Below are 54,860 nucleotides of genomic sequence, written 5' to 3' on the forward strand. Positions count from 1 at the left end.
ACCGCGCCCACCTCCGAAATCCGCGGCTACCACAAACCCATCATGCTCGCCGGAGGCCTCGGCAACATCCAACCCGGCCACGTCAACAAAGGCATCATCAACCCCGGCGACCACCTCATCGTCCTCGGCGGCCCCGCCATGCTCATCGGACTCGGCGGCGGCGCGGCCAGCTCCATGGCCAGCGGCTCCGGCCAGGCCGACCTCGACTACGCCAGCGTCCAACGCGAAAACCCCGAAATGCAACGCCGCTGCCAGGAAGTCATCGACCGCTGCTGGGCCCTCGGCGAACAAAACCCCATCAGCTTCATCCACGACGTCGGCGCCGGAGGCATCTCCAACGCCCTCCCCGAACTCGTCAACGACGGCGGACGCGGCGGCCACTTCGACCTCCGCCAAGTCCCCAACGACGAACCCGGCATGTCCCCCCTCGAAATCTGGTGCAACGAATCCCAAGAACGCTACGTCCTCGCCGTCCCCGCCGACCGGATACAAACCTTCACCCAACTCTGCCAGCGCGAACGCTGCCCCTACGCCATTGTTGGCACCGCCACCGAGGAAAAACGCCTCATCCTTGACGACCCCCACTTCAAGAACACCCCCATCGACATGCCCCTCGAAGTCCTCCTCGGCAAACCCCCGCGCATGCACCGCAGCGAGACCACCCTCACCCGCCCCCAACACCCCCTCGACCTCAACCACCTCCCCCTCGCCGAAGCCGCCCACCGCGTCCTCGCCCACCCCACCGTTGCCGACAAAACCTTCCTCATCTCCATTGGCGACCGCACCGTCACCGGCCTCATCTCGCGCGACCAAATGGTCGGCCCCTGGCAAGTCCCCGTCGCCGACTGCGCCGTCACTGCCACCGCCTTTGACGTTTACACCGGCGAAGCCATGTCGATGGGCGAACGCACACCCGTAGCCGTCAACAACGCCGCAGCCTCCGCCCGCCTCGCCGTTGGCGAAGCCCTCACCAACCTCGCCGCCGCCGCCATCCCCGACCTCGGACGCGTCAACCTCTCCGCCAACTGGATGGCCGCCCCCGCAGTCCCCGGCGACGCCGCCGACCTCTACGCCGCCGTCCACGCCGTCGGCATGGAACTCTGTCCCGCCCTCGGCATCACCATCCCCGTTGGCAAAGACTCCATGAGCATGTCCACCCTCTGGACCGACAAAGACCCTGTCACCGGAAAACAACTACAAAAACGCATCACTGCCCCCATCTCCCTCATCGTCTCCGCCTTCGCCCCCGTAGCCGACATCCGCAAAACCCTCACCCCCCAACTCCTCCACCCCACCGACACCGACGCCAACGGCGCCCCCATTGGCACCACCACCCTCCTCCTCATCGACCTCGGACGCGGCAAAAACCGACTCGGCGGCTCCATCCTCGCCCAAGTCGCCAGCCAGACCGGCGACGCCACGCCCGACGTGGACAACCCCGCCGACCTCAAAAATTTCTGGCGCGCCATCCAAACCCTCAACGCCGACGACAAAATCCTCGCCTACCACGACCGCTCCGACGGAGGCCTCTTTGCCGCCGCCGTCGAAATGGCCTTTGCTGGCAACACCGGCGTGGACCTCGAACTCCCCCCCGGCCCCGTCAAACTCACCCGCGACCACCAGGACGCCACCAGCCAACTCTTCAACGAAGAACTCGGAGCCATCATCCAAATACGCGACACCGACCTCGACGACGTCTGCCTCCTCCTCCGCGAACACGGCTTCAAAACCTGCACCCACCGTATTGGAACCCTCAATACACACCACGCCCTCCGCATCAAACAAGGCAGCGCTGGCGACCGCATTATTTTCAACGAAAACCTCACCGCCCTCCGCGCCATCTGGAGCGACACCACCCGCCGCATAGCCGCCCTCCGTGACAACCCCGACTGCGCCGAATCCGAATACCAACTCAAACTCGACCCCACCAACCCCGGCCTCACACCCAAAATCCTTTTCAAATATGCCGGAGAACAAGACAAAGACTCACGCAGAGACGCAGAGACGCAGAGTCAAAATCCGGTTCTCTGCGCCTCTGCGCCTCTGCGTGAAACCATCTCCGTAAACAAAAAAAGTTGTCCCCGCATCGCCATTCTCCGCGAGCAAGGCGTGAACGGCCAAATCGAAATGGCCGCAGCCTTTACCCGCGCCGGCTTCCGCGCGGTGGACGTCCACATGACCGACATCCTCAGCGGACGCATCACCCTGCGCGACTTCCGCGGCCTCGTTGCCTGCGGCGGATTCAGTTACGGCGACGTCCTTGGAGCCGGTGAAGGCTGGGCCAAGAGCATCCTCTTCAACCCCCGCGCCCGCGACGAATTCAGCGCCTACTTTGCCCGTCCCGACACCTTTGCCCTCGGCGTCTGCAACGGCTGCCAGATGATGAGCAACCTCCACGAAATCATTCCCGGAGCCGACGCCTGGCCCCGATTCGTGCAAAACAAATCCGAACGCTTTGAAGCCCGCGTCGCCTCACTACGCATCGAAAAAACCCCCAGCCTCCTCTTTGCTGGCATGGAAGGCAGCGTCCTCCCCATAGCTGTTGCGCACGGCGAAGGTTTTGCAGAATTCCCCACTGCCGACGCCGCCGACACCTTTTCCACGACCAGCGGACTCGTTGCAGCCCGCTACGTGGACAACAACCACCGCGTCACTGAAAAATATCCCCTCAACCCCAACGGCAGCCCGCACGGTATCACCGCCATCACTACACGCGACGGACGCGTGACGATCATGATGCCACATCCCGAACGCGTATTCCGCACCGTGCAACAAAGCTGGTATCCAAAAACCTGGCTAGCCCACGACGACGCCCCTTGGATTCGCCTCTTCCGCAACGCGCGGACGTGGGTTGGGTGACCAAGGAGGGCGGGTCTCCCGACCTATACGCGCTAACATGTTGTCTTTACATGGGAGGAGGAAACGGGTAGATAGGTGGGATGAAAAAGACATGGATGACGGAAGAGTGGGGGCTGGTGAAGGGGCTGCTGCCGGAAGGGTGGGAGGTGGCGGCCAGGGAGCAAGGAGCGTTCAAGCAGGCCAAGGGGATAAGAACGGCGGAGGAGTTGCTCAGGCTGATATTGATGCACGCTGGGAGCGGGCTGTCGTTGAGGCATGCGGTGGCGAGGGGGGCGGCGGCAGGGTTGCCGGAGGTCTCGGATGTGGCGTTGCTCAAGAGGCTGAGGAACGCGGAGGGTTGGCTGAGGTGGATGAGCGTAAGGTTGCTTGAGCAGCAGGCCGGACAGCCGAGGTGGTCGAGATTGCCGGAAGGGTGGACGGCGGTGGCGGTGGACAGCACGACCATAGAGGAATCCGGAGCAAGCGGAACGGACTGGAGACTGCATTATGCGATCGGACTGCCCAGCCTGTTTTGCGAACAGGCCGAACTGACCGACAACAAGGGGGGCGAAAGTCTGTGCCGTTACAAGGTGCGCAAGGGGGATTTGTTTTTGGGCGACCGGAATTTTTGCCGAGCCCCGCAGATCAGGCATGTGATGGATCATCAGGGGGCGGTCCTGTTACGCTGGCACAGCACCAGTCTGCCCTTGTTTGACCAGCAGGGGCATGCGCTGGACGTTCCCGCATGGCTGGCCCAGTTGCGTTCCCGTCAGTGCTCCGAACTGCCCGTCTTCCTCAAGGACGGCACCGCCTTGCGCCTGTGCGCCCTTCGCGTCAGCCCACAGGCCGCCCAACGCGAACGAGCCAAAATCAGGCTCAGCGCCAAAAAAAACGGCCGCAAACCCTCCTGCCAGTGCCTGTGCATGGCTGATTACATTGTCGTTGTCACTTCCCTGCCCTCCTCTTGCCTGGACTCCCGCGGCATCCTCCAACTCTACCGCCTGCGCTGGCAGATCGAACTGGCTTTCAAACGCCTCAAATCACTCCTGAACACTGGCCACGTCCCAAAAAAAGACCCCCTCAGCTCCCGCTCATGGCTCCAAGCCAAATTACTCACCTGCTTGCTCATCGAAAAATCCCTCCTCCAATCAGAGGTTTTTTCCCCCTGGGGATTCATCCTCCCTGACTAACTCGTCGGTGCTGAGGAAGGGCGGTATTAAGCGAGTTTGAAGCATGGCGAGGTGCGCAAGGCGGGAAAAAGCGCGAGCAGAAGGCGGGAAAAAAAGGCCAAAAGGAAAGCCAGGAGCTTTCCGAAGTTCATCGCGGCGGCGCTGAGGATGGCATTGACCTTGTCTCCGATCAATCCGCGTAACTTGTTGCGCTCCATACGATGTTCATTCTTGAGATGTCCGATTGTCGGCTCAATGGCGGCACGGCGTTTCATCCAGCGCCAGACTCGTTTGGGGATTTTCCCTCGCCTGCGTTTGTCCACGATCACCTCCACCGGCCCCTCATAATTGTGCCCTCGATAACCCATGTCCACGTGCGCCGTTTTCGGCCCCTGTTTTTCAATATAGAGCCGTTTTACCTGCTCCATTTGCGCTTCAAGCGTGTGCCCATCATACGGATTGTCTGGCATACATAACGCTCCCAACAGCCAGCCTCCCTTGCTCGTCGATGCCACACTTACCTTCTGTCCAAATTCATATTTCTTTCCCGATTTCCCTTTCGATATGCATTTCACCTTTGGCTCATGCACACTATACACTTTGTTTTTGTCTGCTGTCTTTTGTTTGTAAATTTGCTTGCTCGTCTCCAGCAACCCTTGCAATGCCGCCACAGGCTTTTGTCTCTCTATCTCTCGTATCACACGGCCCAGATTCGTCCTCAGTTTCCTCACACATGCCTTCGTTCTCTTCATCTTTCGGCTATGCATATAGCGCCCGGCCATCATCAATAATCCCCTCCCTACCCGTTCATAACTCTGCTTCACTTTCAGCCCGGCTTTCCGCGCTTCCTTCACCAGCCTCTCCCTCGCCCGATCATACGATCTCGCATCGGTCGGATAACGTATCTCCTTGGTTTGCACCGTCGTGTCAACGTTGATATGCACCACCTGCACCGGCTTTAACCCCTTCATCCTCACCGCGCTCTCTATCGTCTGCTTGAGCATCTGTTCGGCTCCACTCTCCCCCAATCTCTTCCTCCACCTCGTCATGCTCGACGAGTCTATCGGCTTCTCATGCTCAAAATACTGCATCCCCGATAAATATTGCCAATATGGATTCTCCACCCAATGCTCCAGCACCTCTTCGTCGCTCAGATCATATTGATACTTCAAATAATGTAACGATACCATCAACCTCGTCCCCAACCCGGGCTGCCCCAACCTCTCATGATACGTCGGCCCCAAATGCTTGTCAAACTCGGCCCAGTTTATATTCCCGGCCAGCTTCACCATCGGATGGTTCATGTTCACCAACATTATTAACTCCATCTTGAACATTTCCCTCTGTCTCTCGTGCTTGTTTTCCTTTGGCTTCATCTTTTTCCCAGATTTTCTTTATAAATTGCCCTTTTCTGGGAAAATCTCACTCCAGTCTCAAGCGTTAACTTGCTCCTTGATAGGAAATTAAATGGTTCTTCAGCACCGACTAACTCCAGATGGACTGAGTTTGTCTTCGCTCGCGATTGTCTCCTCTCTTGTCTGGCCATCCCTCTCTCCCTAAGCCTCTTCCTTCTCTGCGGCCATCGCCTACGCGGTTCCCTCGGCTACCCTCCTCTCAAGCGCATCCCCCACCGTATCCTCATCAAATCTTAACATGTTAGCGCTTATAGGTCTCCCGACCCGCCGACGGCACGAAGTGCCGCCCATCCGAATGGCGTGGCGACGCCACGTCTGGCGGGTCAGGAGACCCGCCCTCCAAAGTGACATTCCAACTTCGCAAACGGTATCACTTGCTGCTCCAGCGCTGCTTCGCCGTATTCACTGCCGCGCGCCAAGCATCCGGTTTGTCGCCCAAATCCTGATCCAAGAGAAACGTCAGATGCTCTTGAGCCTCTTTGCGCAGAGCCTCCTCTTTGCGCCCTAAAAAAACCAAACATAAATCGGCCTGCGTAGCCAAAGACCGGTTCAAAGCATCTTTGAATAAATCATCTCCCAAGTCCTCGTTCAATTTGGGGGAACCCGCCAACGTGAAAAGGACACTTTCGTCTTCTTCTGTCGTCAAATTCAGCAGATGAGCCAAAGCCTCACTTCTCGAGCTCGCCGGAGTTGACTCGTTCAAGATAACGACCGAGAGACGCCGAACCAACTCCGCATCGGACAACGCCGTGTTCCCCACTAACCCCCCAACATCATCTGCATCTGCAGACTGATCTGCATCTGTAATTGCCGTAGTCCTCGTCCCCTGCCGCCCACCACGATCCTGCGTCATGGGGACCTCTTCTTTATTCTGGTGGTCGGATGCTGAATCCCTTGAAGGAGACTTCAGATAAAACACCACAAGGAGAGCTCCCAAAACGATAATGAATGAGAAAATGATTCCGCGACGACTACGGGATTTTTGAGGAGTAGGATTGGACATAGGTAAAAAGGATTTGATTAACCACACGCGAAAAAGTTCGAAACAGAAAAGGCCATTCAGGGTTGATAAAAAAACTCCCGCAACGGCGTAAGTTGCGGGAGTCGTAAGTCACGGCATCCAGTAGAATTATTCCTGAATCGTCACATCAAGCGGGCCAAACCCGGACGGATAGAGTTTATCCGAAGGCTTCGCTGGCTTGTTCCAGAGGATGTCGCTGAAGGGAGCATCGAAACGCCCATTGGTGAGGTTGAGTTCACCCGTGAAGTAACCACCGGGTGTCTTGTAGGGATTGGTGTAGATCAGATAAGTGCGAACGCCTCCCACATCACCCGAGCCCGTGGTGGACGCTGTGATCTTGGAACCATCCGCCCCCGTTCCCTTAAACGACAGGACGTTCTTCTTGCTGATCGTGATCGTGGCTGAGCCCTCCACCAGCATATCCGTGTTATCGAAGAAGTAGAACGGAGCGTCCACCTCCTCAATCGTCACGTAATGCTTGCTGGCATTGGCAGTCGATGAAATCTGCACGATTTGATCCTCAGTATAAGTTACACCTCCTCCCAAGCTCAGAGTGGTAACAGTGCCTGACACCGGAGATCCATTGCCATCTGTCAACGTGGCCGTGGCGGTTCCGCTGCCAGAAGGCGTCGGGATTGCCACCGACAAGCTCAACGCAGTATTGTTAATCCCCGTGCTCAATGTGGCTTTGGTTTGATCAGCACTGAGAGTAAAATATCCGCGCATCGAATAGGTTTTATTCGTGCCATTATACGTCAGCTTGCCCGTATAAGAACCATTGTCAGCAATGGTAAGGGTCAATTGTCCTGCCCCGCCAAAATTGACAACATAAGAACCGGCGACGGGGAATTTTTCCACGACAAAGGTCAATTCGTACCAAGCACTTACATTGCTGCCCACCTTTGAGCGAACTTTGATGGTATAGGTGCCCGGCTTGGCCGTGATGGTGCCAGTAATCTCACCTGTGCTCTTATTGAGCTTCAAGCCCTTGGGCAATTTCTGGGCTTCATAAGTCAAACCGGAAGCCGCCGGGTCCGTGTTTTTGATGGAACCAGTAAATATACCTGTGCCCAAGGTGGAGCTAAAGCTGCCCGAGACCATACCTGGCGGCAAGGGAGGATTGATGATTATGACTTGCTCGACCTTGTTGCTCGAGATTTTCCCGATCTTGCTCCAATACTCCACCTTGTAGGCATTCGACTTCGCGGTTACCGTACCATAAACCTGCCCGGTGTTCTTATCGATCTTCAACCCCTTGGGCAGGCCCTTGGCATAATAGGTGATATCACCTGCCATCGCACTGGAATTGGCGATGGTGAAGAGGACCGATTCACCCAGATCAAGGGTCAGCGATGCAACCGCAAGTTGCGGCGCAGGGGGAGCCACTTGGATCGTGGCAACCTTACTGGTAACTGCATTCTGGGTATTGCGAACCACTACCTTGTATTTTGCGGCATCCGAGCCGGTGACATTAGAGATCGTCAAGGTGCTTGTGTTACTGCCCTGAATTCGTCCAGAGACATCGACCAAAGCATTATCACCTTTATACCATTGGTATATTGGTTCGATCACACCCGCCCCGCTCACGGCAACCGTCAAGGTAAATTGCTCGCTTGCGCCAGTTTGGACAGTCTGGCTCTTGGGCTGGGTTACGATCTTGAGTTTGCTTTCCGAAGCCGGCCGATTGCTGGCATCTTCTGCGTAATAATTCGCAACCGTGACCAAGCCACGCTTGGAATCCTTCGCCACCGTAACATATTTATTTACTTCTGCGATCGTCGGTTGTTCTCCGGTCAGCGCCAAGATCGTGGTGGCAACCTGTGCTCTATAGAACAGTTCAGACTGAATGTCCTTGCTATTGGTAAGCCATTCCTGAACAGCCGTGGCATGCTTGGTATAATGAAGATTCTGGGTAATGGTTCCACTCAAGGAATCATATCCTATGATCGGCTCAAACCACGTGCTAACCAGTGAATCTATTTCACTCTGTCGCTTGGGTTTGGAGCCCTGAACATTCACATAGGTGCGCAAGGCAAATTCCGTAACATGCGTACTCCAGATCGCCTTGTTTTTTGCGAGCACGACAGGATCGCTTGTATCGAAATCACTATACCCAATATCAGGAACAAATGAGCCCGGATATTGAGCGGCATAGGCCGAAGACATCAGTAGATATTTTATATAGGTGGCATAGTCTGCTGTAGTATATTCACCAGTGATGGGTTCAAAAAGCATCCCCCCCACATAACTGGGATAGGACACCACTCCCGTTACCAAACGAATGCCATAAATGTAATCCTCATAGTTTGGATAGTGGCCCATCACCGCCAGATAGGCGGGGATAACTATGCTGGGCCATGCACCAGAGGAAGTGTATCCACCGGCCGTCAACAGAGCCGCTGCAATCTCGGCTTCAGTGGCATTATCACCCAATTGACCGCGCAGAGCATCGATTTTATCGGCTGTTGGCGAGCGTCCATAAATTTTATAGAAAATATCATTTATAGTGCCAACAATCGGCGGGACTATAGGTTCGTGAACCTGAACTTTGATGGAGGCCTTGGCCTGTTTGCCATTGCTGTCAACCGCAGTCGCAGTGAAGGTATAGATGCCGGGCTCACTGGGTATGGCGGAATACCGATAGGTTTTTCCGCTAACATAAGTCGCATTGCCCAAGGTCGTATCTCCAATGGAAATAGTGACACTGACAATACGAAGCAAGGTGCTGGGTGTGCTGGCCTCGATCAGCAGCTCCAGCGTCTCACCGCGATTCATGGAGTAGGGAGAAGTGGCAGGACTTTTAATGACGATTTGCGGCAGTGGATCGGAAATTGTAACCGAAAGCGTATCCGACTTGCGGGCACCCTGACTATCAATCGCCGTGGCTTTGAGTGAGTAGGTGCCAGCGCTATATTGAGACGGGTTGAGTTCAACGCTCCAGACGTCGCCATTGCGCGTGGCACCGGGCAAAATCTGCCCGTCAAAGTCAAACACGACGTTGGTGATGGTGGCTGGTGCCACCGCGGTTGCGGTCGCACGGATAATGACACTGGTGTCACTGCTCAGGAAGGCCGCGCTGCCATCACCCGAACCATCGGGGTCTTGGATCGTAATAGTAGGTAATCCCGCAGCGCTGGCCAGCACGGTAATCGTCAGATCCTTGGTTGTGCTGTTTCCATTATTAGGATCGGTTGCGATGACACGGAATACCACTTCGCCAGCAGTCGCATCGGCAGCGGTGGGCGGCCATGTTGTTGTATAAGTGCCGCTAACACCTGTCGGGGTGGGAACCAGCACGGCAACTTCAGTGCTATTCCTGAGAATCTTCGCAGCGACTGAGGGGCTCGACTGTGTCGCCGGATTTCCGGCAACGGCAGTGAAGATGAAATTGACGGGTATGCCGACAAAGACAGGGTCATCCGCCCGGCTATCATCAATACTGTGCGACGGCGTTATAATGGTGACGTTCGGAACATCGGCCCCCTTGACTTTTATATCAACCTTATTGGAGACGATGGCGTTGCCCGTGGCATCGGTCACGATTGCCTGCAAGGCGTAGGCACCACCTGCGGATGGATTATAAGTAGTAGACCATTCGCCTGTCCATGTAGCGCCGTCACTTGATGACCATGATGCAATGCGATGCCCGTTGGAATAGATAACCGCCCTTGTGATCGTGCTCGTGCCTTCAGGATCGGTGGCCATGACCTTGATGGCGATGGGATCGCCGATTTCGCTCTCATCGGGAACCGAAGGCGAGGCGGCAAGCGTGACCGTGGGTTTTTGACTCGTGGGAACAATGACTTGAACAGACTTTATGTCCGAGATGGTCACGTTCCCATTGTTGTCGGTGACCACGGCATAGATTTGCGAATACCCCGCAGTCATGGGAGCTGTCCACAAGGCACTTGCGCTGCCATCAGACACCACCTTGGCCGTGGGATTCTCCCCCTGAATCTGATCGTCGGTAAGACCTGTGTAGGGTGTTCCTACTGTTTCAGTGATATTTGTCAGCCTCACCCCATCAGCAAAAATCTCAACGGAAACGATGTTCCCCTTGACGATATTGCCACTTTCTTCATTCAAGTCAGCGCCATCGAAAGCAGTCACTTCGATAAACTTGGAAGAGCCAAAGGGAGCTGCTGCGGTGTCAACCGTGATGGTCACGGTGGGCGCAGCCCCCTTCTCTGGAGTGACCGCCGTGCCAACCTTGCGGTCAACAAGATAGATGTCGCGTTTACCATTGGTATCCTGCGGCCACTGGTTGGATTTGCCGAAAAGAATACCTCCATTATTGTTGGCCAACGTAGTAAAAGCCACGTAGCGGCCATCCTGACTGATAGCGGTATTATGGCTGGCGGCGGTTGCTGTATCGTCTATTACCCAGCCAGTGGGTTCGCCGAATTTGTTTCGGGAAACAAGTTCATTGCCATCTGCCAGGAGGGCCGAGACCGTAGCCTCACCGCCCGACCCGATGGTGACGGACGGCATATGTGTATAACCACTGCCCGAATCAAGGAGGTCCACACGAATCACGCGACCATCTTGGACAATGGCAATCGCCTTCGCACCAGTTCCCCCTCCACCCGTAATTGTCACTTTCAAGGTGCCATCCAGTTCACCTTGGTCAGAAACGATGCCTGTATTGGAGGTAAGACCAGTGAAACCTACAATGCCTGTATCACGAATATAAATATCGGCGGCGGCATTGGTATCCACATAACTTTCAGGATAGTAACTTCGGAGATAATCACCCGATTCAAGTTCAATCACCTCGGCGTTAAAAGTCGCTCCACTCCCCCCCGTACCGCCAACCTGAACTGTCAGCACTCCGGGTGAGGAATCGCCAGTATCAACATTGTTTTGACTGCGAGGCAGCACATTTGCCGAGGTAAAATCCGCTATTCCATTTGTAACGGGAACCGTTGTGGTGACAATGATTGTGGGTCCCTTCAAGATTGTAATCGGAATGGTTGCACCCGTGTAGCCCGAACCGGGCGTATCTAATGTAAGTTGGACATACTTTGTATAAGTTCTGGTATCCAAGACGTCCGTGAGTTCAAGAGGAAACACAACACCATCGGAACGGGTCACTGATGCAGGTTGCATGGAAACACCGCTCGCAGTGGTTCTAAAACCCACATAACGAGCGTTGCCATTGATGATCGGCTCAATCGCGTCGTCAGGCGAAAAAAAGCCTCCATTGGTTTGGGAGACCAAACTCAATGTCATATTGTTTACTCTGTCTCTATTGGCGTTTTCTCCGTCAAACCAACGATTAACCAACCACACTTGAGCTGTATTTAAAAAATTTGGGAGACCACTAGGCGAGCGGAGATAGTTTCCTCCACTGGCACTGAAGCGGGCACGTGTGCCAAAGGCGACATACCGCCCATCTTTGCTAATGACCGGATTAAAAGATTCGCGGTCCAATTCAAAAAAAGAACCGGCTGTAGTATCACTATCACGTCCCAATGATATCCACTGTGTTTTTCCAATGGGGCCATCGCTTGCGTGTATTTCTTTTACGACAATTTCAGTTGTGTTTAATGTCTTGGTAACACCTGAGCTTGTCGGAGATACGGGTAAATTCCCCCCCAATGTTCTGAAAACAATCCACCTGGCATCCGCACTGACACTGGCTTGACTGCTCATGCTGCTTCCATATACCCCACCTTCGGAAACACTGACGGGAGCAATCCACTCAAAATTCATTTCCTCGGACAAACGCACGGCATAAATATCGCGAACGCCATTGGTGTCGGCCTGTTTGATGGAAACATTAGTATCATCAACACGAACAAAATTGCTGGCATCGCTCTCAAAAGTGACCATGTAATATCCATTGCCCTCAGCATCCGTTGCTCGATCACTGATCGAAGGGACAAAGCTGCCATAATTGCCTTGAGAATCCAACGAGGTAACCGGGAAGATCTTGTTTGGAATAGAAATGCGTTTTATGGCTCCCGTTCTCACTCCATAGACAAAAATGTCATTTTGATTATTCAGATCATAATCGACAAGGTTGGTCGCGGCGGATTGGAAAACGACATAACGTCCATCGGGAGAGATTTGCGGATTGCGGCTTTCTTGGGTGCCCGCGCGATTGGCCCGCTGGGAAATCAAGATAGTTTTGTTTAGGAGTAAATCGCGAAGGTAAACTTGCATGATGCGGCGTCCGCTACTGTCGGTGGGGAGGGTAATGGTATTGTCATCCACAAGACCAAACGCCTCTGAATGGAAGACGACATAACGCCCGTCATTGCTGATGGAAGGGTTTTCGGAGTATTCATCCACCGTGCCGACGGTGGTGCCGAGTCTGCTAGTGACTAGTCCGACAGTCGGCGAATCCACTGAACGAATATTGACCCGCGCACTATTAGCCGAAATGGTATTGAGCTTGGTTGTGTCGAGCGGACCTACCGCCTCGGAAATAAGATAATAGTTTCCGGTAAAATTGCGCGGAAGCACCACCGTTATGGTTCTTGTGTGCTCAAAATTTCGCGTGACCTCTTCCGTGCCAGTAAAATCAAAGAAAGTGAGTTTGAAATTATCCTGATTTCCCGGATTACCGTCCGTGGTAAGATAAACGGTAACGCGGACAGGGTGTCTTGGCTCAGGTGGCGACCATTCGGTGCCGGGAGTTGTGCGTCCATAGGTGACGTTGAGGGTAATAGGGTCGCCCGGCAGGAGATCGACATGCTGGTCCCCGACCAGTTGAACGTTACTGGTAACCGTGGTTGCTGCCTGAAGATTTGAGGCAGTAAACGCACTGACTACTGATAGTAGAAAAGCAGTTAACAGCAATCGTGGGTTGAGGCAAAAACGCAGGAAAACTGATATGTATTCCATGATGATATTTAGGGATGCTTTTCTATTTTTCATATAAAGGGAGAGGAGGGGACGGTTTTTCGATGAGAAAGATTTAAGGTAGGGAAATGGGATTTGGGATTTTAGAAGACACCATTTTCATTTTCGGGTTTTCGTTTAATGGTGTGTTTAAGTTTCATCACTGCGAAATTGATTTCAAAACTGGTTTCGGTGTCCGTGGTTTTCATTCCCTCGCCAAGAATATCCGTCATCATTTCGCCGCTTTTTTCCATCAGCGACTGCTGTTTCGATTTTTCCTTGGTTTGGGATAATTCGGCAAGAGCGCGGGAAAGTTCGCGGATTTTGGTGAACGTCTCAATGATCGCAATCGCGGTTTGCGTGGCCTGCGGACTCTTGAGAATGGTCGAAAGCATGTACAGTCCGCGTTCTGTAAATGCCTTTGTTGTTGCGGAGGAATGTCTTATGCCGAACCGGTCAAAATTTTTGACTAGTTTACGCCGTTCATCATGACCAAGCTCAATAATATATCCCTTGGGGAATTTGTCAGGGTTGTTTCGGACCGCTTGATTTACATGTTTTGTTTCAACTCCATACAAGGCAGCGACATCAAAATCCAGCAGCGCAGGATGCCCTCGAACAGAGATGAGCTTCTCCTCCACTTGGCTTAATTTGACGATTTCGTTCATGATGGATACGTCAGGTTTTTAGACTGCTAGTTCTTCCCACCCCAACTTGAAGTCAAAATTTTTGACTTCAAGTTCAGTTGGCTACCATTTGTAGTCAACTGGTCGGAGAGGGAGATCGCTTTCACCATTTTGTTGACCTCAACAAAATGCTCGTGAACCGCCTTCCAGATATTTTCGCAAGCGATCAAGCCCAACGCGGTAAATGCCCTAGTCACTGCTGAGAAATGCGTTACATCGAACCGGTCGAAATTTTCGACCACCTCGTGTTTTTCATCCGCGACTTGTGAAATTCTGATGGTGGAGTCCATGTGGCTAGGGGCTAATGACTAGAGCATTTTCAGTTGAGTTGTGTCCGTTGTCTTAGCGGTAGGGAGGCCTCTCCGAGGCCTCCGTTGTGCGTGGTGAGAGAATGCGAAATTCATAGGTAGTTGGAGCGTGGTTTCGGAGGCCTCGGAGAGGCCTCCCTACCAAGTATAAAATGGCTACAATTTAAATGAAACGGCTCTAGATGCTAGTGACTAGTGACTAGAAACTTACTTTGCGCGGATGCGAGGTTCAGGACCAGCTGGAGTGACCAGCGTGGGGTTCTGGAACATGGAGTTGGGTTGAACACCTTGCAGCGGTTGCTTCTTGGGAGAGCCGCCGGGGCTGACCAAGTTGGCCGTCACGAAGACGAGGAGGTTGCGCTTTTGCGAGGATTCGCCCTTCGACTTGAAGAGGCGTCCAAGGAAAGGAATGTCACCGAGTATCGGAACCTTATCGTTGACCCGCTTCACTTCCTCACGAGTCAGACCACCCATGACCAGCGTAGCGCCGTCCCAGACGGTTACCTTGGTGGTGACTTCGCGGGTGGAGAAAATCGGTTGATAATAGCCAGAGGGTAGCGTGACAGTGGTATTGCCGGAAATGGCGACGCTGGAACCTCCGTATTCGATAAATCCTTCGAACTCGGTTACCTTGGGATTGAGATCAAGGGTGATCGAATAGTTGTCGTCTTCAACGGTGGGCGTGACGCGGAGTTCAACACCGACGTTGCGAGTGACAAATTCCTCAGGCGTGCCAGGAGTGATTGTCACACCAGCCGCACCGCCTCCATTGCCGCTGGAGGTACCGACTTCAGATTCAGTTTCGCCGTAGCTCTGTGGATAGCGAAGTTCTTGGGCGACTACCATGAAGGCGGGATTGCCGGAGAGGACGGTAACTTTGGGGGCACTCAGGAGGTCGGAGCCTTGTTTTTGAGCGATGGCGCGAATTTGGGCGGCGACATCGAAATTACCCATCACACCGGTGATTGAGGCGATGTTGCCAACCGCGCTGCCTGTATCAGCCGTGCCGGGAGTAGCAGGTGGTGAAAGAGGAACGTCAACCGTGCCAAACGGGGTAACGATCTGGCCCCCGCCACCGCTTGCCCCCGTCACGCCGAAGGCACCACTCAGAGAGCGAACCACGGTTCCGGTGCCAGCGTTGAACTTACCACTGAAGCTGTTGACCATCCATGAGATGCCAAGCTCATCAAGCGAGCCTTCTTGAACGTCCATGAACTTGGCTTCGATCTCGACTTGGCGAACGTCGTTGTAACGGGCGAGGATGTTGCGGACGCGCTCCAGATTGGCGGTCGTCTGGGTCACGTAAATCGCTGTGCCATCATAGGCGAGGGAGGCACCTTGGGTACCTTCGAAATTGACACCAGCGCTTTGCAAAAAGCGTTTGATGCCCTCGGCTTCGCCACCGGAACTGCCACCGCCGCCACCACCACCGCCGCCAGCGGCGAAGGGATCGGCACTGGCCGCCGCCGGAGTGGAGGCGCTGGAAGAGCCTACACCCGTCATGCGAAGAAGGGCCGCTTTGCTAATTGAGAAAACTTCCATTTCCAACATGAGGGTGCTGCTGCCACCCGGTCTGATGGTAACAACGTCGGTCACTTCATACCGATAGCCGACTGATTCCACCACAAGGTCGAGCACGCGCCGAAGGGGCATGCCACGGACACTGATGTTTACGGGCGGGTTTGTGTTGGATTGATCGAGAAGAACGATGTTAATGCGAGGGCTCGCCGCACTGATGGGAGTCTTGTCCTCTTCCTCGGCAAGGGCACTCAGCGTGCTGACGACTTGGGACAGTGGCATGTTGCGCAGGTCAACACTAGGCATGATTACTCGATCGAGTTTTTCACGCAGAACATTGAGGCTTGGAGTGGAGGGACCATCACCGAGCGGGCGTTCCTGATATACACCGGGACGCTGCCAAGCGTTGGCAATTTCTTCCAAGGCTTGGGCATTGGTCTTTTCGCGATTCTGACGTCCGGCTTGGGCTTTTTCCTGAGCGATGCGTTTGAGGAAATATTTAGCGGTAGGATCAGACGAGGAAAGGGTTTCCACGTGGCGGAAGGTATCCAGCGCACCTTCGACATCGCCTGCCAGATATTGGGCACGACCTTTGACGACGAGCTTCTGGAGATCCCTTTGCTCGGCGACAAACTGAGGGCTGACTTTCTCGATCGGGAAATTTTCCGGATCGGCTTCAGCGCTGGCAATTTTGGAAGCCTGTTTGGCCTGCTTTTTGCGCGCCTCGGCACTGGCAAGCGAAGCATTGGCGTAGGCTTCGAGGGCGGCACGAGAGCCATCAAGATCGCCTTGTTTGAGAAGATACTGGGATTTTTCCAGATAGAAGGTGCCTTTTTCTTTTTCCAACTGATCCACCGTGCTGGCGGTCAGGGTATTGTAAGGGAGGGTTTGGATGGTTTCGTTGATGGTATTGATCGCGTCGTCATAATCCCTGCCTTTGGCTTGGGCGCGGGCGAGTTTGCGCTGGGCGTCTGTACTTTTAACGAGTTCCTGAATCCGGGTTTCCTCGGCAAGGGCGAGTTCCGATGCGGGATCAAGCGGGGCGGCGGGAACTGCGGCGGCGACGGCAGCGGCAGCGGCGGGCGGGAGGACGAGTTCGCCTTGGGCATTCTTTTTGGGCGGGTAACTGACCTCGGCGATGGCCGGGACAGGGGCTGAGGCCGTGGCGGGGGCTTTCGCGGTGGGAGCAGTGCCCGAAGCAGGGGTGCCACCTTGAGAAAGGGAAGCGTTTACGTTCGCGAGCAGGCGCTGGACGGTGACGTCATCAGGCGCGAGTTTGCGAAGTTGCTCAAGATTCGTCTTGGCTGCCGCGAGGTCCCCGTTGTCACGGGCTCTCAGGGCATCAGCCATCAGCTTGATCTTGGTCTCGGTCTGGCTCTGCTGCTGCGCCGAGAGGTTGGAGGGAAGCGTCATCGCGAGCAGCGCGGAGGCGGCTAGTGCGGCGAGGAACGACTTGGGGAGGCGGATGGATTTCATCTAGGGGATTCGGGAAAAAAGGAGGGATTAGAGTGATTGTGGTTCGAAAAACGACTCAAAAAACGGTGGTGATGGTTAAAAACCAGGAAATGCGCTGCCGCCTGCGGGTGGCGGAGTAATGGTTTTACCAGGCGCACCGGCTGGTGAGTCGGCGTTGTCAGATTCGGATGTGGTTGATGGTTTGTGGATTTCGAGAACTTTGGTTTCAGGTTTAGCCTCTTCACCGGCTTTTTGTTTGGTGACCGTGGCTTTGGCCGGCTGGTCGGTGAGAATGTCCACTTTGTAAGTGATCTCCCCGTCTTTGAAGGATTCTCCGGCCTTGGCTTTGTATTCTTTGCCGCTGGCGGCGGCGCGGAAGGTGGCGGTGGACTGGGCTTGTTTGGCGCGCACGGCGCTGTTGATTTCGGTCTCTTCGCCGGTCTTGGTGTCGCGGACGGTGGCAATGGCGGCGGTGACGATCATGGGGGTGCCACCCTCACCGGCAGCGATGCGTTGTTTGCCGACGGTGAACTTGATGATTTCGAGGTCTAGCTCGGGGATTTTTTTGCCTGCGGTCCCAATGATGGTGCCTTGGGTGAGGACGTTTTGGAAAAAGCCCTTGGCAGTGTCGCCCGAGCCGGAATAACCGGTGAGTTGAAGACGGAAATCATCCCGCTCAACGGCCAGCAGGTCCAAACCGAAGGGATCCACTTTTATCTCTTCCTTGCCGCGAGGCGGCGTGACGGTGAAGGCCTTGGTGCCGACATCGTAAAAAATCACCGGCGGCGTGAAAACATCGAAGAGCCATTCCTTGCCCCGGGCCAGAGGCTGGGCCTCGGGCCAGCGTTTGGTCTCGATGTCGAGGGTGTCGATTTTTTCGGGTTCGTAGGGTTTGCCGCTGGTGGGAGCGTTGACCACGGCCGCATCGCCGAGGTCGGTTTCTTGAAACCAAGCCCAGGCACAGGAGCCAAGGAAGAGCAACCCGGCGGCCCCCAACAGGACTTTATCAGTGGTGGTGGCAGACATGTTCAGGATTCGGGTTGAGGTTGAGCGGCGGGAGCAGCGCCAGCATTGGTGGGGGTGGCGACTAGGTTAATAAACTCCACGGTGATGGTGAAGCGCGAGCGACCGGGCTGCACGAGCGGCTGGGGTTCGTTTTCCTTGGTTTTCTCTTCGGTGGTGGTCCCGAAGATGCCTCCAAATCCTTGTGGCCGGGCCTGAGGTCGGGGGGGGGGGGGGGGACTGCCGCCGCCGGGACCACCGGGCTTTTCCGCCCCGGCCGGAACGATCTCGACGCTGCGCACGACGACAGGCACTTCGAAGGTGGCCAGTTGATTCAAAAAAGTGCGGAGAGCGCTGGTGTAACCGACAAAAGTCAGACGGAAGGCAGTGGCATCAACGAAATTGGGAACCCGCGCGGAGATGCGGGGATCGATGTCGAAAAAGTCACCGCCATCACCGCCACCTGAGCCGGAGGCGGGGGGGGGGGGGGCGGCGGCCCCATCGGCTCCGGGAGCCGAAGGCGCGACTGGACGCTCGCGGTGGTAGCCCACGAGTTCAATGGGTTGCTCGGTGGTGTTGGCCGCGAACAGGGTCGTCAGGAGGTGCTCGGTGATGAGCCGTTGACGAAATACGACGGGGATCAGCGCCTCTTCAGGTCCATTGGTGTTGTAGCTGGCGAAACCGAAACGGAATCCGGGAGGGATGGCGACGCCAGCGGTTTGGGCGGCGACGCGCATGGTTTCGACAAATTGGGCAAACTGGAAGTAGGCCTCGGTCGAAGTCGCAGGCGGTATCGCCGTGAGAATTTTGCCGGCCGCGCTGCCACGACCACGCAGTTCCTGCTGGTAGGTGGCGAGGAGTTGGGTCATGCGCTGGAGATCCTCTTCCACAAGCCTGGCGTTCTCTTGGGACGGAAACGGATTTTTCCGCGCGAAACCCTGCAGGGTGTCCTCCCTCTGCTTGATCTGTTCCTGAGAGGTCGCATTGGTGCTGCGCAACGTCACGAGGAGCGTGGCCGCGCCAGCGGCGGCGAGGAACAGCACGGCGAGAGAGGAATAAAAAACGGGATGAGTTTTGAACTTGGCCATGGGTGCGAGGGCGGTCAGAGGGGACGTTTCGGGTTGACCACGAGGATGAAGTCAAAACGGAGGATGCCAGGCATGGTGGCGTCGAAACGTTCGCTCTCAACGTTGGCGATAAATTGGGAACCGCGGAAGCTTTCCAGCAAGGTTTTGACCTGAGCGTAAGAATCCTGGCTGACGAGGGAGATGGGGTTTTTTACGTCAAGCAAGCGGCCGGAGAGGTGCAGGCGCACGATGTCGGCGTTGGTTGCGGGTGCGGGAGCGCCGCGTCCGCCAAAGAGCCCGCCCCCCCCCCCGCCGCCGCCTTGCGGTCCGCCGGCGCGGATAACCACGAGTTGGTCAAGCCAGACGTCGCCGGTCTTGTGCAAGCGGTCTTGGAGATCGGTGAGGAAGTTGACCCAATTGGACTTGCCCTCTGCGAGGACGTGAATGGCGTCCACCTGTTTGCGAAGCGCGGCGATTTTGCCGATATTGGTGTCGTTGCGGTTCTGGATGGTTTGCAGGGGGAGGATGGCGTGGTTGAGGCGGCCAAGCTGGGCATTGAGGCTCCGCCGGAGGCGTTCGGCCTGGATCACCGGAGGAACAAAGGCGAGGGCAACAATCGCGGCGGCTGCGATCATGAACGGGACGCGACTGCGAAACTCCAGGCGTTTCTTGATCGTCGGCGGCACCATGTTGAGGATTTTTTCGTCCTTGGCCGCAGGCACCGCGAGGCCGATGAGAGCAGGCAACAGGGTGGCAACTTCCGCAGCGTCGGCCGCTTTGCCCGTGGTGCCAACGGTGCGCAGGGGATCGAAGGCCTCGACCGGCATCTTGAGACGGGCGCTGAGTTCCTGGGCCAGACCGGGAATGAGTGAACCGCCGCCCGTCAGGAGCACGGCCACGGGCTGGGACGCGCCGCTCTGGCGGCGATAGTTGACCGTGGAACGCGTGATTTCGAGGTGAAGGCGACCGATGAAACTCTGGACGGCATTGGTCACGGCATGACGCGCCGGGGAGGTTTCGGGCAATTCACTCTGACCGCTGAGCACCTGAACCTTGAGCGATTCGCTGTGCGAGAAGTCCTGTTTGATCTCGTCCGAGATATGCTGGGTGATGGTATTGCCAGCGTGCGGAATGGTGCGGATGAAGAAACGGTGAGGCTCGGTAAAAATCAGGTCGGTGGAGCGCGCACCGATGTCCACGATGATGACGCCTTCGGCGAAATCGGCGTAATTGGCCCGGAAGCAACGCAGCACGGCGGTCGTGGAGGCGGTGACCTTTTCAACCGTAAGGCCGGCTTCGGCAACGGCGGCGCAAATGGATTCGGCGATGTCGAGTTTGGCGGCGGCGAGCATCACCTCCATGTCGAGGCCGTCGTCGGAGACCGTCACGTGATCCCAAACCACTTCGCTGAGCGGATAGGGGATGTTTTGCTGGGCTTCGAAGGCGATGATCCGCTCGCGTTTCGATTTGTCCACGGCAGGCGTCTTGACGAACTTGCTCAGCGTGTGGTGCCCGGGAAGGGCAAGGGTGACGGCACCGCTGAACCTCTCGCGCCGGACGATTTCGGTCAGCGATTCGCCAAAAAACAGCGGCCAGTCGGCCTCCTGAGCGGCATCGGGATTGAACGTCTCGACCGCCAGTCGCTCAAGGGTGAGGCGACCGGTTTTATCTTTGGTAAAGAGGCCGCATGCAACGTGGCCAGCGCCACAATCAACGGCGAGAACGCGAGGGGATGCCATAGGGGAGGAATTGAAAAGGTGGAGTCGGTTTCAGAGTCGCGGGGTTGAGGCAAGAGAATTCCGGCCATCGGCACCGTCGCGCCTGAGAAATTTAGAGTTGTTCACGGCGCACGGCAGTTGGCGCCTTTTTATTGGAATCGTTAAAGAAGGGAGTGAGGTGCTGCGGTTGCAGGATGCCGTCGTTGGCACCCGCCTTGCTGGAAATTTCCGCCATGAAACTCTCCACCTTGGGCAGACCGCTGGAAACTGCGGCGCGTCCGGCCTGTTCGGTGGAAACCTCCTCGCCCCCGACGGCAAGGGTCACGAGGTAATATTTGACCGAGGCGGAAATCGTGTCGCGCTTCACGACTTCGGGCGGCAGGTAGAAACGGACAAAGTTACGCCCCGTTTCCAGTGCCACCATCTCGACCGAGGCGCGGTAAAGCTGAATGGGCGGCGAGCCCTTCGGAGGCGAAGTCACCTCAAGACCAAGGTTCAGTGTAACGCGGACGTGGTTGACGAAACGCTCAACACCCGACCCGGGCGATTTCACGTTGAGCTCAATCTCGGCCTCCAGCCATTGACCGGAAATACTGGAGGAGGCACCGGGATTCTGCTTGTTGAAACGCACATTGATCACCTCGACGGAACCTGCTTTTTTGGTGGCCCCTGCGGGCGGCGTCTGCGCCCAGGCCGAGGCGGTCAAGATCAGAAAGAACGGGATGATCCAGCGAATGCATTGCGTCGTTTTCATGGGGACAAGTCCGTCACCCTTGCGGATGCTCCGGCATGCGTCACGCCAAAATGTCAAGCATGCTAAAAGTTTGTGTCCCGATGCTCCCCCCACCATCTCGAAGCTCCATCAGCAAACCACGCCATCCATGCCGACCACTCAAGCCACACCCGCCACACTCTCCCACAAAATCGCGGTCCTCGTTTTTCTGGAAAACGAACACGGCGAACACCTTCTCATCCTGCGAGCCCGCCACCCCAACGCCGGGACATGGAGCCCCATCGGCGGCAAACTCGAAACCTCACTCGGCGAATCGCCCTTCGAATGCGCCGTGCGCGAGACGTACGAAGAAACCGGTTTCGAGATCACCACCGCCGACCTGCATCTCTTCGCCATGATCGCGGAAAAAGCCTACGAAGGCGAATCGCACTGGCTCCTGTTCCTCTTTCGCTGCCGCAAACCGATCCCCGCTCTTCCGCCCGAAATCAGCGAAGGCCGCTTCGGTTTTTATTCGCGTGCCGCCCTCGACTCGCTGCCCCTGCCCGAGACCGACCGCACCGCACTCTGGCAAATCTACGACCGCCACCGCGACGGGTTCGTTGCCCTGCGCGCCAACTGCGCCCCCGGTCAACCGCTCGCACTCACCATCGAGCAAACCATGCCTTGAACATCGAACGTCCAACATCCAATGACAGAATCCGCCCTCCGCTGTCCGCCCTCCGACATTGGATGTTGGATGTTCGACGTTCGATGTTGGACGTTCGCAGACGCGTCTGCGCGTCTGCGCGCGTCTGCGTATACGGGCTTGCACCACGCCGCGCCCGACTAGAAAACAAGCGCTGTGTCTAACAACGGTTACCAAGTCATTGCCCGCAAGTGGCGTCCCCAGACCTTTGACGACGTCGTCGGTCAGGACCACGTCGTCCGCACCCTGAAAAACGCCATTGCGCGCAACCGCATCGCGCACGCCTACCTCTTCGTCGGCCCGCGCGGCACCGGCAAAACCTCCACCGCGCGCATCTTTGCCAAGGCCCTCAATTGCACCGACGGCCCCAAGGCCGACTTCGATCCCGCCGACCCCGCCGTCAAATCCATCACCGACGGCACCTCGATGGACGTCATCGAAATCGACGGCGCCTCCAACAACTCCGTCGATCAAATCCGCGACCTCCGTGACGACGTCCGCTACGCCCCCACTCAGGGCAAGTTCAAGATCTACATCATCGACGAAGTCCACATGCTCTCGACCGCCGCGTTCAACGCGCTGCTCAAAACCCTCGAAGAGCCGCCCGAACACGTGAAATTCGTCTTCGCCACCACCGACGTCCAAAAAGTCCTCCCCACCATCCTCTCGCGCTGCCAGCGTTTCGACCTCAAGCCCATCCCCGACGACCTCATCATCAAGCGCCTCGCCCAAATCGGCGCCGACGAAAAAATCAACGCCACCCCCGAAGCCCTCGCCTGCATCGCCCGCATGGCCGACGGCGGCATGAGAGACGCCCAGTCGATCTTCGACCAGATGATTTCCTTTTGCGGCGCGGAGATTGCCGAAGCCGACGTCCTCGACGTTTACGGCCTCGTCTCCACTGAACAAATCGCCGCCCTCGCCGGAGCGATTGCCGCGGGCAACCACAAAGAACTCGTCCGCATCATCGACGACTGCGACGCCAACGGCCGCGACCTCGTCCGCCTCCTGCACGACCTCCAGGCCAGCATCCGCGCCGCCCTCCTCGACGCCATCGCCAACAACGGACGCACCACCCTCCTGGGCAACGTGCCCATGACCACCGAGCAAGTCACCCGCCTGCTCGACGCCCTGCGCGAAGGCGAAGGCAGCGTGAAACTCGGCCTCTCCGACAAAATCAACTTCGAAGTCACGCTCCTCAAAGCCGTCGAATCCAGCCGCAGCCGCGCCATCGACTCCCTCATCAAAGAACTCTCCGCCCTCGCCGAAGCCGCGCCCGACACCACCATTTCCGAACCCGGCGGCGAAAAAAAAAAGCCCTGATCGCCCGGCTTGAAGAACGCCTGCTGGCCGCCCTTGCCGACGGCGCTGCCACGGCCGAGGCCGCCAGCCAGGCCTTTGCCCTCGTCGCCGCCTCCAATGCCGTCGCCAGCGCAACCGCTGCCGCCAACGCCGCGCAAGGCTCCCCCCCCCCCCCCCCCCCCCCGGCGCGCAATCCCGGCCCGCGCTTCGTGGAACGCGCTTCCGCCGACGACCCTGCTGACTACGCCGAAGACCTCGACGCTGCCCCCCTCCCCTCCCCTGCCACGCCGCCGGGACCGGCCACCAGTGGCTACGACATTGACGCAGCCTTTGCGGCCTCGGCCTTTGCCTCCTCCAGCGACGACGAAGGCATGCCCGTGGCGATCGACGACGACGGCGCGCCTCCACCCGACGCCGCCACCGAAGCGGCCATGGTCGCCGAATTGCGCACCCGCAACCAATCCCCGTCCGGAACCAGCCGGGGCGGCAGCAGAAACGGAGCCACAAACGGAGGTGGCGGCGGAATCTCCGCCCGCGCGCTTGCCGGACAGGATGAGCGGGTGGACCCCAAGACCCTGCCCAAGCTCGAAGACCTGGCGGCGCGCATCCCGGACAACGTCCGCGACACCCTCGATGAACTCTTTCGCGGACGCTTCATCGACGTCAAAAAAGTCCCCCCCGCCGTGCTGAAAAAAAAATCCAAATGACGAAGCGAGGATTTTTATCAACTGAAGTTACGCGAAGCGTCGTGGCGCGGGCGTCTCGCCCGCAGACGGCGCGGAGCGCCGCCCTGAGACAGGGCTGAGAGGAACGCAGAAGCGGGCGAAACGCCCGCGCCACTGCCCCCCAATCAGTTATCAACCTAAACGCCGCAGTTGAGCTATCCCGCCACCTCTGCTGTCGCCGGTTCTCTATCTTCCGTCCTCTCCGACAGCGGCGTGGCCGCCGTCGTCAGGTCAGCCAGCAAAGCCCGCACCACATCTGAAGCATGATAGGAGTCCGCGCCTGCCGGAATATAACGGGCGATGCCAGAAACATCTTTGCCTGCCGTGATGAGCGGAAGCTCCACGTCGGCACCGGAGGAAACCGCAGTCGCATCCGAGTTGTCCGTGTCCGCAACCTGAGCTTGGGCCGCAGCCGCACGACGACGACGCGCCAGCGACTGACCAAGATCAACAGTGGCGAGCAAGGCATTGCACAAACACTTGCGTCCCTTCGTCTCGCTGATGTCGCCGCCCTTGCGCACGAAATCCGCCTCCGGCTCCGCCGCGCAACGATAACCCAGCGTGCCATCGGCGCGCCTGTATCCCTGCCGCAAATACCCCAAATCGCACACCCGCGTGCGCGCCGTGTAGTGAATTTCCTCTGACAAGGTACCGCCCATTTGCAGCACCTTGAACGGGAACCCCGTCGGCGAAGCCAGCGGATCGGTCCATGCCCTTGCGGCCCCCGCGCGACTGAGCGCGCAGGCCTGCCGCTTGAGCGCAGGAGTGATGCCCGATTCCTCACAAAATGCGAAAGCCGTGCCCACCTGCACCCCTGCCGCACCCTGGCGGCGCGCATCGGCCAAGCGACCCGGTTGCCCGCACTCGCCAGCCAGCCAAAACGGCAGACCAAGCGCGCGGATTTTTTCAATATCAGCCACATCGCGAGCGCCATAAACCGGCTCGCCTCCCTCATCCAAAACCATCTCACCGCGCGGCGGCGCATTGTGTCCGCCAGCCGTATCGCCCTCGATGACAAAACCGTCCACGCGCCCCGTGGCCTTGCGTGCCAGCGTCGTGGCCAGCGGAGCCGAACTCACAATCGCCAGAAACTTCGGACGCTTCAACACAGGCGCCTCGCCGCCCATGAACGCCACAGGATTGAACACCGCTTGCGCCACCCGGGCGTTGGCCATCTCCGCCGCCAACGCGGCCGCTATCGCAGACGCCCCCGTCGGTTCGCCTGAACTCACCGCCCCGTTCCCCGACAATTGCGAAGGCGCGCACGCCACGGGAATATCAAGCTCTGCGGACTCACCACGCGCGAAGCGATCGAGCACGCCGGGAATCAAACGCGGAATGCCCGCTCCCATGAGCACGTAATCCACGCCCGCCAACATAGCCCCGAACAACGAGGCCAGCGTCGGGAACGCGACCTTTTCCAAAAGATTGATTCCGACCACGCCATCGTGACCCTTTTTTGCCAAGGCAACCTCAACGAAATTGGCCACCACCGTCAGCTCTGTCAGTTCAGGAGAATAGGACGCGGTGGGCATCGGCACTGGGGCGAAGCTCGCGGTGTCCTCCTTGCCGCCCGGCACGAAGTAACGCTCAAGAATCCGGGTGGCCATTGCCTGAATCGGAAATTGATCAAGAGCCCAGCGCATGTGCCCGCCTTCGTCGCCCTGTTGAAGCCGACGCGCCAGCACCACCGCCAGGATCGTGCCGGACACGACGCCCAACTGTCCCAGACGAGAAACCGCATTGGCAAGGGGCCAGCCTGAAACGGCGACGCCCATTCCGCCCTGAATGATAAGTGGATCTGACATGATGCTGGTTCGATTGAAAAAATCCCCCGGAGATAAACTCCAGTGGGGAGAAAACCATTGCGGCGGTGTCTCAGTAAGCCTCCCCTCTTGCCGCGAGGGAATGAGCATCTGCTTTGCAAGGGCGATAGTGCTCCTGCTACTAACCGATGTGCAAAATGCTACTGACGACTAATGAATCCTCAGCTTGATGAGTTACGCCAGCCGCATGATGCGGTTAACAACTCCTTGCGAAAGGGAAGCAAATAGCTTCCTTTTGTTCAACATGCCGACACTTGTCATCAAGTCTGTTCCACCAAAGCTCCACGCCCGACTCAAGAGGACGGCCATCGCACATCGCCGTTCGCTCACCCAAGAAACCTTGCACCTCCTTGAGACCGCGCTCGGCACGGAAGACACCGATGCCAGCGTCGATGCAGCCATCACCGGAGGCAAGGGAGCGTCCTATTGGGGCCGACGTCACCTTGTGCCCGCTTACGCCGCCGCTCTGGCTGCCGGAGCTTTTGCCGGTGGCCATGATTCGACGACTGCCGTGTCTGCCGAGCGTGACATGCGATGATCGCCGCCTACTACGATACGGCCTACCTGCTGAAACTCTACTGGCCTGAACCGGGTGCCGATCTTGTGCGAGCCCATGCCGCCACTATTGATACCTTGGTTTGTTCACTCCACGGGAGAGCGGAGTTGATCGCCGCCGCACATCGAAAAGTCCGAGAAGGCACTGCCACCCTGACCCATGTCGAAGCACTGCTGGAGCAGGTAGCCTCCGACCAGACTGCAGGTGCCCTGAATTGGTTGCCGATCACCGAACTCCATCTTAACCGGGTGACCGAAGTCTTCCGTCATGCGCCTGGCACCGTCTATTTGCGGGCGGCGGATGCCCTGCATCTCGCCAGTGCTGCGGAGGAAGGTTTCAATGAAATCTATTCCAACGACAGGCATCTCCTCGCCGCCGCTCCACTCTTCGGCTTGCGAGGCGTGGATGTGATCGTCGCCTGAATGCTTAATTGCGGAATCTCTGGAGAACAACGCTCCCAAAAACAAACGCGCCAAAGATGACCGCATAAGTAGAGGGTTCGGGAATCGGAGACGTCACGGATTTCCAGTCGGAGCCTATGCGGATCGAATCAAACGACTCGGTGGCACTCGTATTGCCGGCAGCAACGTAGCGAATCAGCTGAATACCGCTGATTTGTGTCACCGTTGAGGACCAAGTGAGCGTGTATGTAGTCGATGTTTCGTTACTGCCTGAGGCGGGATTTAACCAAAGGGAGAGCACCGCTTTTCCTGTGCCGTCGTTGAAAACAAATTTGCCGACGATCAAATTACTCATCCCGGTCGGGTCCGCGATGATATCGCTCAAACGCAAGTTGCTTCCCCCTGCCCTGGCCTGCAAACGGTAATTGTACGCCGCCGGTTTTTCACTCCCGACGTTGAAAACCGTGGTGCCGCCATCCCTGAAAACCAGATAATCGGTAAACCCTGTGGTGGATGTGGAGTAGGCGTCGGTGGTAAGGGTGAAGGAAAAATAGAAATGTCCATCTCCAGCGGCGGTGATCGGAGTTTGCAGGGTGCGAGTGCTGCTGGTTTCCGTCGTGGATGAGATGCTCGCGGCACCATTGGACACGGTCCATCCGGTGGCGGAATTACTCCATGCGTTGGAAAAACCGGAGCCTCCGTTCCGGTTGTAGAGGCTGCCGTTTTCGTAGGAGAAATCTTCCACCACCGCGGGAGCGGCGGCGGGGAGCGTGGTGCAGAATGCGACAGAGGCCAGCATTCCGACGATGATACTGATGCGTGTATTCATATTCATAATACGTGTTATATGGTTGATGTTATCCGGGCGTCCGGACGGGAATCATTTGCCGGAAATGCGCGGGTTTATGGTGATGAGCAGGGGGTGGGGGGGGACCGCGAGTTGTTCGATCAACAAGTCGCCGGAGGACGAGGAACGATGGGCAAGCGGCGTGGTCGTTCCTGTCAGCAGGTCGTGGACCGACAGCGTGTGCGCGGCGGGATCGACCTGGATCTCAACATCGGCGCTTCTCGTGTTTTTGTCATTGATGCGTTCGGCGGACCAGATGGCGACGACAGTCCGGCCTTGCGGATCGACAAACGGGTAATGCCGGATGGCACTGAGTGCGGGCAGAGGTTCGCCGTCCCATACAGGCGGATGGTCATCCGTCCGGTCCGAGAAGGGTTTGACCGTGACGTTAATTTTGTCGGAGGGGACAAAACCGAGGGTCGCACGGGCGAGATTCCTGACGGCGTGATACGAAGGTTTGAGCGAGCCATCGCTGCGAATGAGGCCAAAGCCGTTTTCGGCTTCAAAGGGGCTGCCTCCATTTCGCAGGTCGTCCTTGAAAGCATACTGGATGCTGACTTCGACTCCGAGTGCGAGGCCTTCCATGAAACGGCGGAGGATGTAGCAGGCTTGCGCGTCTTCGGAGAAGGAGGAGTAAATGAATTTCCCCTTCTTTTCGCCTTCCCGGAAGGTCGTCCATCCGAATTCCGTGAACCAGATTTGAGAGGGGCCGTTGTGCTTGCGAAGGTGCTCACGATACATGCGGACAAAGGAGGCGAAGGAGCCGTCGATGTCGGCCACCGTGAAACCGATCTTTTTCCGGTATCCGTCAGTGCCGCGGTGGGAAAGGACTTCTGCCGGAGAGCGGAAGCTGTAGGGATGGTCTGTAATGCCATCCACACTACGTGATATTCCCATGGCAATCTGGCGGTAATTCTGAGGGGTGACGTTGCCAAGGCCGACTACGGGCATGTGCGGATTGGCGGCCTTGATCGCATCGGCGGCGGTGTTGAGAAGCTTGACGTAGCGGGCGAGCCAGGGGGAGTCGGAGCCGTCCGGCTCGCGTCCGGTCCAGTCGGATTTTTTTCCAAGGTAATGCCGGGCGTACGAACCAAAGGGTTCGTTGATGATTTCCATCGTGTGGATTTTTCCGTCGAGTTCCCGTGCAAGCCATGCGGCGGCGCGGGCATAGGCGGCGGGATCGTAAGCGTCTTCGTAGAGATCGTTTTTACCTTGGAAAACGAGAAGCACTTTAAGGCCGTTGGCGTTGGCGAGTTCGATCCACTTGCGTGTATTTTCGGATACACGGTATTGGCCGCGAGAGAGTTCGGTATCCCGCCATGTGATTTCGCCGCGTATCCACCCGACGCCGAGGCTGGCGATCATGGGGATGTGTTTTTCCGCATCCCAGGACTTCATCCAGGGTGTCTTGTGGCAAAAGTGGGTATGCACCCCGATTTTGTAGTTGAGAAGTGGTGACGGGGTGTCGTCTGCGCTGGCGGTGGTCGTGGTGAAGCAAGCGGCGGTTGCGAGCGACAAAATGGCTGTGAGGGTGCACAAATTACGTAAGGTGCTGTGTCGTGTTTTGCTCATTGGATGTCCGGGAGATAATGGGAATCAGGTAGCGGCGGGGCGCAGTCGGTAACCGGCTGTTATCCGGGGGGGGGGGGAGCTGTTACCAAGGGGCTTCGAATCCGAAGTTGTATCGTTTTTCTGTTCGTGCGGCGTCCCGTTCCGCCGCGCTCATGAGAATGACATGCCCATCAAGGAAGGAGAAATTGCCTTTCCGTTTTCCGTTATGAGGGAACGTCATTTCGCTGTAGTAGCGCGGCATCTGACCATGCCAGTATTGGGAAAGGCGGCGCTCGGCGTGTTGATACTCGGCAAGGAAGCACATCCGCGAAGGCGTGGGAAAGCTGTCGAGCGTTTTGTTGGCGGCCTTGTGCCCTTTGCTTGGATCGGGGGGATCAACCTCACCGTCGCCCGAAATGCCGTAGGAGACTTTGCCATCGGGGAGCGTTCTACCGCTACGCGTAAAGATTCCGGTGTACGGGGGGGAACCTTCGAAGGGAGTTTGGTCGTCGGGGCATTTGTAAACGCCGCTGGCCTGACAGTAATCCGGGTAAAGCAGTTGCCACCATGCTTTGTCGGAAGACACGGGATTTTTATACGTCGGTGGAAGGCGGTTGCGGTTGTCCTGCGCGTAGAGCAGGGCGCTCTGCGTGAGCTGGCGCATGTTGGATGCGCATTGCGCGGTGCGGGCTGAATCGCGGACGCGTCCTGTAATAGGAATCAGGATACCGGCCAAAATTCCGATAATGGCAATGACTGTAAGCAATTCGATCAGGGTAAAGGCGCGCTTCCCCCAATGAGGGGGGGAGTGGGTGAGAGGGAGTGAAATCGGGGAGGAGGTGGCGGAGTTCATTGAGTAACAGGGTTTGATTCAGGAGAGGCGGGTGGCGGACGGGCATATCCATGGGCATCTACTTTAGGGATTCAAAAAAAAATCCATGCATATTTATGCACGTTCAACTTGCATGTATTCCCGACAAAGAGCAAAGGTCTGCGCTGACATGGCTGCCTTCTCCGTGCGTCTTACCCAGATCGAACTCGCCCGACAACTCGGACTGAGCCAAGCCACGGTTTCGCGGGCGTTGAAAGGCAGCTTGCTGTTACCCAAGGACACGATCCGGCGCGTCCGGGAAGCGGCGGAAGCCAGCGGTTACCGGCCCGATCCGGGGCTGGCGAGCCTGGTCGCTTACCGGAAATCGAGGAACCCGCCCGGCAAGGGGCAATGCCTCGCGTGGCTGATGTCGAAGTATCAAGCAGACCTTCCACCGCATCGCACTTATCCCGAACACATTCTGGACGGAGCCAGGCAGCGGGCTCATCAACTAGGTTATCGTTTGGAGACATTTTTTACGGACGCCCCGGACATGACGCCGCAACGACTCTCACGGATGCTCGCCTACCGACGGGTGGAGGGAATTATTTTGGCGCCACACGTCTCGCCCGGCACGGAGCTTCCGCTGATCCTGGACGATTTTTCCACCGTGGCCATCGGGCATACGGTGCATATTCAGCGGATCGATCGCGTGGCACATAATCATTTTGAGTCGATGCTCATCGTGTGCTCGAAGCTCCGCGAACGTGGACTGCGGCGGATCGGACTTGGTTTGCCTCCACATTCGGACATGCGTTCGCATGGATTGTGGAAGGCGGCATTCCTGCTTGATCAAACCACCACGCCGAAAGGCCGGCACATCCCGGTGCTCGGAACGGAGGAAACGGACGCCGTGTCGCTTCGTGCGTGGTTTACCCGCTGGAGACCCGACGCGCTCATTCTGCACCTCGCCAACAGCGGCGCGCGACTGGAGCAACTGAAGGCGCTTGGCGTGCGGTGGCCGGAGGATGTCAGCGTGGCGCTGTTGTCGTTGCCCGATGGATACGAACATTTCTCCGGCATCAACGAACGGACGGAGGAACTGGGGGCGTTTTCGGTGGAGGCGCTTGTATCGCGCATCCAGAATAACCAGCGCGGAGTGCCGGAACTGCCGCGCATGCACATGATCGAGGGAAGCTGGCAGGAGGGGACGACTTGCCGAAAACGGAAGTGAGGCAAGGAGCGGCGGCAAAGGGATGCGGACGCGTCAGAAGAGGAAATAACGCTGGGCGAGGGGGAGGGTTTGGGCGGGTTCGCAGGTAAGGTGCTCGCCATCGGCTTTCACGGTGTAGGTCTCGGGATCGACTTCGATCTTCGGGAGGGCGTCGTTGAGGATCATGTCGCGCTTGGTGATCACACGACAACGTTGCACGGGTTCGAGGCGGCGGGCGAGGTGGAGCGGATTGCCATTGAGAAGACCGCCGGGAGTTTGTAATGATGCTTCGGATACGAAGGTGAGGCTGGTGCTGGCAAGGGCGCGTCCGAAGGCTCCGAATTGCGGGCGGTAAAACGTGGGCTGCGGCGTGGGGATCGAGGCGTTTGGGTCGCCCATATTGGCGCTGGCAATGAAACCGCCTTTGAGGATGAGTTCGGGTTTCACGCCGAAGAGGGCGGGCTTGAATATGACGAGGTCGGCGAGTTTGCCAACGGCGATGCTGCCGACGATATGCGCGATGCCGTGCGTGATGGCGGGGTTGATGGTGTATTTGGCGAGGTAACGGAGGATGCGGAAGTTGTCGGCGGCAGGGTGGAGGTTGCCGGTGAGTTTGCCAAACTGCGTTTTCATCTTGTGCGCGGTTTGCCAGGTGCGGCAGATGACTTCACCAATGCGGCCCATGGCCTGACTGTCGGAGGACATCATGGAGATGGCGCCAAGGTCGTGCAGGCGGTCCTCGGCGGCAATGGTCTCGGGGCGGATGCGCGACTCGGCAAAGGACACGTCTTCGGGGATTTTGCTGTCGAGGTGGTGGCAGACCATGAGCATGTCGAGGTGCTCGTCGATGGTGTTGACGGTGAAGGGACGGGTGGGATTGGTCGATGAGGGGAGGACGTTTTCTTCGCCGCAAACACGAATAATGTCGGGCGCGTGTCCGCCTCCCGCGCCTTCGGAGTGATAGGTGTGGATGGTGCGGCCTTTGAAGGCGCGGAGGGTGTCGTCCACGTAACCGGCTTCGTTGAGGGTGTCGGTGTGGATGGCGACTTGCACGTCGAGTTCGTCGGCGACGCCAAGGCAGATGTCGATGGCGGCGGGCGTGGTGCCCCAGTCTTCGTGGAGTTTGAGGCCGATGGCTCCGGCAAGGACTTGCTCGCGGAGGGGGGCGGGGGTGGCGCAGTTGCCTTTGCCGAGGAAGCCGAGATTCATCGGGAAGGCTTCGGCGGCTTCGAGCATGCGATGGAGGTTCCACGCGCCGGGGGTGCAGGTGGTGGCGAGGGTGCCGTGGGCGGGGCCGGTGCCGCCGCCAATCATGGTTGTGATGCCGGAGCTGAGGGCTTCGTCGATTTGCTGCGGACAGATAAAGTGAATGTGAGTGTCGATGCCGCCCGCGGTGACAATGCAGCCTTCGCCCGCGATGACTTCGGTGCACGCGCCGACGATCATGGGATTGGGTTTCCCGGTAATGGGATCTGGATACGCGGAGCCAATGCCGGACTGGATGCCGGGATTGCCAGCGTGGCCGATGCCGGCGATGAGGCCGTGTTTGATGCCGATGTCGGCTTTGATGACGCCGAGGAGGGGATCGAGGATGAGGGCGTTGGTGATGACGAGGTCGAGCGTTTGGGCGTCGGTGGCAGTGGGCGATTGTCCCATGCCGTCGCGGATGACTTTGCCGCCACCGAATTTGATTTCGTTGCCGTAGCCTCCCCCCCCCCCCCCCCCCCCCGGCGGTTTCGGCGATAAGGTCGCGCTCGACCTGGGCAAAGAGTTCAGTATCGGCGAGTCGGATACGGTCGCCCGTGGTGGGGCCGAACATTTCGGCGTATTGGCGGCGGGTGAGGTTCATGGGAGTTTGCCGTTGATTTTGGCGTTGAGGCCGTGGACTTCGCGGGCTCCGGCCAGGGCGACGAGGGTGACGGTCTTGGTGTCGCCAGCCTCGAAGCGGACTGCGGTGCCAGCAGGAATGTTGAGGCGGTAGCCGCGGGCGGCGGAGCGGTCGAAGATGAGGGCGGTGTTGACTTCGTAAAAATGGAAGTGCGAGCCGACTTGAATGGGGCGGTCGCCGGTATTGGCAACGTCGAGCGTGAGGGTGGCGAGGCCGGTGTTGGCTTCGAGGGGCGGTGCGTCGGGCGCGATGATGATTTCGCCGGGGATCATGGTCAGCGGATCGGGTTGTGGACGGTGACGAGTTTGGTGCCGTCGGGGAAGGTGGCCTCGACTTGCACGTCGTGGATCATTTCCGGGATACCTTCCATGACATCGTTGCGGGTGAGAAGCGTGGTGCCGTGGCTCATAAGGTCGGCCACGCTGCGGCCGTCGCGCGCGCCTTCGATGATCTCGTAGGTGATAATGGCGATGGCCTCGGGATAGTTGAGCTTGAGGCCGCGCGCCTGACGGCGGCGGGCAAGGTCGGCGGCAACGACGATGAGGAGTTTTTCGCGTTCGCGGGGAGTCAGGTGCATGGATGGGAAAAAATTAACCACAGAGGCATGGAGGCACAGAGGAACATACCACGGAGAATTGCGGTGGGACTCTGTGGATTGGCTCTCTGTGGCTTTGTGTCTTTGTGGTTAATCATGGTTTAGAAATCAGACTTGCAGGTGTTGTTGCACTACGTCGTCGGTGAGGGCGGAGATGGGGCCGGTGTAGGTGATGGCGCCGCGGTCCATGGCGTAAAAGCGGTCGGCGACGTCGCGGCAAAAATCGACGTATTGCTCGACAAGAAGGATGGAGAGTTCGCCTTTGAGCTTTTTGAGCGTGTCTCCGATTTCGTCGATGATGGAGGGCTGGATGCCTTCGGTGGGTTCGTCGAGGATGAGGAGCTTGGGACGCGTGAGAAGGGCGCGGGCGATGGCGAGTTGCTGTTGTTGTCCGCCGGAGAGAACGCCGCCTTTGCGGGACGACATGGTCTTCAATACAGGAAAAAGTGAATACACGCGGTCGAGATCGGGCTGGCCGGCGGAGCCGAGGCGTCCGTGAACGGCGAGACCGATGCGGAGGTTTTCCTCGATGGTAAGGTGCGGGAAGATGTCGCGGCCTTGCGGGACGTAGCCGAGGCCGGAGCGGGCGCGGTTGTCGGTGCGCTGGCTGTTGCGAAGCGGGGTGCCGCCAAAGGTAATCGTGCCGGCACGGACGGGAAGAAGGCCCATGATGCAGCGCAGCGTAGTGGTTTTTCCAACACCGTTGCGTCCCATGAGGCAGACGACTTCGCCGGGGTGAATGTCGAGCGTGACACCGCGCAGGATACGTGAGCCGCCGATGGCGGCTTCGATGGCGTTGATGCCAAGCACGGGGGGAGGCGAGGCGGGACTCCGCGGATTGAGGTCGGTCGCGTGGATTTCGGAGTTGTCGGTGGTGGCTATCATAGGTTTCGAACGCTCAAATTCTTTCCAGGGAAATGTATCGTAAAATCCATTATTCACTTGCCGCGTCCGAGATAGACTTCGCGGACTTTCGGATTTTGTTGCACGTCGTCAAATTTGCCTTCGCAGAGGATGCTGCCCTGGTGGAGGACGCTGACTTTGCGGCCTTGGGCGATTTGCTTCACAAAGGTCATGTCGTGCTCGATGACGACGAGGCTGTGTTTGCCAGCGAGGCTGATGAGGAGTTCGCCGGTGCGGTGAGTTTCTTCGTCGGTCATGCCGGCGGCGGGTTCATCGACAAGGAGGAGGCGGGGGTCCTGCGCGAGGAGCATGGCGATTTCGAGCCATTGTTTCTGGCCGTGCGAGAGTTCGCCGGCGAGGCGGGTGGCTTGTGTGTCGAGACGGACGACCTTTAGGAGTTCGTCGATGTGGTCGGCGTGTTCGCGCGAGATGCGGCGGGTGAGTGAGGACCAGACGCCGCGCGGTGCTTTGATGGAGAGGCGAATGTTGTCCCAGACGGTGAGTTGCACGTAAACGGAGGGGGTCTGGAATTTGCGTCCGATGCCGAGGCCGTTGATGTCGCATTCGTCGAGCGCGGTGAGGTCGGTGTCGCCAAACTCGATCTTGCCGGTGTCGGGTTTGGCGCGACCGGTGAGGAGGTCGAAAAAGGTGGATTTGCCCGCTCCGTTGGGGCCGATGACGGTGCGCAGTTCCCCGGAATCGAGATAAAAATTGAGTCCGTTGATGGCGCGGAATCCGTCGTAGGTTTTGGTGACGTCCTCGACGGTGAGCAGGACGGGGCGCGGGTGAGTGGTGAGCGGAAGGGACATGGCGGAGAGGGCGTTAGTGGTTTGTTTTCAGTCTTCAGGCTTTCAGCCCTTCAGCCTTTTTTTGATGCGCGATGGGATGCTGACGATGCCGCCGGGGAGAAGGAGGACGACGACGATGAAGAGCGCCGCCATGATGAAGAGCCAGAGTTCGGGGGCGGCGCGGGTGGCCCAGCTTTTGAGGGCATTGACGCCAACGGCGCCAATGATGGGACCGAGGAGCGTGCCGCGTCCGCCGACGGCCACCCAGACGACGGCTTCGAGGGATTTGTCAGGCGTCATTTCGGAGGGGTTGATGATGCCGACCTGGCCGACGTAGAGCGCGCCGCCGAGTCCGCTGGTCATGGCGGCGAGGACGAAGACGAAGAGTTTGTAACGGGCGGTGTCGTATCCGGAAAATCTTACGCGGTTCTCGCCGTCGCGCACGGCCTGGAGGATCTGACCGGCCTTGGTGCGGGTGAGCCAGCGGAAGAAGTAGAACACGCCGGCGAGGGTGAGGATGGAGGCGATGTAGAGGCCGCGGCGGGTGGCGGGGGCGTTGATGTCGAAGCCGAGGATTTTTTTGAAGTCGGTGAGTCCGTTGTTCCCTCCGAAACCGAAGTCGTTGCGGAAAAACATGAGGGCGGCGGCATAGGTGAGGGCTTGCGTGAGGATGGAGAAGTAAACGCCTTTCATGCGCGAGCGGAAGGCGAGGTATCCAAATATCCATGCCAGCAGGCCGGGAATGGCGAGGGCCATGATGAGAGCAAAGGTGAAGCTGTAGAAGGGCAGCCAGTGGGCGGGGAGTTTTTCGTAGCCGAGAAAGACCATGAAGTCGGGGAGGTCGCTTTTGTATTGGCCGAGTTTCCCGATCATGAGGATGAGGTAAATGCCCATGGCATAGCCTCCGAGGGCGAAGAAGAGCGCCTGACCAAGACTGAGGATGCCGGTGAAACCCCAGAGCAGGTCGATACCGAGGGCGAGGATGGCGAGGGTGGCGTACTTGCCGTAGAGGTTGATCGTGAAGTTGCTGATGTGCAGCGCGTGGCCGGGGGGAAAGGCGGCGTTGCAAACGGGCAGGACAACCGCGAGGACGAGCAGGGCGGCGGCGAAGGCGGTCCACTGGACGGGCGTGAACAGAGAGGCGGCGCGAGCGTTGGCGGGTGCGGGAGTCACGAGTAGTGCGATGCGGTTAATCGAGGCTGCGGTTGCGGGTGGGGAAGAGGCCGCCTGGTTTCCATTGCAGGAAGAGGATGATGGCGACGAGGACGAGAATCTTGCCCATGACGGCACCGAGGAAGGGTTGCAGAATCTGGTCGATGGAACCGATGCCAAGCGCGGCATAAACGGTGCCCGCGAGGCTGCCTACGCCGCCGGAAACGACGACCATGAAACAGTCCACAATGTGCGACTGGCCGAGGCCGGGGCCGACGTTGCCGATCTGTGCGAGACAGGCGCCGGCGAGTCCGGCGAGTCCGGAGCCGAAGGCGAAGGTGAGCATGTTCACGCGTTCGGTGCGCACGCCCATGCACGAGGCCATGGCGCGGTTTTGCGTGACGGCGCGGATGTAGAGTCCGAAGCGGGTGCGGTTGATGAGGAGCCAGGCACCGGCCACGACAACGACGGCGAAAGCGATCACGAAGATGCGGTTGTAGGTGAAGGTGATGTCGGCGAACTCGATGTTGCCGCGCAGCCAGGCGGGGCTGTTGATCTGAACGTTGGCGGGACCGAAGATCGTGCGGAATCCTTGCTGGAGTGCGAGCGACACGCCCCAGGTGGCGAGAAGGCTTTCGAGGGGGCGACGGTAGAGCCACTGGATGATGCTGCGTTCAAGGACGAGGCCGACGAGGGCGGCGGCGAGAAACGCGGCGGGGAGCGCGGCGAGAAAGTAGTAGTTGTATCCGGCGGAGTCCGCGCCGAACCATCCGGAAAAGAGATTTTGTGTAACGTAGGTGGCGTAAGCGCCGACGACCATGATCTCGCCGTGCGCCATGTTGATGATGCCCATCAAGCCGTAGGTGATGGCGAGTCCGAGCGCGGTGACGAGGAGCACGGAACTGAGGCTGAGACCGCGAAAGGCGGTGCCCCAGAAGTTGACCAATCTGTAGTGACTTTCCACTGACATGACGGCGCGACGGGCGGCGGCGGCGAGTTCGGCGGAGGGATTTGATGAGGAATGGACCGGTGATTGGGCAATCTGGCGTCCTTTGGTGTGTGAGTAGCGAGCGGGGGGGGGGGGGGGAGGTGCCGGGAGCGGCGGCGGCGAGTTCCTTGAGTTGGGCGACGACGCCCAGATGGTGCGAAGTCTGGAGCCGGGAGATGGCGGCGAGTTTTTCGGCATGGGTGCCGTTCTTCAGACGAATGAGGGCAACACCGTCTTCGAGTGCGCGGCGAACGGCGGCGTTTTTTTCACGACCATGAGCGAGGCGGGCTTCGAGGAGTGGAAGGTAGTCGGGGCGCTGTGTCATGCCGAGGCGCTCGGCGGCGGCGCGGCGCGTGGCGGGCGAGGGGTCGGCGAGGTCAACCACCTGGCTGACGTCACGAATGGCGCGACGGATGGCGGCGTTGGTTTCGACGGGCGTGACGGCGTTGGACTGAAAGGCGAGCGGGGTCGGAGAGTCGCCTGATGAGGCGGGTCCGGCAAGGAGGGGTTCTCCTGTGGCGACGGCGATGGCGTTGCGGGTGCCGTCGGGATTGGCGGTGGAGGAAAGGGTGAAGGGGACGCGGACGCCGCCGGGTGTGGCGGCATGGATGTAGAGTTCGCCGGAGCGCCAGGCTTCGAGCACGGGACGGATGCGGGCGTCCTCTTCGTTGAGCAGGGCTCGAATTTGCGAAGGCTGCTCGGCGGGAGGAGCAAGAATGGCGCGGACAAGGGCGCTGTCGCCGGCATCAGCGTCGGATGCGGAGACGGCGGCGGCGGAAACCGCGATGCCACACAAGAGAAGGAGAACAGGCAGGAGACGCATTCTTGGACGAACTGAACTGTATTTAAAAAACGGGGACGGGAGCTGGTCCCGTCCCCGTGCAACAACAACTACAAACCAAGGAAACAAGGCGGCCTCGTTTCCTAAAGTGACACGGGATTTACTTTAAGGAGGAGGAGGAGAGGAGGGCGGGTCTCCCGACCCGCCGACGGTGCGAAGCACCGCCCATCGGATGGCGCGGCTGCGCCGCGTCTGGCGGGTCGGGAGACCCGCCCTCCTCTATCTGCTTACTTGAACTTACCCTTCAGGAAGGGTTCGCCGTAAACTTGTTCGTAGGACTTGAGGATTTTGAACTGACCGTCAGGCAGGGTCTCGCCGATGTAAACGTTCTTGGTGACGTGGTGATTCTTTTGGACGGTGAGCTTGCCGCCGGGGCCGTCGAAGGAAACTCCGGCTTCGAGGACGTCACGGACCTTGTCCACGTCGAAGGAGCCTGCTTTCTCGACCGCGGCCTTCCAGAGATACACGCCGCCGTAGGAGAGAACCATCGGGCTGTTGGTGACACGGCCTTTTTTCTCAATGCCGGGGACGGTGCTCTTTTCGAGCCAGGCGAAGAACTTTTTCTTAAACTCGGCGTTGGCCGGAGTGTCGAGCGACATGAAGTAGCTCCACGCGCCGAGGTGGCCGACGAGATCCTTGGTGGGCAGGCCGCGGAATTCATCCTCGGATACAGAGAACGAAATCACGGGGCAGTCAGCGGAGTCGATGCCGGCATTGGCGAGTTCGCGGAAAAAGGGGACGTTGGTGTCGCCGTTGAGCGTGGACACGACGGCGGCGTCACCAGAGGCGGCGAATTGTTTAATCTCAGCGACGATCTGCTGGTAATCGGTGTGACCGAAGGGAGTGTATTTCTCGATGATCGCCGAATCGGGAATGCCCTTGCTGGCGAGGTATTCCTTCAACACGAGGTTGGTGGTGCGAGGATACACATAGTCGGAACCGAGCAGGTAAAATTTCTTTTTGCCGAGTTCGTTGAGCAGGTAGTCAACACCGGGCGTGGCCTGCTGACCGACGGCCTCGGCGGTGTAGAAGATGTTCTTGGAAAGTTCCTCGCCCTCGTATTGCACGGGATAGAAGAGGAGTCCGTTGTTTTTTTCGTAAACGGGGAGCACGGACTTGCGGCTGACGGAAGTCCAGCAGCCGAAGGTCACGGCGACCTTGTCTTGTTCGAGGAGTTGCGTGGCCTTCTCCGCGAAGAGCGGCCAGTTGGAGGCTCCGTCAACGACGACGGGCTCGATCTTTTTGCCGAGGACACCGCCGGCGGCGTTGATCTCGTCGAAGGCGTAGAGGAGCACGTCGCGCAGGGACGTTTCGCTGATGGCCATGGTGCCGCTGAGCGAGTGGAGAACGCCTACCTTTACAGTATCCTGAGCTTGGATACTTGTGGCGGTGATGGTGATGGCGCCCAGCGCGAGTGCGCCGAGGCCGAGCATGCGATTCATTTTTGCAATCATGGTAGTGGAACAGTGGATCAATGCGGACGGTTGTATTGGATACTACGATACGATTCGGGTTTATTCCCTGACCGGGCAAATGGGCTGACATGGACGCGGACGTGAAATGCTGACAGGAAGGTAAGAAAGCAAAAGGCGTGCCAACATATCTGCACAGGAAGGCGGGGGGGGGGGAGGGGCATCCCGCGACCGGAGAAAAAAAAAGCCGCCGCGAAAATCGCGGCGGCTCGGGAACGAACGGCAATTCTTATGCCTGTTCCGTTCGTAATTTTGTCTCGGTTACACAGCGGAACGCTTAGAACTTGAACAGCGCCTGAACGCCGTAGAAGTATACGTCGCTATCGCCTCCGTTGTTCTTGGTGTAGGAGAGTTCACCGCGGACGCTGAAGTAATCGGTCAGCGCATAGGCGGGCCCAACGGAGAACTTGTAGCCGGAAGTCTTGTAATTTACGTCGGCGTCCTCGTCATACTTATGCTCGCCCTTGATGCCGCTGATGCGGGCGGCGGTGGAGAACTTGTCGGTAATCGCGTAGTTGGCGGAGAGGAGCCAGGCGAAGCTGTAGTAGTCCTCGACATAGGCGAGTTCGGCGCCGAGGGTGAGCTTATCGGTCAGGGCATAGCTGGCCCACAGATCAAGCGTCCAGCTGCTGGAATCAAATCCGGTGTCATTCCCGGAAGACTCGAAGCCTGCGCCGAGGAACACGGTCAGCTTTTCGATGCCGGTGTAGCTGACATAGGCCTCGAAGCCCAAGTCACTGAGATTGCCATCGCCCTGATTGAAGTCATCGCCGAAACCGGAACCAGCCCAAACCGAGTCAACGACGGCAACGCCGGCGGTAAGGGTGTCGTTCACCACGTAATCAGCTTTCACGCCTGAGTGATAGCCAGGCATGGCGACCAGCGCATAGCTGATGAAGTCAGTGTTGATCGCATAGAAGGATTCATAACCGAGGTTGCTGAGGAACTTGCCCACAGTCACGGTGAGTCCACCCTGGCTCCAGTTGACGTAAAGGTCGAGGATGCCGGCCTCGTCGTCGGCGCCGGGGGTGTAGAGGAAGCTGGCGTAACCGCCAAAGTCCTTGTATTGGCCGCGAATGCCAAACTTGACTTGGTCATAGCTTCCGGAATCGAACAGACTTCCATCGTTTGTGTTCGTTCCGCTCACGTGGGTGATCGTGCCGGCAACGGCAGCATAGCCATCAACGAACAACTGGAGGTCGTTGTCGAGTTTGTTGGGATCTTGACCGACGGTTTTGATGGCAACCTCGGCGGAAACCGGAATGCTGGCAACGGCGGCGAGCGCGGCGGCCAGACCGGCGGTTTTTAGGTATTGTTTCATTGGTATTGGTATTGGTACTTTGGTTTTTTGATCCCGCCCATGTTCCAAGACCCAAATACAGCAAGACCCAAGTCTTGAAGTCGTCAGGATTTGGTGAGCAGGTTCGCTTACCTGTAGCCGGAATAATGCCAGTTTCAGCCAAAAAAAGGCCCTCGACCCTATATGCCATTGTTTTGCTAAAAGACTCCTAGCCTGCTCATTGGAGGCGAAGCATCTTCGCTGATACCAAACATTTTCCATTGTTGGCAGATATTCGATTTGTCGCCCGTGCGTCCCGGCCCACACTTCCGCGCCAAACCTCCACCAAATGGCGAAACGCAACGATATCCACAAAGTCCTCATCATCGGCTCCGGTCCGATCGTAATCGGTCAGGCCTGCGAATTTGACTACTCCGGCACCCAAGCATGCAAAGCCCTGCGGGCCTGCGGGTACCAGATCGTTTTGGTCAACTCCAACCCGGCCACCATCATGACCGATCCCGTCATGGCCGACGCCACCTACATTGAGCCGCTCAACGTCGCCCGCCTCGAACAAATCATCGCCAAAGAACGCCCCGACGCCCTCCTCCCCAACCTCGGCGGCCAGACCGGCCTCAACCTCTCCCTCGAACTCTCCAAAAAAGGCATCCTCCAAAAATACGGCGTCGAAGTCATCGGCGTTAACCTCGACGCCATCGAACGCGGCGAAGACCGCGAAATTTTTAAGGAAACCATGCGCGCCCTCGGCATCGGCCTGCCCGACAGCCGCATCGTCCACACCGTCGAGGAAGCCGAACTCGCCGCCGCCGAACTCAACTACCCCGTCGTCGTCCGCCCCGCCTACACTATGGGCGGCACCGGCGGCGGCCTCGTTTACAACATCGACGAACTCCGCACCACCGTTGCCCGCGGCCTCTCCCTCTCGATGACCACCCAATGCCTCATCGAACAATCCATCCTCGGCTGGGAAGAACTCGAAGTCGAAGTCGTCCGTGACGCCTCCGGCAAGATGATCACCGTGTGCTTCATCGAAAACGTGGACGCCGTCGGCGTGCACACCGGCGACTCCTTCTGCACCGCCCCCATGCTCACCATCCCCGCGGACGTGCAGAAGCAACTGCAAGAAATCGCCTACAAAGTCGTCGAGTCCATCGGCGTCATCGGCGGCACCAACGTCCAACTCGCCCGCGATCCCGCCACCGGCCGCATCGTCATCATCGAAATCAACCCCCGCACCTCACGCTCCTCCGCCCTCGCCTCCAAGGCCACCGGCTTCCCCATTGCCCTCGTCTCCGCCCAACTCGCCACCGGCATCAACCTCGCCGACATCCCCTACTGGCGCGACGGCACCCTCGACCGCTACACCCCCTCCGGCGACTACGTCGTCGTCAAATTCGCCCGCTGGGCCTTTGAAAAATTCAAAGGCGCAGAAGACAAACTCGGCACCCAGATGAAAGCCGTTGGCGAAGTCATGAGCATCGGCAAAAACTACAAAGAAGCCTTCCAGAAAGCCATCCGCTCCCTTGAAAACGGCCGCTCCGGCCTCGGCTTTGCCAAAAACTACAACACCCAGACCAAGGACGAACTCCTCGCCCAACTCCGCTTCGCCACCAGCGAACGCCACTACATCATGTACGAGGCCCTGCGCAAAGGAGCCACCGTCGCCGAACTCCACGCCCTCACTCACGTCAAAGCCTGGTTCATCGAACAAATGCAGGAACTCGTGCAACTGGAGGAAAAACTCCTCGCCTGCAAATCCGCCACGCCCGACGCCACCCTTGCCGCCATCCCCCCCCCCCTCCTCCGCCAGGCCAAACTCGACGGCTTCGCCGACAAATACCTCGCCAAAATCCTCGGCGTACCCGAATCCGCCATACGCGCCCGCCGCACCGCCCTCGGCCTCGTTGAAGGCTGGGAAGCCGTCCCCGTCTCCGGCGTCAAAAACGCCTCGTATTATTTTTCCACTTACAACGCCAAGGACACCACCACCGCCAGCACCGAACCCAAGAAAGTCATGATCCTCGGCGGCGGCCCCAACCGCATCGGCCAGGGCATCGAATTTGACTACTGCTGCTGCCACGCCGCCATGGCCCTCCGCGAAGCCGGCTACGAAACCATCATGGTCAACTGCAACCCCGAGACCGTTTCGACCGACTACGACACCTCCGACAAACTCTACTTCGAACCCCTCACCGTGGAGGACGTCCTCCAAATCCACGCCAAAGAACGCCCCATCGGCGTCATCGTCCAATTCGGCGGCCAGACCCCCCTCAACATCGCCCGCGAACTCGCCGCCAACGGCGTGCGCATCCTCGGCACCAGTATCGACACCATCGATACAGCCGAGGACCGCGACCTCTTCCGTCAGATGATGGAACGCCTCGACATCCCCATGCCCGAATCCGGTATGGCCTCCACCATCGACGAGGCCATCTCCGTCGCCAACCGCATCGGCTACCCCATCATGATCCGCCCCTCCTTCATCCTCGGCGGACGCGGCATGGAGATCATTTACGACGAAGACATGCTCCGCGAATACGTTGCCAAGGCCATCGACGTCTCGCCCGAACGCCCCCTCCTCCTCGACCGCTTCCTCCAATCCGCGCTCGAATGCGAGGCCGACGCGCTCGCCGACGGCAAGGACGTCTTCATCCCCGCCGTCATGGAGCACATCGAACTCGCCGGCGTCCACTCCGGCGACTCCGCCTGCGTCATCCCGCCCGTCACCATCCCCCAAAAACACCTCGACACCATCAACGCCTACACCCGCAAGATCGCGCAGGAGTTGAAAGTCGTTGGCCTGATGAACATGCAGTACGCCATCGAGAACGACAAAGTGTACGTCCTCGAAGCCAACCCGCGCGCCTCCCGCACCGTCCCCCTTGTATCCAAAGTCTGCAACGTGCAGATGGCCCGCATTGCCACGCAACTCATGCTCGGCGCCAGCATCCCGAAGATGAAGCTCACGCACAAAGTCATCCCGCACCACGGCGTGAAGGAATCGGTGTTCCCCTTCGACAAATTCCACGAAGTCGATCCCATTCTCGGCCCCGAAATGCGCTCCACTGGCGAAGTCCTCGGCCTGTCCACCGACTTCGGCCTCGCCTTCTGCAAGTCGCAGGAAGCCGTGCAAACCCCGCTCCCGACCAAAGGCACCGTCCTCATCAGCGTATGGGAACGCACCGCGCAGGTTTTGGAAATCGCGCGCACCTTTGTTGAGTGCGGCTTCAAACTCCGCGCCACCACCGGCACACGCGGCTTCCTGGCCGAGAACGGCATTGCCGCCGACCTCGCCATCAAGATCAACGAAGGCCGCCCCGACATCGCCGACGACATCAAGAACGGCATCGTGCAATTCATCGTCAACACGCCGATCAGCAAACGCGTCAGCCAGGTGGACGACTCGTACATCCGCAAAGCTGCGATCAAATACAAAGTCCCTTACATGACCACGCTTGCCGCCGCCGTTGCCAGCGCCAAGGGCATCGCCGCCCAATGCAAAGGCACTGCCAGCAGCCTGCGTTCGCTCCAAGAATACCACGCCGCGATCAAATAACTGTAGCCATTTGATACCTTTGCTACCTGGTAGGGAGGCCTCTCCGAGGCCTCCGCCGTGCGTAGTGTGAGAATGCGAAATTCATAGGTAGACGGAGCGCGGTTTCGGAGGCCTCGGACGGAGCGCAGCAGCGCGCAGATGGCATCGCCGAAGGCGATGGCCCGAAGGGCTGCCCTCGGCAGAGGGCACAAAGGCCTCCCTACCGTCAATACAACGGCTACAGTTTTGAATAACATGCTCTACTCCAGCCGGCTGTCACGCCGGTGGATGCTGGCGATTTCACCGGTCCGCGGATCATAACCGAGTTCGGTAAGTGTACAAAACAAAACCCCGGCTGAACCTGAGACACAGCCGGGGTCTGGTGTTAGCTGGCGAAGGGTCCGCTTGCTAAAGCAGCCCATCGCCATGCGTTATGCCATATAGCAGTATTCCGTTACGCCACGCGCTCAACAACGAGCGGCGGAGGCGTAGGACGTTTGGGAGCCAAGCGATACGCTTCCTTGAAATGGTTGAGCGCGGCTTCGAGCTTCGACTCGTCGTTGTAGTGAATCATCATGAGCGGCTCACCCTGCTTGACCTGGGTGCCCACCTTTTTGATCTCGGATACACCCACAGCGTGATCGACCTTGCCACTCTCGTCAGGCGCGATGCCGAGCAGTTGCACCCCACGGGCGATCATCGATGCATTGATCGTGTGCACGTAACCGCGCTTGGGGGCGGGCAGCTTGCGAATGTATTTCGCCTTCGGGAACTTGTCAGGAGTTTCGATATAGGACGGGTCGCCCCCTTGGGCCTTGACGAGATCCTTGAGTTTGCCGAGCGCGGAGCCGTCCGTAAGGTGGCGTTCCACGGTCTGCTTGGCGGAGAGGGTCGAGCCCGCGACGCCGGCCAGACGCACGATTTCCATGCCGAGCTTGAGCACAAGTTCCTTCATGTCCTCGGGACCTTCACCCTTGAGAAGCTGGATGGCCTCCTTGAGTTCGAGCGAGGTGCCGACGGAATCGCCGAGCGGCTGGTTCATGTCGGTGACGAGCGCGACGCAGCGGCGCTTCATGGAGCGACCAACGCGAGTCATGGAACGGGCAAGTTGCTTGGCCTGTTCAAGATCCTTGATGAAGGAGCCGTTGCCCCACTTCACGTCGATGACGAGACCTTCGCTGCCTTCGGCGAGCTTCTTGGAAAGAACGCTGCCAGTGATAAGCGGGAGGCTGGGAATGGTCCCGGTCTCCTTGCGAATAGCGAGGAACTTGGCATCGGCCGGGGCCAGATCGTCGGACTGCGCGCAAATGGCGCCGTTGATCTTGGCGAGCTGGTTCTTGAATTGCTCGATGCTGATCTTGGGCTTGAAGCCAGGGACGGAGGAGAGCTTGTCGAGCGGGCTGATGATATGGTCGTGCTCGGGTCCGCACATCATGGGGACCACAACACCCGCAGCCATGGCCAGAGGGACGAGAACGAGCGAGGTTTTGTCGCCGACGCCGCCCGTAGTGTATTTGTCGATCTTGGGCTTGGCGATTTCGGAGAGGTCAATGACTTCGCCGGAGAGCATCATTTCTTCGGTCAGGACGGCCGTTTCCTGGGCCGACATCTGGCGGAAATAGATCGCCATCAGCAAGGCGGCCAGTTGGTGCTGAGGCATTTCTCCGTCGAGAGTGGAATCGATGATGTAGCGAATCTCTTCCTGAGTGAACTCTTGACCATCGCGTTTCTTCTCAATCAACGAGTTGAACGACGGCTTGATAAACCTCCTTTGAGGAATGGTGCGTTTTGACATGTAGTAAAGGTTGGCTATGCGAATGAACAGGCCGATTGGCCGTAAAAAGTTTAAAAAGAGAACGTCTCCCCCGGAAAAGTCGAGCTTATTTAAGCCCTGCACGCTACATGCAATCGTCATGGCCCATGAACGGCTTTTCCCGTGGAAGGTCGTTTCGTAGAAGTGGTGCCCGGGACAGGGATCGAACCTGCACGCCTTGCGGCAAGGGCTTCTAAGACCCTCGTGTCTGCCATTCCACCACCCGGGCACGGGCAGGGGACGCCAAGATGGCGGCGAGGGATTAGGCTGCGCAAGTTCGGAATCAAGTCTTGTCTCCCCGCGTCCGGCCTCAAAATCTTCGCGCCCATTATGGTCATTAAACCCAAAGTCCGTGGATTTGTTTGCATTACCGCCCACCCCGCCGGCTGCGCCGCTCATGTGCAGGAGCAGATCGACTATGTGAAAGCCCAGCCGCCCCTCAAGAATGGCCCCAAAAAGGTCCTCGTGATCGGCGCCTCCACCGGCTACGGCCTCGCCTCCCGGATCAGCGCCGCCTTTGGCTCCGGCGCGGCGACCATCGGCGTCTTCTTCGAACGCCCTTCCGACGACGACAAAACCGGCTCCGCAGGCTGGTATAACACCGCCGCCTTCACCACCGCCGCCAAGGCCGCCGGCCTCTACGCACGCAATTTCAACGGCGACGCCTTCTCCGACGCCCTCAAGGCCGACGTTCTCGCCGCCATCAAGGCCGACCTCGGCCAGGTGGACCTCATCGTTTACTCCCTCGCCTCCCCGCGCCGCACGCATCCCAAGACCGGCGTGGTTCACAAGTCCGTCCTCAAACCCGTCGGCCAGTCCTACACCAACAAGACCGTCGATACCGACAAGGGCATTGTCAGCCAGATCACCATCGACCCCGCCAGTGAGACCGAGATTACCGACACCGCCGCCGTCATGGGCGGCGAAGACTGGGAGATGTGGATCAACGCCCTCTCCGACGCCGGCCTCATCGCCCCCGGCGCCACCTCCGTCGCCTACTCCTACATCGGCCCCGAAGTCACGTGGCCCATCTACAAAAACGGCACCATCGGCCTCGCCAAGAACGACCTCGAACGCGCCGCCAAATCCATCAACGCCACGCTCAAGACCCACGGCTACGGACGCGCCTTCATCTCGGTCAACAAAGCGCTCGTCACCCAGGCCAGCTCCGCCATCCCGGTCGTGCCGCTCTATATTTCGATCCTCTACAAGGTCATGAAGGCGAAGGGCACGCACGAAGGCTGCATCGAGCAAATCCAACGTCTTTTCGCCGGACAAATGTATGGCGGCGGCGGACTCGAATTTGACGATGCGGGCCGCGTTCGCATCGACGACTGGGAAATGGCCCCCGACATCCAGGCCGAGATCAACAAAATCTGGCCCGAAGTCACCACCGAGAATCTGGCCGCCCTCACCGACATCGAAGGCTACCGCACCGAATTTCTGAAACTCTTCGGCTTCGGCCTGTCCGGCATCGACTACGACGCCGATGTGAACGCGAACGTCGCGCTCGGTTGATTAAGCCGGCCAGTTGAATTCGAACGATTGAGAGTCGTCGTCCAACGCGTTGCCTCCGCGTCCGTCAGCATCGACGGACACATTGCCGGCCAGATCGGTCCCGGTCTGCTGCTTCTGCTCGGTATTGCTCCAACCGATACCGAAGCCGACGGCGAATGGCTCGCACAAAAAATCGCAAAGCTGCGTATCTTTTCCGACGATACGGGCGAGATGGCCCGCAACGTCGCCGAAATTGCCAGCGGCGGCGTGCTGGTGATCAGCCAGTTCACGCTCTTCGCCAGCACGCGCAAAGGCACTCGCCCGTCCTTTCATGCGGCGGCCCCGCCCGATGTCGCCCGTCCGCTTTACGAACGTTTCCTCGCCCAACTGGAAATCGCCCTCGGCGGTCGCCGCGTCGAGCGCGGCGAATTTGGCGCGATGATGCACGTCGCCCTCGTCAACGACGGCCCCGTAACGCTCATCATCGACACCCAAGCCCGCGAGTAACGCGAAAGTTTGTCCTCACAATTTCACCACGCGCCCCTCGCGGGCCGACTGGTAAACGGCGTTGATCAACTGCACTGCGGCCCGGCCCGCCGCGCCATCGACCAGCGGACGACCACCCGCGCGAATCGTGCGGATGAAATCCAGCAACTGCGCCCGGTGCGCATCGCCCCACTTCCACGCCTTGTCAGCAGGCTCCACCGGAATCGGCGTCGCGCCTGTGCTCGCGCCCGTGGACGGCGCGCGGGGGGGGGGGGGGGGGGGGAGCTTTTCATCGGCCTTGGCATGATGCACCGCCGAGCGCGTGCCGCCGGTCGCCACTTGCAACGCGTGCTCCGTGGCGTGTCCGCCGGTGAGGGTGTCGCGGCCCTTGATCGCCAGCGTGTGCAACTCGTCGCCCTCGATGATCGCAGTCCCCTCGGTACCCGTGATGGCAATACGCGCAGGGAAACCCGGATACGTTGACGTGCTCGCCATGAGCGTGCCGATGGCGCCGTTTTTGAATGTCAGCGTGGCCGTCACCACATCCTCCACCTCGATGCGTTCGTGCGCCGCCGTGCGCATCTGCGCGAACACGCTCTCCACCGGCCCCGCCAGCCAGAGCATCAAGTCGAGCGTATGCACGCCCTGGTTCATGAGGCAGCCCCCGCCATCCAGCGCCCACGTGCCGCGCCAGTCGCCCGAGTCGTAGTAGTCTTGCGTCCGATACCACGGGATGCGCGCGTCGGCAAAAATCAGTTTTCCCAGTTCCCCGCGCGCCACGGTGCTGTGCACCAGTTGCGAAGCCGGGTCGAAACGATGTTGCGAAATGACGGCGAACTGGCGTCCCGCCTTTTCCGCGGCGGCGATCAGCATGTCGCACGCGGCCACCGACACATCCATCGGCTTTTCCACCACCACATGCTTGCCTGCGGCAAGCGCCTCCACGCCCAACTTGGCGTGCAACCCGCTGGGCAGGCACAAAGTCACGGCCTGAATCGCCGGGTCGGCCAGCAGGTCACGCCAGGAAATAACCTTGAGGCCGAACTCCGCCGCGAATTTCTCGGCGCGCTCCGGCACCTCGTCGCAGCAGTAGGGAAGGCGGGCATCCTCACGGAGGGCGAGCAGGGCCTTGGCTTGAGTGGGGGCAATGGCTCCGCAACCAACGAGAGCGAAGGTAACGGGTTGTCCGACGGACATATTTTGGCTCATGGGAAAGAGAAAAACAAAAAAGAGAAACGGAGAGAGTGAGAGACGAAAGCGGTGAGTCCTGTTTTTTTTAGGGCGCGGGACAACTGAAAATTGATTCACAACGGGTGCCTGTGCGTGCTCCCAAGCGCAAATAGAGTGCGCGGTTCTTATTCAAATGAGCGCTCCTGATTATCTTTCCTCGGTATTTTCCCTTCAAAATCGCGTTGCCGTCGTCATAGGCGGCACGGGCGAACTCTGCGGCGCAATGGCCGAGGGCCTGGCCGGTGCCGGCGCCCACGTTGTCCTTGTCGGCCGCAACGCCGAAAAAGCCAAGGCGCGCATCGACCGCATCGCCGCCATCGGCGGCTCCTCCAGCTTCCTTGCCGCCGAAGCCAGCGACAAGGCCCAGATCGAAAAACTCCTCGCCGACGTCCTCGCCCGGCACGGCAAAGTGGACATCGTGATCAACGGCGCGGGCATCAACTCCGCCACGCCCTTCCTCGACATCACCGAGGAGGAGTGCGACCGCATCCTGCGCGTTAATTACAAAGGCGTTTTCCTCGGCTGTCAGGTATTCGGAAAATATTTCCTCGAACGCGGTGAAGGCGGATCGATCATCAACCTCGGTTCCATGTCCGGGCTCATCCCCCTCTCGCGTGTCTTCACCTACTCCGCGAGCAAGGCGGCGGTGCACAACCTCTCCAAAAACCTCGCCCGCGAATGGGCGCCCCAACGCATCCGCGTCAACACGGTGGTCCCCGGCTTTTTCCCCGCCGAGCAAAACCGCAAAGTCCTCACCCCCGAACGCGTGACATCAATCATGGGCCACACCCCGATGAAACGCTTTGGCGAGGCCAAGGAACTCATTGGTGCCACGCTCCTTCTGGCCAGCGACGCCGGCGCCTTCATCACCGGTTCCGAGATCGTGGTCGATGGCGGCTACCACGCCATGACCATCTGACGCCGTCTGCCTCTGCACACGCATCCATCCCGCTGTATAAACTGCCCTTTTATAAAAACTAAAAACTCACGGAGGAGACCCGCTGCGGTCTCCTCCGTTTTTTTTGCCCATAAAACCCCTCCAAACGTAAAGCGACGCCCACTTTTCACTATCCGCACCGCCAGTTATTCACCATATTGTGAATAACTTTCCCTCAAAATGGCCTGTTTATAGAGGGAGTTTTCTTGACCCGGTGGGGGAAAATGGGGCGAAATGGGGCATATTGGGGGACACGACAGCTCTCCACCTCATGGCAAACGCAGGCACAACGACCTATTCGGGCGAATTCCGGCCCACCCTCGACGACAAGAATCGCGTCACGATTCCGTCGGCCTGGCGTTATGTGCACTCCGAGAACGACGAGTTTCTCGCCATCCCCCAAACCGACGGCTCCATCAACATCCTCCCCCCTGACGCCACCGCCCGCATCCGCGAAAAAGCCGCCGCCATCCCCATCTCCAGCGTCCAAGGCCGTCAGGTCATGACCCGCCTGTTCGCCAGTTCGCGCACCGTCACCTTCGACAAACAAGGCCGCATCGCCATCAGCGACGCCCACCGAGCGCACGCCAAAATCGACAAGGAAGTCGTCCTCGTCGGCTCCGGTGACCGCTTCGTTATTTATAGCCCCGAACTCTGGGAGCAGATCAGCAAACCGCAGGACGACGACAACGACATCCTCGCCAAACTCGGCATCTAAGCCCCACCGATGCCCGCCGCCACTCTCAACCTCGCCAGCACCACCGCCACCGCCCTTTCAGCCTTCATCCTTCAGCCTTCAGACCATCCCCGCATGCCCGCCGCCGGTCATATTTCCGTCCTCCTCCAGCCCACGCTTGAGCTACTCGCTCCGCGGGCCGGCGGACGCTATCTTGACTGCACCTTTGGTGGCGGCGGCCACACCCGCGCCCTTCTCAACGCCGCTCCCGACACCCGCGTCGTCGCGCTCGACCGCGACCCTGCCGCCCTCCCGCGCGCCGCCGCGCTCGCCGCCGAATACGGCTCCGACCGCTTCCAACTCATTGACCGCGATTTTGGCCGCCTCGCCGAACTCGCCGCCACGCACCCGGCCTTCCTCCCTCCCCCCCCCCCCCCCCCTTTGGACGGCATCCTCTTCGACCTCGGCGTTTCCTCCTACCAACTCGACGACACCGACCGCGGCTTCTCCTTCCGCGCCGACGCCCCCGCCGACATGCGCATGGACCCCCGCACCGGCGTCCCCGCCTCCCTCTGGCTGGAAACCGCCACCGACGACATGCTCCTGCGCGCCATCCGCGACTACGGCGAAGAACGCCACGCCACCCGTGTCGTCCGCGCCATCAAAGACGCCCGCGGCACAGGAACCCTCTCCCGCACTGCCTCGCTCGCCGAACTCATCGCCAACGCCATTCCCGCCCGCGACCGCTTCTCGGCAAAAATCCATCCGGCAACCCGCGCCTTCCAAGGCATCCGCATCGCCATCAACGACGAACTCGGCGCCCTCGAACGCGCCCTCCCTGCCGCCTTTGCGCTCCTCCGTTCCGGCGGCGTCCTTGCCGCCATCAGCTTCCACTCCCTCGAAGACCGTCCCGTCAAACAAGCCTTCCGCCGCTTCTGCGGACAACCCGAAAGCCACGACGACCACCGCCCGGCCGATCTTCGGGAAAAATTCGCCGAACCCCTCACCCGCAAGCCCGTCACCCCCTCCGACGACGAACTCGCCGCCAACCCCCGCGCCCGCTCCGCCAAACTCCGCGCCATCCGCAAACTCTAGACACCCGGCCCACGCACAACACGCCCCCGCCATGAAAACCAACACCCAGCATGCCTTCGTCAATCAGCTCCTCATCGGAACGCTGGTCGTGTTCGTGCTGGGCGGCGGGGCCGGGCTAGGCACTGTCTGGCTGCGTCACCAGATTTCCATTACAGCCAATTCCACCCTTCGCGCCGAGCAGCAGATCGCTGAAATCGAGCGCAGCCTTGCCGAAGTCAACACCCGCATCGCCTCCGAGCAATCACCCGACACCCTCGAACGCCGCAACCGCAACCTCCGCCTCGACCTCGCCTTTCCCGCCAGCGACCGCATCGTCCGCGTCTCCGAACCCGTCGAGCAAATCCTCGCCCGCAAGCGCAACCAGGAACTCTTCAACAGCGACACTGCCGCCACTGCCCGCGGCTTGGACTCCGTCCGTTTCACTGTCGATCCCGCCGACGCCCGCGCCGGCGTCCCGCGCAACACCACCCCTGACAATGGAGGCGGCATCACGCCCGTGCGTCGTCAATGACATCCGCCTCCCGTGGTTTCGCCAGCAACTACCGCATAATCCTCGTCGCCAGCCTCGTCGTCCTGGCCTTTGCCGGCATTGGCTGGCGGCTGGCCGACCTGCACATTCTTAGCCGCGAGGACTACGTCGCGAAACTCGACCGCGCCCGCCACCGGTTGGAACGCCTCCCCGCCCGCCGTGGCGACATCCGTGGCGTTGACCGCCTCGGCAGGCCCAGCGAAATCCTCGCCACCTCCCGCACCCTCATCCACCTCGGCGTGGACCCCCAGATCGTGCGCCCCGAGGACAACGACAAACGCCCCGAACTCGCCACCCTCCTCGGCCTCCCCCTCGCCCAAGTCAACCGCATCATGGACACCAAGACGCGCCCCTCCCCCGCGTCCCCTCCCTCGCTCATCTCCTCCTCCGCGACCAACGACACCGAAAACGAATCCGACGCCGACGACATCAACCCCGACACCGGCACACGACTCATCCGCTGGGCCAAACTCAGCGACACCGTCGAAGAATCCACCTACGCCAAAATCCTCGCCCTCAAAATTCGCGGCATTTACGGCAACCGCACCTACACCCGCGCCTATCCCCAGCGCTCCATTGCCGCGCACGTCATTGGCTACATCAACAAAGAAGGCACCCCCTCCGGCGGCGTCGAAGCCTTCGCCGACTTCTACCTGCGCGGCCAGGACGGCTGGCGCGAATCCGAAAAAGACGGCCTCCGCCGCGAACTCGCCCAATTCCGCATCCGCGAAGTTCCCCCCAGCGACGGCTACGACGTCGTCATCTCCATCGACACCGTCGTCCAGCACATCGTCGAACAAGAGATGGACAACCTCGTCGCCACCTTCCGCCCCGCCAAAGCCACCATCATCGTCAGCGAACCCGACAGCGGCTTCCTCCTCGCCCTCGCCAACTACCCCACCTACGACCTCAACAACTACTCCACCACCCCCATCGCCGTGCAGCGTAACGTCGCCGTCACCGATCTCATCGAACCCGGCTCCACCTTCAAGATCGTCGCCGCCTCCGGCGCCCTCAACGAACGTATCGTATCGCCCGATACACGCTTCAACTGCGCCCCCGGCACCACCGTCCTCTATCGCGGCAAAGTCCGCCGCCTCATGCGCGACGACCACGCCGACGACATTCCCCTCACCGTCAGCGAAATCATTTCCCGTTCCAGCAACGCCGGCGCGGCCCAGCTCGGCATCCTCCTTGGCGACCGCAAATTCTACGACTACGCCCGCGCCTTCGGCTTCGGCGAGAAAAGCGGCTTCCCCCTCGGCTACGAAGAAGGCGGCATCTTCGCTCCGCCCGAAAAATGGAGCGACATCGACATCACCCGCATTCCCGCCGGTTACTCCATCGCCGCCACCCCCCTGCAAATTCACTACGCCATGGCGGCCATTGCCAACGGTGGCACCCTCATGACCCCCCGCATCCTCCGCGAAGTGCCCGAA

General features: G+C 59.1%; 42 protein-coding genes, 1 tRNA gene and 1 pseudogene. 18 read left to right on the forward strand and 26 right to left on the reverse strand.

Annotated features, from left to right (window positions below; genetic code table 11):
* Both purL and OBACDRAFT_RS26280 read left to right on the forward strand, forming a co-directional pair.
* The coding region (purL, locus tag OBACDRAFT_RS06130) for a phosphoribosylformylglycinamidine synthase (RefSeq protein WP_043583797.1) at positions 1 to 2,859 on the forward strand (2,859 nt) is incomplete at its 5' end.
* An 80-nt stretch (positions 2,860 to 2,939) separates the two neighbouring features.
* Entirely contained in the window at positions 2,940 to 4,028 is a 1,089-nt protein-coding gene (locus OBACDRAFT_RS26280; RefSeq protein WP_081721811.1) for an IS4 family transposase, read from the forward strand.
* Between the two features lie 26 nt (positions 4,029 to 4,054).
* Here OBACDRAFT_RS26280 and OBACDRAFT_RS06145 read toward each other — a convergent pair whose 3' ends face one another.
* The 10 genes from OBACDRAFT_RS06145 to OBACDRAFT_RS06200 all read right to left on the reverse strand — a co-directional run bounded on the left by OBACDRAFT_RS06145 (position 4,055) and on the right by OBACDRAFT_RS06200 (position 21,800).
* Entirely contained in the window at positions 4,055 to 5,383 is a 1,329-nt protein-coding gene (locus OBACDRAFT_RS06145; protein ID WP_043582089.1) for an IS5-like element ISOpb2 family transposase, read from the reverse strand.
* A gap of 409 nt (positions 5,384 to 5,792) precedes the next feature.
* The gene (locus OBACDRAFT_RS06150; protein WP_043583799.1) at positions 5,793 to 6,425 is read right to left on the reverse strand and encodes a hypothetical protein; all 633 of its coding nucleotides are present in this window, start codon (positions 6,423 to 6,425) and stop codon (positions 5,793 to 5,795) included.
* 126 nt (positions 6,426 to 6,551) lie between these two features.
* Positions 6,552 to 13,295, reverse strand: coding sequence for a putative Ig domain-containing protein (locus OBACDRAFT_RS06155; protein WP_198529850.1), 6,744 nt, complete (start codon positions 13,293 to 13,295; stop codon positions 6,552 to 6,554).
* Between the two features lie 101 nt (positions 13,296 to 13,396).
* Positions 13,397 to 13,960, reverse strand: coding sequence for an ORF6N domain-containing protein (locus tag OBACDRAFT_RS06170; protein WP_043583808.1), 564 nt, complete (start codon positions 13,958 to 13,960; stop codon positions 13,397 to 13,399).
* Positions 13,961 to 13,986: 26 nt separating this feature from the next.
* Entirely contained in the window at positions 13,987 to 14,268 is a 282-nt protein-coding gene (locus OBACDRAFT_RS06175) for a hypothetical protein (protein WP_043583810.1), read from the reverse strand.
* Positions 14,269 to 14,493: 225 nt separating this feature from the next.
* A complete protein-coding gene (locus tag OBACDRAFT_RS06180; protein WP_043583812.1) occupies positions 14,494 to 17,280 on the reverse strand; it encodes a type II and III secretion system protein in 2,787 nt (928 codons plus the stop codon).
* A gap of 75 nt (positions 17,281 to 17,355) precedes the next feature.
* Positions 17,356 to 18,285, reverse strand: a complete 930-nt coding sequence (locus OBACDRAFT_RS06185; RefSeq protein WP_043583814.1) for a hypothetical protein — start codon at positions 18,283 to 18,285, stop codon at positions 17,356 to 17,358.
* Positions 18,286 to 18,287: 2 nt separating this feature from the next.
* Complete coding sequence (locus tag OBACDRAFT_RS06190; RefSeq protein ID WP_052361320.1) at positions 18,288 to 19,349, reverse strand: Amuc_1100 family pilus-like protein; 1,062 nt, start codon at positions 19,347 to 19,349, stop codon at positions 18,288 to 18,290.
* A 14-nt stretch (positions 19,350 to 19,363) separates the two neighbouring features.
* Positions 19,364 to 21,067, reverse strand: a complete 1,704-nt coding sequence (gene pilM, locus OBACDRAFT_RS06195) for a pilus assembly protein PilM (RefSeq protein WP_043583816.1) — start codon at positions 21,065 to 21,067, stop codon at positions 19,364 to 19,366.
* A 91-nt stretch (positions 21,068 to 21,158) separates the two neighbouring features.
* Entirely contained in the window at positions 21,159 to 21,800 is a 642-nt protein-coding gene (locus OBACDRAFT_RS06200) for a hypothetical protein (RefSeq protein ID WP_043583817.1), read from the reverse strand.
* A gap of 127 nt (positions 21,801 to 21,927) precedes the next feature.
* Here OBACDRAFT_RS06200 and OBACDRAFT_RS06205 point away from each other — a divergent pair, with 127 nt between their 5' ends.
* The 4 genes from OBACDRAFT_RS06205 (at position 21,928) to OBACDRAFT_RS06215 (ending at position 24,473) form a co-directional block, all read left to right on the forward strand.
* The gene (locus tag OBACDRAFT_RS06205) at positions 21,928 to 22,446 is read left to right on the forward strand and encodes an NUDIX hydrolase (protein ID WP_043583821.1); all 519 of its coding nucleotides are present in this window, start codon (positions 21,928 to 21,930) and stop codon (positions 22,444 to 22,446) included.
* Positions 22,447 to 22,467: 21 nt separating this feature from the next.
* Positions 22,468 to 22,608 (forward strand): hypothetical protein, encoded by a 141-nt coding sequence (locus OBACDRAFT_RS27945; protein WP_157836930.1) that lies wholly within the window; start codon positions 22,468 to 22,470, stop codon positions 22,606 to 22,608.
* Positions 22,609 to 22,620: 12 nt separating this feature from the next.
* The gene (gene dnaX / locus OBACDRAFT_RS06210) at positions 22,621 to 23,787 is read left to right on the forward strand and encodes a DNA polymerase III subunit gamma/tau (protein WP_043583823.1); all 1,167 of its coding nucleotides are present in this window, start codon (positions 22,621 to 22,623) and stop codon (positions 23,785 to 23,787) included.
* A 188-nt stretch (positions 23,788 to 23,975) separates the two neighbouring features.
* On the forward strand, positions 23,976 to 24,473 hold the full coding sequence (locus OBACDRAFT_RS06215; RefSeq protein ID WP_232766727.1) for a hypothetical protein: 498 nt from the start codon (positions 23,976 to 23,978) through the stop codon (positions 24,471 to 24,473).
* A 173-nt stretch (positions 24,474 to 24,646) separates the two neighbouring features.
* Here the strand turns inward: OBACDRAFT_RS06215 and OBACDRAFT_RS06220 are convergent, their stop codons facing one another.
* Complete coding sequence (locus OBACDRAFT_RS06220; protein WP_081721848.1) at positions 24,647 to 26,299, reverse strand: nitronate monooxygenase; 1,653 nt, start codon at positions 26,297 to 26,299, stop codon at positions 24,647 to 24,649.
* Positions 26,300 to 26,561: 262 nt separating this feature from the next.
* Between OBACDRAFT_RS06220 and OBACDRAFT_RS28845 the strand changes: the two genes are divergently transcribed.
* On the forward strand, positions 26,562 to 26,855 hold the full coding sequence (locus OBACDRAFT_RS28845; protein WP_198529851.1) for a FitA-like ribbon-helix-helix domain-containing protein: 294 nt from the start codon (positions 26,562 to 26,564) through the stop codon (positions 26,853 to 26,855).
* Positions 26,852 to 27,295 carry a type II toxin-antitoxin system VapC family toxin gene (locus OBACDRAFT_RS06230; protein ID WP_043583826.1) on the forward strand — a complete coding sequence of 148 codons (444 nt, stop codon included), beginning with the start codon at positions 26,852 to 26,854 and terminating at the stop codon, positions 27,293 to 27,295. Before OBACDRAFT_RS28845 ends, OBACDRAFT_RS06230 begins: the two co-directional genes overlap by 4 nt.
* A gap of 4 nt (positions 27,296 to 27,299) precedes the next feature.
* On the opposite strand, the gene OBACDRAFT_RS06235 is transcribed toward OBACDRAFT_RS06230, so the two are convergent.
* The 3 genes from OBACDRAFT_RS06235 to OBACDRAFT_RS06245 all read right to left on the reverse strand — a co-directional run bounded on the left by OBACDRAFT_RS06235 (position 27,300) and on the right by OBACDRAFT_RS06245 (position 30,525).
* Positions 27,300 to 28,109 (reverse strand): hypothetical protein, encoded by an 810-nt coding sequence (locus OBACDRAFT_RS06235; protein WP_157836931.1) that lies wholly within the window; start codon positions 28,107 to 28,109, stop codon positions 27,300 to 27,302.
* A 45-nt stretch (positions 28,110 to 28,154) separates the two neighbouring features.
* On the reverse strand, positions 28,155 to 29,639 hold the full coding sequence (locus tag OBACDRAFT_RS06240; RefSeq protein ID WP_232766728.1) for a cellulase family glycosylhydrolase: 1,485 nt from the start codon (positions 29,637 to 29,639) through the stop codon (positions 28,155 to 28,157).
* Positions 29,640 to 29,775: 136 nt separating this feature from the next.
* Positions 29,776 to 30,525 carry a type II secretion system protein gene (locus OBACDRAFT_RS06245; protein WP_081721849.1) on the reverse strand — a complete coding sequence of 250 codons (750 nt, stop codon included), beginning with the start codon at positions 30,523 to 30,525 and terminating at the stop codon, positions 29,776 to 29,778.
* Positions 30,526 to 30,673: 148 nt separating this feature from the next.
* Between OBACDRAFT_RS06245 and OBACDRAFT_RS06250 the strand changes: the two genes are divergently transcribed.
* Positions 30,674 to 31,717: a substrate-binding domain-containing protein gene (locus OBACDRAFT_RS06250; RefSeq protein ID WP_043583829.1), complete on the forward strand. Its 1,044-nt coding sequence runs from the start codon at positions 30,674 to 30,676 to the stop codon at positions 31,715 to 31,717.
* 33 nt (positions 31,718 to 31,750) lie between these two features.
* Here OBACDRAFT_RS06250 and ureC read toward each other — a convergent pair.
* From ureC to urtB, 7 genes and pseudogenes are all read right to left on the reverse strand, one after another.
* A pseudogene (ureC, locus tag OBACDRAFT_RS06255) lies at positions 31,751 to 33,545 on the reverse strand (urease subunit alpha).
* Positions 33,542 to 33,856, reverse strand: coding sequence for an urease subunit beta (locus OBACDRAFT_RS06260; protein ID WP_043583830.1), 315 nt, complete (start codon positions 33,854 to 33,856; stop codon positions 33,542 to 33,544). The pseudogene ureC and the gene OBACDRAFT_RS06260 overlap by 4 nt, the downstream one beginning before the upstream one ends.
* Before the next feature lie 2 nt (positions 33,857 to 33,858).
* A complete protein-coding gene (locus OBACDRAFT_RS06265) occupies positions 33,859 to 34,161 on the reverse strand; it encodes an urease subunit gamma (RefSeq protein ID WP_043583831.1) in 303 nt (100 codons plus the stop codon).
* A gap of 126 nt (positions 34,162 to 34,287) precedes the next feature.
* Positions 34,288 to 35,064, reverse strand: a complete 777-nt coding sequence (gene urtE, locus OBACDRAFT_RS06270; RefSeq protein WP_043583833.1) for an urea ABC transporter ATP-binding subunit UrtE — start codon at positions 35,062 to 35,064, stop codon at positions 34,288 to 34,290.
* Between the two features lie 53 nt (positions 35,065 to 35,117).
* The gene (gene urtD / locus OBACDRAFT_RS06275; protein ID WP_043583837.1) at positions 35,118 to 35,891 is read right to left on the reverse strand and encodes an urea ABC transporter ATP-binding protein UrtD; all 774 of its coding nucleotides are present in this window, start codon (positions 35,889 to 35,891) and stop codon (positions 35,118 to 35,120) included.
* A gap of 42 nt (positions 35,892 to 35,933) precedes the next feature.
* Positions 35,934 to 37,043 carry an urea ABC transporter permease subunit UrtC gene (urtC, locus tag OBACDRAFT_RS06280; RefSeq protein ID WP_043583839.1) on the reverse strand — a complete coding sequence of 370 codons (1,110 nt, stop codon included), beginning with the start codon at positions 37,041 to 37,043 and terminating at the stop codon, positions 35,934 to 35,936.
* 16 nt (positions 37,044 to 37,059) lie between these two features.
* Positions 37,060 to 38,208, reverse strand: coding sequence for an urea ABC transporter permease subunit UrtB (urtB, locus tag OBACDRAFT_RS29450; protein WP_052361324.1), 1,149 nt, complete (start codon positions 38,206 to 38,208; stop codon positions 37,060 to 37,062).
* Between urtB and OBACDRAFT_RS29455 the strand changes: the two genes are divergently transcribed.
* A complete protein-coding gene (locus OBACDRAFT_RS29455) occupies positions 38,207 to 38,494 on the forward strand; it encodes a hypothetical protein (RefSeq protein WP_052361326.1) in 288 nt (95 codons plus the stop codon). The two genes, urtB and OBACDRAFT_RS29455, sit on opposite strands and share 2 nt — an antisense overlap.
* Positions 38,495 to 39,078: 584 nt before the next feature.
* Here OBACDRAFT_RS29455 and urtA read toward each other — a convergent pair.
* A complete protein-coding gene (urtA, locus tag OBACDRAFT_RS06290; RefSeq protein WP_043583841.1) occupies positions 39,079 to 40,305 on the reverse strand; it encodes an urea ABC transporter substrate-binding protein in 1,227 nt (408 codons plus the stop codon).
* Between the two features lie 295 nt (positions 40,306 to 40,600).
* Entirely contained in the window at positions 40,601 to 41,644 is a 1,044-nt protein-coding gene (locus OBACDRAFT_RS06295) for an outer membrane beta-barrel protein (RefSeq protein WP_043583843.1), read from the reverse strand.
* A 307-nt stretch (positions 41,645 to 41,951) separates the two neighbouring features.
* On the opposite strand from OBACDRAFT_RS06295, the gene carB reads away from it, so the two are divergent.
* Entirely contained in the window at positions 41,952 to 45,179 is a 3,228-nt protein-coding gene (gene carB / locus OBACDRAFT_RS25060; RefSeq protein WP_052361331.1) for a carbamoyl-phosphate synthase large subunit, read from the forward strand.
* A gap of 433 nt (positions 45,180 to 45,612) precedes the next feature.
* Here the strand turns inward: carB and OBACDRAFT_RS06305 are convergent, their stop codons facing one another.
* Both OBACDRAFT_RS06305 and OBACDRAFT_RS06310 read right to left on the reverse strand, forming a co-directional pair.
* Positions 45,613 to 46,953, reverse strand: a complete 1,341-nt coding sequence (locus OBACDRAFT_RS06305) for a thymidine phosphorylase (RefSeq protein ID WP_043583845.1) — start codon at positions 46,951 to 46,953, stop codon at positions 45,613 to 45,615.
* A gap of 163 nt (positions 46,954 to 47,116) precedes the next feature.
* Positions 47,117 to 47,200, reverse strand: a tRNA-Leu gene (locus tag OBACDRAFT_RS06310).
* A 101-nt stretch (positions 47,201 to 47,301) separates the two neighbouring features.
* On the opposite strand from OBACDRAFT_RS06310, the gene fabV reads away from it, so the two are divergent.
* Complete coding sequence (fabV, locus tag OBACDRAFT_RS06315; protein ID WP_043583847.1) at positions 47,302 to 48,489, forward strand: enoyl-ACP reductase FabV; 1,188 nt, start codon at positions 47,302 to 47,304, stop codon at positions 48,487 to 48,489.
* A 27-nt stretch (positions 48,490 to 48,516) separates the two neighbouring features.
* Positions 48,517 to 48,975 (forward strand): D-aminoacyl-tRNA deacylase, encoded by a 459-nt coding sequence (gene dtd / locus OBACDRAFT_RS06320; RefSeq protein ID WP_043583849.1) that lies wholly within the window; start codon positions 48,517 to 48,519, stop codon positions 48,973 to 48,975.
* Between the two features lie 15 nt (positions 48,976 to 48,990).
* Here dtd and OBACDRAFT_RS06325 read toward each other — a convergent pair whose 3' ends face one another.
* A complete protein-coding gene (locus OBACDRAFT_RS06325) occupies positions 48,991 to 50,163 on the reverse strand; it encodes a Gfo/Idh/MocA family protein (RefSeq protein ID WP_043583868.1) in 1,173 nt (390 codons plus the stop codon).
* Between the two features lie 154 nt (positions 50,164 to 50,317).
* On the opposite strand from OBACDRAFT_RS06325, the gene OBACDRAFT_RS06330 reads away from it, so the two are divergent.
* From OBACDRAFT_RS06330 to OBACDRAFT_RS06350, 5 genes are all read left to right on the forward strand, one after another.
* Positions 50,318 to 51,103: an SDR family oxidoreductase gene (locus tag OBACDRAFT_RS06330; RefSeq protein ID WP_043583851.1), complete on the forward strand. Its 786-nt coding sequence runs from the start codon at positions 50,318 to 50,320 to the stop codon at positions 51,101 to 51,103.
* 289 nt (positions 51,104 to 51,392) lie between these two features.
* A complete protein-coding gene (locus OBACDRAFT_RS06335; protein WP_043583853.1) occupies positions 51,393 to 51,839 on the forward strand; it encodes a division/cell wall cluster transcriptional repressor MraZ in 447 nt (148 codons plus the stop codon).
* Between the two features lie 93 nt (positions 51,840 to 51,932).
* Complete coding sequence (rsmH, locus tag OBACDRAFT_RS06340; RefSeq protein ID WP_043583870.1) at positions 51,933 to 52,892, forward strand: 16S rRNA (cytosine(1402)-N(4))-methyltransferase RsmH; 960 nt, start codon at positions 51,933 to 51,935, stop codon at positions 52,890 to 52,892.
* Positions 52,893 to 52,923: 31 nt separating this feature from the next.
* Entirely contained in the window at positions 52,924 to 53,403 is a 480-nt protein-coding gene (locus OBACDRAFT_RS06345; RefSeq protein WP_043583855.1) for a hypothetical protein, read from the forward strand.
* A partial coding sequence (locus OBACDRAFT_RS06350) for a peptidoglycan D,D-transpeptidase FtsI family protein (RefSeq protein ID WP_043583857.1) occupies positions 53,400 to 54,860 on the forward strand: 1,461 nt, incomplete at its 3' end. The genes OBACDRAFT_RS06345 and OBACDRAFT_RS06350, both read left to right, overlap by 4 nt.

Source organism: Geminisphaera colitermitum TAV2 (assembly GCF_000171235.2).
GTDB lineage: Bacteria > Verrucomicrobiota > Verrucomicrobiia > Opitutales > Opitutaceae > Geminisphaera > Geminisphaera colitermitum.

Excerpts from the sequence above, each read along its gene's own strand:
- OBACDRAFT_RS26280 (WP_081721811.1), top strand. The coding sequence starts at position 2,940 with ATGAAAAAGACATGGATGACGGAAGAGTGGGGGCTGGTGAAGGGGCTG.
- OBACDRAFT_RS06145 (WP_043582089.1), bottom strand. The coding sequence starts at position 5,383 with ATGAAGCCAAAGGAAAACAAGCACGAGAGACAGAGGGAAATGTTCAAG.
- OBACDRAFT_RS06150 (WP_043583799.1), bottom strand. The coding sequence starts at position 6,425 with ATGTCCAATCCTACTCCTCAAAAATCCCGTAGTCGTCGCGGAATCATT.
- OBACDRAFT_RS06155 (WP_198529850.1), bottom strand. The coding sequence starts at position 13,295 with ATGGAATACATATCAGTTTTCCTGCGTTTTTGCCTCAACCCACGATTG.
- OBACDRAFT_RS06170 (WP_043583808.1), bottom strand. The coding sequence starts at position 13,960 with ATGAACGAAATCGTCAAATTAAGCCAAGTGGAGGAGAAGCTCATCTCT.
- OBACDRAFT_RS06175 (WP_043583810.1), bottom strand. The coding sequence starts at position 14,268 with ATGGACTCCACCATCAGAATTTCACAAGTCGCGGATGAAAAACACGAG.
- OBACDRAFT_RS06180 (WP_043583812.1), bottom strand. The coding sequence starts at position 17,280 with ATGAAATCCATCCGCCTCCCCAAGTCGTTCCTCGCCGCACTAGCCGCC.
- OBACDRAFT_RS06185 (WP_043583814.1), bottom strand. The coding sequence starts at position 18,285 with ATGTCTGCCACCACCACTGATAAAGTCCTGTTGGGGGCCGCCGGGTTG.
- OBACDRAFT_RS06190 (WP_052361320.1), bottom strand. The coding sequence starts at position 19,349 with ATGGCCAAGTTCAAAACTCATCCCGTTTTTTATTCCTCTCTCGCCGTG.
- pilM (WP_043583816.1), bottom strand. The coding sequence starts at position 21,067 with ATGGCATCCCCTCGCGTTCTCGCCGTTGATTGTGGCGCTGGCCACGTT.
- OBACDRAFT_RS06200 (WP_043583817.1), bottom strand. The coding sequence starts at position 21,800 with ATGAAAACGACGCAATGCATTCGCTGGATCATCCCGTTCTTTCTGATC.
- OBACDRAFT_RS06205 (WP_043583821.1), top strand. The coding sequence starts at position 21,928 with ATGCCGACCACTCAAGCCACACCCGCCACACTCTCCCACAAAATCGCG.
- OBACDRAFT_RS27945 (WP_157836930.1), top strand. The coding sequence starts at position 22,468 with ATGACAGAATCCGCCCTCCGCTGTCCGCCCTCCGACATTGGATGTTGG.
- OBACDRAFT_RS06220 (WP_081721848.1), bottom strand. The coding sequence starts at position 26,299 with ATGTCAGATCCACTTATCATTCAGGGCGGAATGGGCGTCGCCGTTTCA.
- OBACDRAFT_RS28845 (WP_198529851.1), top strand. The coding sequence starts at position 26,562 with ATGCCGACACTTGTCATCAAGTCTGTTCCACCAAAGCTCCACGCCCGA.
- OBACDRAFT_RS06230 (WP_043583826.1), top strand. The coding sequence starts at position 26,852 with ATGATCGCCGCCTACTACGATACGGCCTACCTGCTGAAACTCTACTGG.
- OBACDRAFT_RS06235 (WP_157836931.1), bottom strand. The coding sequence starts at position 28,109 with ATGAATATGAATACACGCATCAGTATCATCGTCGGAATGCTGGCCTCT.
- OBACDRAFT_RS06245 (WP_081721849.1), bottom strand. The coding sequence starts at position 30,525 with ATGAACTCCGCCACCTCCTCCCCGATTTCACTCCCTCTCACCCACTCC.
- OBACDRAFT_RS06250 (WP_043583829.1), top strand. The coding sequence starts at position 30,674 with ATGGCTGCCTTCTCCGTGCGTCTTACCCAGATCGAACTCGCCCGACAA.
- OBACDRAFT_RS06260 (WP_043583830.1), bottom strand. The coding sequence starts at position 33,856 with ATGATCCCCGGCGAAATCATCATCGCGCCCGACGCACCGCCCCTCGAA.
- OBACDRAFT_RS06265 (WP_043583831.1), bottom strand. The coding sequence starts at position 34,161 with ATGCACCTGACTCCCCGCGAACGCGAAAAACTCCTCATCGTCGTTGCC.
- urtE (WP_043583833.1), bottom strand. The coding sequence starts at position 35,064 with ATGATAGCCACCACCGACAACTCCGAAATCCACGCGACCGACCTCAAT.
- urtD (WP_043583837.1), bottom strand. The coding sequence starts at position 35,891 with ATGTCCCTTCCGCTCACCACTCACCCGCGCCCCGTCCTGCTCACCGTC.
- OBACDRAFT_RS29455 (WP_052361326.1), top strand. The coding sequence starts at position 38,207 with ATGGGTGCCGTTCTTCAGACGAATGAGGGCAACACCGTCTTCGAGTGC.
- urtB (WP_052361324.1), bottom strand. The coding sequence starts at position 38,208 with ATGCCGAAAAACTCGCCGCCATCTCCCGGCTCCAGACTTCGCACCATC.
- urtA (WP_043583841.1), bottom strand. The coding sequence starts at position 40,305 with ATGATTGCAAAAATGAATCGCATGCTCGGCCTCGGCGCACTCGCGCTG.
- OBACDRAFT_RS06295 (WP_043583843.1), bottom strand. The coding sequence starts at position 41,644 with ATGAAACAATACCTAAAAACCGCCGGTCTGGCCGCCGCGCTCGCCGCC.
- carB (WP_052361331.1), top strand. The coding sequence starts at position 41,952 with ATGGCGAAACGCAACGATATCCACAAAGTCCTCATCATCGGCTCCGGT.
- OBACDRAFT_RS06305 (WP_043583845.1), bottom strand. The coding sequence starts at position 46,953 with ATGTCAAAACGCACCATTCCTCAAAGGAGGTTTATCAAGCCGTCGTTC.
- fabV (WP_043583847.1), top strand. The coding sequence starts at position 47,302 with ATGGTCATTAAACCCAAAGTCCGTGGATTTGTTTGCATTACCGCCCAC.
- OBACDRAFT_RS06325 (WP_043583868.1), bottom strand. The coding sequence starts at position 50,163 with ATGAGCCAAAATATGTCCGTCGGACAACCCGTTACCTTCGCTCTCGTT.
- OBACDRAFT_RS06330 (WP_043583851.1), top strand. The coding sequence starts at position 50,318 with ATGAGCGCTCCTGATTATCTTTCCTCGGTATTTTCCCTTCAAAATCGC.
- OBACDRAFT_RS06335 (WP_043583853.1), top strand. The coding sequence starts at position 51,393 with ATGGCAAACGCAGGCACAACGACCTATTCGGGCGAATTCCGGCCCACC.
- rsmH (WP_043583870.1), top strand. The coding sequence starts at position 51,933 with ATGCCCGCCGCCGGTCATATTTCCGTCCTCCTCCAGCCCACGCTTGAG.
- OBACDRAFT_RS06345 (WP_043583855.1), top strand. The coding sequence starts at position 52,924 with ATGAAAACCAACACCCAGCATGCCTTCGTCAATCAGCTCCTCATCGGA.